51 protein-coding genes, 1 pseudogene and 1 riboswitch (2 of these 53 cut by a window edge) are annotated in these 57,368 nt (G+C 64.8%); of the genes and pseudogenes, 35 read left to right on the top strand and 17 right to left on the bottom strand.

Features of this window, described 5'->3' with window-relative positions; genetic code table 11:
- Both ACFPN5_RS17995 and ACFPN5_RS17990 read left to right on the top strand, forming a co-directional pair.
- Positions 1–699 carry the 3' portion of a RelA/SpoT family protein gene (locus tag ACFPN5_RS17995; RefSeq protein ID WP_379785155.1) on the top strand. It extends 1,554 nt beyond the left edge of the window, so only the last 699 of its 2,253 coding nucleotides appear in the window; the start codon falls outside the window, past its left edge; its stop codon occupies positions 697–699.
- A 535-nt stretch (positions 700–1,234) separates the two neighbouring features.
- The gene (locus tag ACFPN5_RS17990) at positions 1,235–1,981 is read left to right on the top strand and encodes a PEP-CTERM sorting domain-containing protein (protein ID WP_379785154.1); all 747 of its coding nucleotides are present in this window, start codon (positions 1,235–1,237) and stop codon (positions 1,979–1,981) included.
- Between the two features lie 177 nt (positions 1,982–2,158).
- Here the strand turns inward: ACFPN5_RS17990 and ACFPN5_RS17985 are convergent, their stop codons facing one another.
- The 3 genes from ACFPN5_RS17985 to greB form a co-directional block, all read right to left on the bottom strand.
- A complete protein-coding gene (locus tag ACFPN5_RS17985; protein WP_379785153.1) occupies positions 2,159–3,952 on the bottom strand; it encodes a S8 family serine peptidase in 1,794 nt (597 codons plus the stop codon).
- 90 nt (positions 3,953–4,042) lie between these two features.
- Positions 4,043–4,131: riboswitch (cyclic di-GMP riboswitch) on the bottom strand.
- A 209-nt stretch (positions 4,132–4,340) separates the two neighbouring features.
- Positions 4,341–4,952, bottom strand: coding sequence for a biliverdin-producing heme oxygenase (locus tag ACFPN5_RS17980; RefSeq protein ID WP_379785152.1), 612 nt, complete (start codon positions 4,950–4,952; stop codon positions 4,341–4,343).
- 77 nt (positions 4,953–5,029) lie between these two features.
- Positions 5,030–5,596, bottom strand: coding sequence for a transcription elongation factor GreB (gene greB, locus ACFPN5_RS17975; protein WP_379785151.1), 567 nt, complete (start codon positions 5,594–5,596; stop codon positions 5,030–5,032).
- A gap of 61 nt (positions 5,597–5,657) precedes the next feature.
- Here greB and ACFPN5_RS17970 point away from each other — a divergent pair, with 61 nt between their 5' ends.
- From ACFPN5_RS17970 to fliB, 5 genes and pseudogenes are all read left to right on the top strand, one after another.
- A complete protein-coding gene (locus ACFPN5_RS17970) occupies positions 5,658–6,275 on the top strand; it encodes a hypothetical protein (RefSeq protein ID WP_379785150.1) in 618 nt (205 codons plus the stop codon).
- Entirely contained in the window at positions 6,272–7,783 is a 1,512-nt protein-coding gene (locus tag ACFPN5_RS17965; RefSeq protein WP_379785149.1) for a sensor histidine kinase, read from the top strand. Before ACFPN5_RS17970 ends, ACFPN5_RS17965 begins: the two co-directional genes overlap by 4 nt.
- A 2-nt stretch (positions 7,784–7,785) precedes the next feature.
- Positions 7,786–8,433: a response regulator gene (locus ACFPN5_RS17960; protein WP_379785148.1), complete on the top strand. Its 648-nt coding sequence runs from the start codon at positions 7,786–7,788 to the stop codon at positions 8,431–8,433.
- A 140-nt stretch (positions 8,434–8,573) separates the two neighbouring features.
- Positions 8,574–10,166 carry a GGDEF domain-containing protein gene (locus ACFPN5_RS17955; protein ID WP_379785147.1) on the top strand — a complete coding sequence of 531 codons (1,593 nt, stop codon included), beginning with the start codon at positions 8,574–8,576 and terminating at the stop codon, positions 10,164–10,166.
- A 229-nt stretch (positions 10,167–10,395) separates the two neighbouring features.
- A pseudogene (fliB, locus tag ACFPN5_RS17950) lies at positions 10,396–11,574 on the top strand (flagellin lysine-N-methylase); the annotation flags it as partial.
- 121 nt (positions 11,575–11,695) lie between these two features.
- On the opposite strand, the gene fliD reads toward fliB, so the two are convergent.
- The 3 genes from fliD to ACFPN5_RS17935 all read right to left on the bottom strand — a co-directional run bounded on the left by fliD (position 11,696) and on the right by ACFPN5_RS17935 (position 14,496).
- Positions 11,696–13,171, bottom strand: a complete 1,476-nt coding sequence (gene fliD, locus ACFPN5_RS17945) for a flagellar filament capping protein FliD (protein ID WP_379785146.1) — start codon at positions 13,169–13,171, stop codon at positions 11,696–11,698.
- 78 nt (positions 13,172–13,249) lie between these two features.
- Positions 13,250–13,609: a flagellar protein FlaG gene (locus tag ACFPN5_RS17940; RefSeq protein ID WP_379785145.1), complete on the bottom strand. Its 360-nt coding sequence runs from the start codon at positions 13,607–13,609 to the stop codon at positions 13,250–13,252.
- Between the two features lie 71 nt (positions 13,610–13,680).
- On the bottom strand, positions 13,681–14,496 hold the full coding sequence (locus ACFPN5_RS17935; protein ID WP_379785144.1) for a flagellin N-terminal helical domain-containing protein: 816 nt from the start codon (positions 14,494–14,496) through the stop codon (positions 13,681–13,683).
- Between the two features lie 405 nt (positions 14,497–14,901).
- Between ACFPN5_RS17935 and ACFPN5_RS17930 the strand changes: the two genes are divergently transcribed.
- The 7 genes from ACFPN5_RS17930 to ACFPN5_RS17900 all read left to right on the top strand — a co-directional run bounded on the left by ACFPN5_RS17930 (position 14,902) and on the right by ACFPN5_RS17900 (position 20,491).
- The gene (locus ACFPN5_RS17930) at positions 14,902–16,821 is read left to right on the top strand and encodes a putative bifunctional diguanylate cyclase/phosphodiesterase (RefSeq protein WP_379785143.1); all 1,920 of its coding nucleotides are present in this window, start codon (positions 14,902–14,904) and stop codon (positions 16,819–16,821) included.
- Between the two features lie 173 nt (positions 16,822–16,994).
- Entirely contained in the window at positions 16,995–17,195 is a 201-nt protein-coding gene (locus ACFPN5_RS17925; RefSeq protein WP_379785142.1) for a hypothetical protein, read from the top strand.
- Positions 17,196–17,475: 280 nt separating this feature from the next.
- On the top strand, positions 17,476–17,916 hold the full coding sequence (fliS, locus tag ACFPN5_RS17920) for a flagellar export chaperone FliS (RefSeq protein WP_379785141.1): 441 nt from the start codon (positions 17,476–17,478) through the stop codon (positions 17,914–17,916).
- Positions 17,916–18,245 (top strand): flagellar protein FliT, encoded by a 330-nt coding sequence (locus ACFPN5_RS17915; RefSeq protein WP_379785140.1) that lies wholly within the window; start codon positions 17,916–17,918, stop codon positions 18,243–18,245. The genes fliS and ACFPN5_RS17915 overlap by 1 nt, the downstream gene beginning before the upstream one ends.
- A 32-nt stretch (positions 18,246–18,277) precedes the next feature.
- Complete coding sequence (gene fliK, locus ACFPN5_RS17910; protein ID WP_379785139.1) at positions 18,278–19,363, top strand: flagellar hook-length control protein FliK; 1,086 nt, start codon at positions 18,278–18,280, stop codon at positions 19,361–19,363.
- Positions 19,360–19,749, top strand: coding sequence for an EscU/YscU/HrcU family type III secretion system export apparatus switch protein (locus tag ACFPN5_RS17905; protein WP_379785138.1), 390 nt, complete (start codon positions 19,360–19,362; stop codon positions 19,747–19,749). The genes fliK and ACFPN5_RS17905 overlap by 4 nt, the downstream gene beginning before the upstream one ends.
- Positions 19,733–20,491, top strand: a complete 759-nt coding sequence (locus ACFPN5_RS17900; RefSeq protein WP_379785137.1) for a flagellar brake protein — start codon at positions 19,733–19,735, stop codon at positions 20,489–20,491. The genes ACFPN5_RS17905 and ACFPN5_RS17900 overlap by 17 nt, the downstream gene beginning before the upstream one ends.
- Positions 20,492–20,510: 19 nt before the next feature.
- On the opposite strand, the gene ACFPN5_RS17895 is transcribed toward ACFPN5_RS17900, so the two are convergent.
- A complete protein-coding gene (locus tag ACFPN5_RS17895) occupies positions 20,511–21,773 on the bottom strand; it encodes a tyrosinase family protein (RefSeq protein ID WP_379785136.1) in 1,263 nt (420 codons plus the stop codon).
- A gap of 694 nt (positions 21,774–22,467) precedes the next feature.
- On the opposite strand from ACFPN5_RS17895, the gene ACFPN5_RS17890 reads away from it, so the two are divergent.
- The gene (locus tag ACFPN5_RS17890) at positions 22,468–23,502 is read left to right on the top strand and encodes an acyltransferase family protein (RefSeq protein WP_379785134.1); all 1,035 of its coding nucleotides are present in this window, start codon (positions 22,468–22,470) and stop codon (positions 23,500–23,502) included.
- Positions 23,503–23,573: 71 nt separating this feature from the next.
- On the opposite strand, the gene fliE is transcribed toward ACFPN5_RS17890, so the two are convergent.
- Entirely contained in the window at positions 23,574–23,939 is a 366-nt protein-coding gene (gene fliE, locus ACFPN5_RS17885) for a flagellar hook-basal body complex protein FliE (protein WP_379785132.1), read from the bottom strand.
- Positions 23,940–24,131: 192 nt separating this feature from the next.
- Between fliE and fliF the strand changes: the two genes are divergently transcribed.
- The 19 genes from fliF (at position 24,132) to ACFPN5_RS17790 (ending at position 47,215) form a co-directional block, all read left to right on the top strand.
- Positions 24,132–25,814 carry a flagellar basal-body MS-ring/collar protein FliF gene (gene fliF / locus ACFPN5_RS17880; RefSeq protein WP_379785131.1) on the top strand — a complete coding sequence of 561 codons (1,683 nt, stop codon included), beginning with the start codon at positions 24,132–24,134 and terminating at the stop codon, positions 25,812–25,814.
- On the top strand, positions 25,811–26,815 hold the full coding sequence (gene fliG / locus ACFPN5_RS17875) for a flagellar motor switch protein FliG (RefSeq protein ID WP_379785130.1): 1,005 nt from the start codon (positions 25,811–25,813) through the stop codon (positions 26,813–26,815). Before fliF ends, fliG begins: the two co-directional genes overlap by 4 nt.
- Positions 26,816–26,825: 10 nt before the next feature.
- Positions 26,826–27,578, top strand: coding sequence for a flagellar assembly protein FliH (locus ACFPN5_RS17870; RefSeq protein WP_379785129.1), 753 nt, complete (start codon positions 26,826–26,828; stop codon positions 27,576–27,578).
- A gap of 119 nt (positions 27,579–27,697) precedes the next feature.
- Positions 27,698–29,014: a flagellar protein export ATPase FliI gene (fliI, locus tag ACFPN5_RS17865; RefSeq protein ID WP_379785737.1), complete on the top strand. Its 1,317-nt coding sequence runs from the start codon at positions 27,698–27,700 to the stop codon at positions 29,012–29,014.
- Between the two features lie 51 nt (positions 29,015–29,065).
- Positions 29,066–29,503, top strand: a complete 438-nt coding sequence (gene fliJ, locus ACFPN5_RS17860; protein WP_379785128.1) for a flagellar export protein FliJ — start codon at positions 29,066–29,068, stop codon at positions 29,501–29,503.
- A 42-nt stretch (positions 29,504–29,545) separates the two neighbouring features.
- On the top strand, positions 29,546–30,826 hold the full coding sequence (locus ACFPN5_RS17855; protein WP_379785127.1) for a flagellar hook-length control protein FliK: 1,281 nt from the start codon (positions 29,546–29,548) through the stop codon (positions 30,824–30,826).
- A gap of 190 nt (positions 30,827–31,016) precedes the next feature.
- Positions 31,017–31,529 carry a flagellar basal body-associated protein FliL gene (gene fliL / locus ACFPN5_RS17850; RefSeq protein WP_379785126.1) on the top strand — a complete coding sequence of 171 codons (513 nt, stop codon included), beginning with the start codon at positions 31,017–31,019 and terminating at the stop codon, positions 31,527–31,529.
- A 20-nt stretch (positions 31,530–31,549) separates the two neighbouring features.
- Entirely contained in the window at positions 31,550–32,530 is a 981-nt protein-coding gene (fliM, locus tag ACFPN5_RS17845) for a flagellar motor switch protein FliM (protein WP_379741601.1), read from the top strand.
- Between the two features lie 15 nt (positions 32,531–32,545).
- Complete coding sequence (fliN, locus tag ACFPN5_RS17840) at positions 32,546–32,965, top strand: flagellar motor switch protein FliN (protein ID WP_379785125.1); 420 nt, start codon at positions 32,546–32,548, stop codon at positions 32,963–32,965.
- The gene (gene fliO / locus ACFPN5_RS17835) at positions 32,962–33,750 is read left to right on the top strand and encodes a flagellar biosynthetic protein FliO (RefSeq protein WP_379785124.1); all 789 of its coding nucleotides are present in this window, start codon (positions 32,962–32,964) and stop codon (positions 33,748–33,750) included. The genes fliN and fliO overlap by 4 nt, the downstream gene beginning before the upstream one ends.
- 18 nt (positions 33,751–33,768) lie before the next feature.
- Positions 33,769–34,521 (top strand): flagellar type III secretion system pore protein FliP, encoded by a 753-nt coding sequence (gene fliP / locus ACFPN5_RS17830; RefSeq protein WP_379785123.1) that lies wholly within the window; start codon positions 33,769–33,771, stop codon positions 34,519–34,521.
- A gap of 10 nt (positions 34,522–34,531) precedes the next feature.
- Positions 34,532–34,801, top strand: a complete 270-nt coding sequence (gene fliQ / locus ACFPN5_RS17825; RefSeq protein ID WP_379785122.1) for a flagellar biosynthesis protein FliQ — start codon at positions 34,532–34,534, stop codon at positions 34,799–34,801.
- 16 nt (positions 34,802–34,817) lie between these two features.
- On the top strand, positions 34,818–35,651 hold the full coding sequence (gene fliR, locus ACFPN5_RS17820; RefSeq protein WP_379785121.1) for a flagellar biosynthetic protein FliR: 834 nt from the start codon (positions 34,818–34,820) through the stop codon (positions 35,649–35,651).
- A 106-nt stretch (positions 35,652–35,757) separates the two neighbouring features.
- A complete protein-coding gene (locus ACFPN5_RS17815; protein WP_379785120.1) occupies positions 35,758–38,142 on the top strand; it encodes a sensor domain-containing protein in 2,385 nt (794 codons plus the stop codon).
- 234 nt (positions 38,143–38,376) lie between these two features.
- On the top strand, positions 38,377–40,908 hold the full coding sequence (locus ACFPN5_RS17810; protein ID WP_379785119.1) for a diguanylate cyclase domain-containing protein: 2,532 nt from the start codon (positions 38,377–38,379) through the stop codon (positions 40,906–40,908).
- Between the two features lie 17 nt (positions 40,909–40,925).
- Positions 40,926–42,332, top strand: coding sequence for an aminotransferase class I/II-fold pyridoxal phosphate-dependent enzyme (locus ACFPN5_RS17805; RefSeq protein ID WP_379785118.1), 1,407 nt, complete (start codon positions 40,926–40,928; stop codon positions 42,330–42,332).
- A 65-nt stretch (positions 42,333–42,397) separates the two neighbouring features.
- Positions 42,398–46,288, top strand: coding sequence for an AMP-binding protein (locus ACFPN5_RS17800; RefSeq protein WP_379785117.1), 3,891 nt, complete (start codon positions 42,398–42,400; stop codon positions 46,286–46,288).
- Positions 46,289–46,361: 73 nt separating this feature from the next.
- Positions 46,362–46,931: a hypothetical protein gene (locus tag ACFPN5_RS17795; RefSeq protein WP_379785116.1), complete on the top strand. Its 570-nt coding sequence runs from the start codon at positions 46,362–46,364 to the stop codon at positions 46,929–46,931.
- Positions 46,932–46,954: 23 nt separating this feature from the next.
- Positions 46,955–47,215, top strand: coding sequence for a DUF504 domain-containing protein (locus tag ACFPN5_RS17790; protein WP_379785115.1), 261 nt, complete (start codon positions 46,955–46,957; stop codon positions 47,213–47,215).
- Here the strand turns inward: ACFPN5_RS17790 and ACFPN5_RS17785 are convergent.
- Positions 47,152–47,601: a hypothetical protein gene (locus ACFPN5_RS17785; protein ID WP_379785114.1), complete on the bottom strand. Its 450-nt coding sequence runs from the start codon at positions 47,599–47,601 to the stop codon at positions 47,152–47,154. The two genes, ACFPN5_RS17790 and ACFPN5_RS17785, sit on opposite strands and share 64 nt — an antisense overlap.
- Positions 47,602–47,678: 77 nt before the next feature.
- On the opposite strand from ACFPN5_RS17785, the gene ACFPN5_RS17780 reads away from it, so the two are divergent.
- The gene (locus tag ACFPN5_RS17780) at positions 47,679–48,056 is read left to right on the top strand and encodes a MerR family transcriptional regulator (RefSeq protein WP_379785113.1); all 378 of its coding nucleotides are present in this window, start codon (positions 47,679–47,681) and stop codon (positions 48,054–48,056) included.
- Here the strand turns inward: ACFPN5_RS17780 and ACFPN5_RS17775 are convergent.
- The 8 genes from ACFPN5_RS17775 to ACFPN5_RS17740 form a co-directional block, all read right to left on the bottom strand.
- A complete protein-coding gene (locus ACFPN5_RS17775) occupies positions 48,028–48,744 on the bottom strand; it encodes a hypothetical protein (RefSeq protein WP_379785112.1) in 717 nt (238 codons plus the stop codon). The genes ACFPN5_RS17780 and ACFPN5_RS17775 overlap by 29 nt on opposite strands.
- Before the next feature lie 122 nt (positions 48,745–48,866).
- Positions 48,867–50,186 (bottom strand): sensor histidine kinase, encoded by a 1,320-nt coding sequence (locus ACFPN5_RS17770; protein ID WP_379785111.1) that lies wholly within the window; start codon positions 50,184–50,186, stop codon positions 48,867–48,869.
- The gene (locus tag ACFPN5_RS17765) at positions 50,183–50,863 is read right to left on the bottom strand and encodes a response regulator transcription factor (RefSeq protein ID WP_465263178.1); all 681 of its coding nucleotides are present in this window, start codon (positions 50,861–50,863) and stop codon (positions 50,183–50,185) included. Before ACFPN5_RS17765 ends, ACFPN5_RS17770 begins: the two co-directional genes overlap by 4 nt.
- Positions 50,864–50,870: 7 nt before the next feature.
- Positions 50,871–51,923 (bottom strand): type 1 glutamine amidotransferase domain-containing protein, encoded by a 1,053-nt coding sequence (locus ACFPN5_RS17760; RefSeq protein ID WP_379785110.1) that lies wholly within the window; start codon positions 51,921–51,923, stop codon positions 50,871–50,873.
- A gap of 123 nt (positions 51,924–52,046) precedes the next feature.
- Positions 52,047–53,270, bottom strand: coding sequence for a flagellar hook-associated protein FlgL (gene flgL, locus ACFPN5_RS17755; protein WP_379785109.1), 1,224 nt, complete (start codon positions 53,268–53,270; stop codon positions 52,047–52,049).
- Between the two features lie 19 nt (positions 53,271–53,289).
- Positions 53,290–55,242: a flagellar hook-associated protein FlgK gene (flgK, locus tag ACFPN5_RS17750; RefSeq protein ID WP_379785108.1), complete on the bottom strand. Its 1,953-nt coding sequence runs from the start codon at positions 55,240–55,242 to the stop codon at positions 53,290–53,292.
- Between the two features lie 113 nt (positions 55,243–55,355).
- The gene (gene flgJ / locus ACFPN5_RS17745) at positions 55,356–56,288 is read right to left on the bottom strand and encodes a flagellar assembly peptidoglycan hydrolase FlgJ (RefSeq protein WP_379785107.1); all 933 of its coding nucleotides are present in this window, start codon (positions 56,286–56,288) and stop codon (positions 55,356–55,358) included.
- 10 nt (positions 56,289–56,298) lie between these two features.
- Positions 56,299–57,368, bottom strand: partial view of a flagellar basal body P-ring protein FlgI gene (locus tag ACFPN5_RS17740; protein WP_379785106.1) — the 3' portion only. The gene runs 52 nt beyond the window's last position; only the last 1,070 of its 1,122 coding nucleotides appear in the window; the start codon falls outside the window, past its right edge — the gene reads right to left on this strand; its stop codon occupies positions 56,299–56,301.

The raw sequence follows: 57,368 nt of genomic DNA, 5'->3' as shown, positions 1-57,368 counted from the left end.
CTCGGCCAGGAACTGCTGTCCCAGGCACTGGCCGCGCGCAACATCGAAGGCGAGCTGTCGCCCACGACCATCGACCGGCTGCTGGCCGAGTCCTCGGCCAAGTCGATGGACGAGCTGTATGCCGACATCGGCATCGGCAAGCGCATGCCGGCCCTGGTCGCGCGCCACATCTTCGGCCTGATGGATGGCGAATCGGACAGCCGCTCGTCTTCATTGACGCCGAATGTGTGCGGCGTCAGCGGCGACATCGACCCGGTCACGATCTACGGCAGCGAAGGCGTGTCGGTGCAACTGGCGCCGTGTTGCCTGCCGATCCCGGGCGACCAGATAAGCGGCCAGCTGCGCCGCGACCAGGGCCTGGTGGTGCACACCTGCGACTGCCTGCCCGCCAAGCGCCTGCGTGTGAAGGAACCGGACCGCTGGATCGCCGTGCAATGGGGCGAGGAACTGAACCGCCGCTTCGACTGCCGCATCCGCCTCCTGATCAACAACGAAAAAGGCATCCTCGCGCGCGTGGCGGCCGAGATCGGCGAATCCGACGGCAACATCACCTATGTCGGCATGGACGAGGACGACGAGCATATGATGACCCAGCTGCGTTTCACCATCCAGGTGAAGGACCGCGTGCACCTGGCGCACCTGATCCGCAACCTGCGGCGGGTGGCGGGAGTGAACCGGGTGGAGCGCGAACGCGCCTGACCCTTCCTGATGGACGATATCTGTTGCCCACCTTGGTGGGCTATTTTTTTGCGACCTTGCCAAGTGGACCCGGCGGCATTTGACAGGGTGACGCGCTCCGGAACAATGCTTGACCAAGTGCAGCGTGGACACCTGCGAGCGTGTACAGGCGGTCAATCCGCTTTAGAGCGCCTAACAAACCCTCCATAGCTGCGTTGCAGCTCCTCGCCGTACAGTCGTACTGTCTTCGTCGCCGCGCCTTGCTCTGAAGGTTTTATTAGGCGCTCTTAGCCACTAAAGAACAAAATCAAGATTTTTCTTTCAATTTTGAATTAAATTCTGAAATGACGAGCTTTCAATAAAGTTTATTCTAAAAAATCATTACTTTCAGAAACTGCCGGTATTTTTTACACATAGCCACTCTGTTACAATTCTACCCACGATAAGTAACTGATTACGCTCAATGTCTTTACATGGGCTCGCAAATTGCTTCTCTATTTTCGTACGTTCTGTTGTATTTCTGTACGTCAACGAAGTGTTTTTGCGGAGTCTCGTAATGAAATCTATTTTCCTTAAAGTCGCACTTGGAGCAACACTGGTCGCCGGTGCCGCGCCAGCGTTTGCGAACCTGATTCCTGTGAACGGTACCCCAACTACGGGAACTGGACTTGGCGCCGTGCGTACCGTGGTAACGGTGAATGACACCGGCAACGGAGACGGCATCGAGTCTGGTTGCGTCAGGCCTACCGCCAGCGGCGGTTCGAACAACCCGAGCCGGGCCTGCGAGGAGGGCTTGGACGGTGGGGACAATCTTGCCATCAATCGTACCTATCGGCTCAGCGATATTGCCGGCCTGACGAGTGCTGGACAGCTCGGCTTTGTTGTGAACATCGACGAGCTCGGCATCAACGACAGCACTGCCACCCTGACCGACCTTTACCTCAGTCTCTTCAGTACATTCAATAACACGCTCACGACATATTCGTATGTAGGGCCCGACCTGTTCTTGACCGAAACTGGTGGCATTGGCCAGTCCGGCGAATACCGGTTTATTCTTGACGACGCCCAGGCTGCACAAGCCGTCGGAAACTGTCCCACGCTGTCGCAATGCATCCTCGGCGGCGGCATCCAGTTCGCCGCGGGCAGCACTGCGGGAGGACCCGAAAGCGTGTACGTGGGCGCCTTCGAGCGGGAAATCGTCGCCCCCCCTGCCGAAGTTCCGGAGCCAGGGTCGGTTGCACTGCTGGGCGCAGGCGCGCTGGCCTTCGGCGTGATGCGCCGCCGCTACGCCGGGAAACGCTAACCGGAACAGGTAGGGCCGGCCGCCCGCCAGGCGTTCGGGCGTCCCCACCAGAATGAACAAAGCCTCCCGGGTTTGACCTTGGGAGGCTCTGTTGGTTTACCGGCGCTGCAGACTAATTACACAGCCTGCTCGGGCGCCATTTCTTTCTCTAGACCGGCGTCAACGCGTGTGACTTGATCAACGCACAGTGACGCTGACCGACCTAGAACCGGCATTGCCCGCCGCATCGCGTGCAGTGACGGCGACGGTATGGGTCCCAGCCGCTGCTTTGCGCGTGTTCCAGCTGTACGAGAGCGAACCGCCCTGGCCGTTCGCCACGACCTTGCCGTCGATGGCCAGGCTGGTGCGGATACCCGCCGCACCAGCGTTGTCGGTGGCGCTGACACTGATCGCCACCGTGCCGCTCACCGCGCCAGCGACCGGGTTGTTGATCGTCACAACCGGCGCGACCGTGTCGCTCACCGTTGCGATGGTCGAGGTGCTATTGGCGACGTTGACCGGCACTGTGGCCGATGTACCCATATTGCCGGCAGCATCGTAGGCAACGGCGACCAGCGACGCCATGCCATTTGCCACGCCGGTCGAGTTCCAGCTGAAGCTGTACGGTGCGGCGCTGTCGGTGGCGACGACGGTGCCATTGACCTTCAGCTCGACGCGTGCCACGCCAACGTTGTCGGAAGAATTGACACTCACCGGCACCGAACCGGACACCGTGCTGCTGCCCAGGGGCGCGGCGATCGCCGCCAGCGGGGCGATGGTATCGGCTGCCTGGACGTAGGCGCGAGCTGCGCCGACAGCGGCGGCGGCGTCGACGCGGCCATACCCGAAGACCGGGTCGCGCCCGGCCACACCCAGGTCGACCGAGGTCTTGAACAGGAGCGACTCGACCTGGTCGGCGTTCAGGTCTGGCCGCGCGGCCATCACCAGGCCTGCCACACCTGCGGTGACCGGGCTGGCGAACGAAGTGCCGCTCTTGGACGAATAGCCGAGCGAACTGTTGGTGGTCCAGATGCCCGAACCAGGCGCCGCCAGGGAGACAAAGCTGCCCCAGCTCGAGAAGCTCGACTTGCGGTCGTAGCTGTCGGTCGAGGACACGATGATGAAGGCTGTGTCCGGCACCACGTTCTCGTCAACATTGTTATTGCCGGCCGAGATGAACACCAGCCCCCCTTTGTTTTTCATGTAGCGCGCCGCGCTTTTCACGGCCGAGCTGCCCGCAATGCCTGCGAAACTGACGTTGGCAATCCTGGCGCCGTGGTCGGCGGCCCAGGTGATGCCATTGGCAATGGTGCTGAGATAGGCCGGGCAGCTGCCGCTTGCGTCCTTGAAGGCGACGCGGATCGGCATGATCCGGGCCGCGCCGGCGACGCCGGCGACGCCCAGCGCATTGTTCATGGTGGCCGCCGAGGTGCCTGCCACCGCCGTGCCGTGGCCGCACAGGTCGCTGGTATCGGTCGTGTTGTTATAGACGTTGAAGCCAGGAACCATGCGGTCTTTCAGATCGGGATGGGCGCCATTCACGCCTGAATCGAGCACGGCGATCGTGACGCCGCTGCCCTGGGTGCTGTCCCAGGCGGCCGGGGCGCCGATCTTGCCCAGGTGCCAGGCGCTGCCGATATACGGGTCGTTGACGGCCATCGCCACCGTCACCTTGCGGTCCAGTTCCGCGAACTTCAGTTCAGGACGACGCGACAGCTTCTCGACCGCCTCCTCTTCGGACAGGCCGGGCGGCAGGTCGACGACATGCATGCGGCTCTGGCCGAGCTTGCGGCGCTTGCCGCCATGAGCCTTGACGAGCGTGTCGAGTTCGGCGTCCGACAAGCCGGCGCGCGCCTCGATCAGGATGCGGCCGCGGGCGAACTCGCCAGCAGGGGCGGCGTTCGCTTCAGTACCGAGGGCCAATGACAGGCCGGCAACGGCGAGCGCGGCGGCGGTTTTGCGGGATGAGGCGATGTTGAAAGCGGTATGCATGGCTGCAAATCCTGTAAATAGTGGTGATCGCAGGATTGCTGGCCAAAACGATGGTGCTGGAGCGGAAGTCGCTACGCGTTGTGTCGATTGCCTGGCAGTCCTGCCGTCATCGAGCCGTGTGGCTCATTAGACCGTTGACTTTGCGTCCTCCGCTTTCACGGAGTTTGCCCTGTTCAGTTACGGAACAAAGTGTAGTCTTGAGATTTCCATAGGGCAACATCATTTAACAGATTCGCTGATGTTGTCGTTTTTGTGCTCAATAAAGTGGCAGCTTCGGAAACAATATGTGCCTTCTCGTCAATATTGAACGCTACAGGCGTGCGAGCCGAACGCGAGCGCGCCAGCTTGGCAGTGCAAGATAGTCATTAGAGGGTGCCGAAGGCGCCCGTCAGTTCCCGCTTCGCCCACCAAACGCCAGGGCCAGGATGCGGTCGAACGCATCGCAGGCACCGGCACAGGCTTCCGCCACGTCCGCCTCGCTGCGCACTTCGGCGCGCAGCGTTTCCATGAAGGCGCGCCAGCGCGGGCCCGGTCCGCCCTCGCCCGCGCCGCGCAGGTAGCGCAGCGGATGGGGCGCCAGTTGCTGCGCCAGGCGCTTGTAGAGCACGGCGCCGCCCAGTTGCGAGCCTTCGACGACATACGCCACGCCCCAGCGGTAGGCGGCGCTGGCGCCGGCCGGCCAGGGTGCGGCGCCTGTCCGTTCATTGCTTTGATGGTTTGCCAGCGACGGCTCGGCAAGGTCGGCCGCGATCAGTGGGAGGTGCGGCGCGACGGCAATGCGGCCCGGGCCTTGCGGGCCGTCGTTGTAGGCGCCGAGCCACACGTCCATCGGCGTGAGCCAGTCGCGCAACAAATGGAGGTGGTGGGCGTAATCGGCGAGGGTGGCGTCGGGGCTGGAGAGCGGCAGGCCGCTATCGAGCCGCTCGTGGCGCGAGCCGGTTGCCTGGCGCAGCGCGGCCAGGACGTCGGACTCGCGTGCGGTGTCGGTGGGACGATTCATGTCAGGCCTGAGCAAGGCAAATGAGCGGCAAATAAGGCAAGCCGCCATCTTACCAGCTCAGTCAGGATCAGTCGGGATCAGTCAGTGATGGGCTCCGGATACTCGACCGAGACGATTTCGAGTTCCTCGCTGCCGTTGGGTGTTTGCAAGGTGATGACGTCGCCTTCCCGCGCCTTGGTCAGCGCGCGCGCTACCGGGGACACCCAGCTGATGCGCCCGCGCAACGGGTCGAGCTCGTCGATGCCGACGATGGTGACCGTGTGCTCGTCCCCCGCCTTGTTCACATAAGTGACGGTGGCCCCGAAAAAGACCTGGTCGTTGCCGTGATGCACGCTCGGATCGACGATGAAGGCCGAATCCATGCGCTTGGTGAGGAAGCGGATGCGGCGGTCGATTTCGCGCAGGCGGCGCTTGCCGTAGATGTAGTCGCCGTTTTCCGAGCGGTCGCCGTTCGAAGCGGCCCAATGCACGATGCGCACCACTTCCGGCCGGTCGACGTCGATCAGCTGCAGCAGTTCGTCCTTGATGGCTTTGTAGCCGGCAGGGGTAATGTAATTCTTGGCGCCGGCGGGAATCGCCTGCGCCAGCGCGACGGCTTCGTCATCGTCGTCGTTGTCGGATTCTTTTACGAATGCTTTATTCATAAGTCTCATTGTAGCCGCAGGCAGCAGGGAAAAGCCGCGCAATTCCCGTATCATTGGTGCGATGACGACCTCTTCTTTTCCACGCAGCCTCGTGCTGGCGCCGCTGCTGTACCTGACGGCGCTGGTGCTGCTGGCCGAGGAATGGCTGTGGAAGGTCGGCAACTGGTTTGCGTCGACCCTGGCGAACTGGCCGCCGCTGCGCGCGCTGGAGGACGGGGTGCGGCGCCTGCCCCCGTACTGGGCGCTGCTGGTCTTCGCCCTGCCCGGCCTGCTGCTCATGCCCGTCAAACTGCTGGCGCTGCTGGCGATGGCGAAGGGCCATGTGCTGTGGGGCGGGAGCGTCTTCGTCCTCGCCAAGGCCGGCGGCGCAGTCGTCGTTGCCCGCATTTATGTGCTGACCCTGCCTTCCTTGCTGGCGCTCGTCTGGTTCGCTCGGTGGCACAATCGCTTCATGACGCTCAAGGATCAATTTATTACGCGCCTACTTGCCAGCCCGACACTCATCCTCGTACGCCGTTCGGTGTCCAGCCTGCGGCGCGTGCTGCGCCGCCTGCGCTACCAGTTGCGGCCCTCGGTACCGTTCGGCAGCCGCCATGCCACGCGCAGCGCGCGCGCCCTGCGCCGCTTCGTGTCGCTGTGGCGGCGGCGCCGCAAACCCGACGGGAGCGAAGGGCCATGACGGGCCTCGATCCGGCGCTTGCAGCGCCCATGCAGGCTGCGCCGGCCGAAATCTACCTGATCGACGCCGACACGCTGACACTGGTTGACGTCAACGGCACTGCGCGCACCAACCTCGGCTACGACGGCACCCCGCTCAAGGGCATGCCCGCGGCCACCATCCTCCCTAGCCTGGCCGAGGGCCAGCTGCAGGATCTGGCCGCCACGCTCGGCGAGGACATCGGCGAAGGTATCAGCGAACAACACTGCCTGCGCACGTCCCTGCGCCGCGCCGACGGCAGCACCTATCCGGCCCGGCTGACTTTCCTGCGCGCCCAGCGCGACGGCCGCGCGCTGCTGGTGGCGATCGGCGACGACTTGTCGACAGAACAGGCCGCCGCCACCGCGCTCGCGCACGCACTGGCCCAATACGAGGCGCGCTTCAACGCGATCGTCAACCACACGCCGGGCCTGGTGTACCAGTTCCTGCTGCACGCCGACGGCACCCACGCCTTCCCCTACCTGAGCGAAGGCTGCGCGCCCCTGCTCGGGGTGCAGCCGCTCGCGCTGCAGGCGGACCCCGACCTGTTCCTGCGCCTGATCCTGCCGGAGGACCGCAAGGGCTACCTGGAAGCGATGGCGGTGTCGAAAATCGGCTTATCAAGCTGGAACTGGGAGGGCCGCATCTGGATCGACGCCTGGAAAGACGTCAAGTGGATCAACCTGCGCGCCACGCCCCATACTGCGCCCAATGGCGCGGTGCAATGGGACGGCATCATGACCAACATCACCGACAGCAAGAACGAGCAGCAGGACGCGCTGCGTTCGCGCGCCCGGCTGGCCGAACTGACCGACCACATCGAGCAGGTGAAGGAACAGGAACGCGCCCGCATCGCGCGCGAAATCCATGACGACCTGGGCGGCAACCTGACGGCCATCAAGATGGCGCTGTCGATGCTGAGCAGCCGCCTGCCGCCGGAACAGCCGCAACTGCTGGAAAAGGCCACCTACCTCGACGACCTGGTCGACCGCACGATCGAGGCGGTGCACCGCATCTCGCTCGACCTGCGGCCCTCGACGCTCGACCTCGGCATCGTCGCCGCGCTTGAGTGGCAGGCGCGCGAGTTCGAAAAGCAGGCCGGCATCGCCTGCATCTTCCGCAGCGCGGATCGGGCGCTTGATCTCGAGCACGAGCTCGACCCGGACCACGCGGCCGCACTGTTCCGTATCTTCCAGGAAGCGCTGACGAATGTCGCCAAGCACGCCGGCGCCACCCGCGTCACGGTGACCTTGCGCCGCGTGCGCCAGCACCTTGTGCTTGCCATCTGCGACAACGGCCGCGGCATTGCCGCGGCCGACCGCCTGAAGCCCCATTCCTTCGGCCTGCGCGGCATGAGCGAGCGCGCGCGCGCGCTGGGCGGCACGTTGACCTTGTCGGCGGCGCCCGGAGGTGGCACGATGGTGACCATCAAGATCAGGCTGGCCCCGGCATCGACGCCGGCGCCGGCACCCAGTAGCGAACCCAGGTAACAATGACCGACAAAGCCACCATCCGCGTATTCATTGCCGACGACCATGCCATCGTGCGCGAGGGCCTGAAACAGATCCTGGCCGAGCAGGGTGACATCGTCGTCGCCGGCGAAGCCGAGAACGGGCTGGATGCCATCAAGCTGTTCCGCAAGTCGCGCTGCCATGTCGTCCTGCTCGACATTTCCATGCCCGACCGCAACGGTATCGAAGTGCTGAAGCAGATCAAGCAGGAGCGGCCCGACCTGGCCGTGCTGATGCTGTCGATGCACCGCGAAGACCAGTACGCGATCCGCGCTTTGAAGGCCGGCGCCGCCGGCTACCTCACCAAGCAGAGCGCACCACGCGAGCTCGTCACCGCGATCCGCCAGGTGGCGGGCGGCCAGAAATACGTCAGTGTCACGCTGGCCCAGGCGCTGGCCAGCCAGGTCGGGCTCGATCATGACGCGCCGGCGCACGACAGCCTGTCCGACCGCGAGTTCCAGACGCTGACGATGATCGCGTCCGGCAAGACGGTCAGCGACATTGCGCGCGAACTGTCGCTGTCAGTGAAGACGGTGAGCGAATACCGCGCGCGGCTGCTGGCGAAGATGAACCTCAAGAACAGCGCCGAGTTGACGCACTACGCGATTCGCAACCAGCTAGTTGAATAGGCCCGCATCAAGGGTGACTTATGCACGGTGACTAACAAGCATTGCCGTTAAGTAAGACGCTTTCCGGCCTCTTTTCGCGCAATGACGAAAAGAAAAACTGCTTATCATCGCGATAATCAGTCAATGCCTTGCGCTTCACCATGCCGAACCAGACTCCGCCGCCCGCCCAGAATCCCGTCGATATTGCCCGGGAAGCCTTCCGGCGCCTGGCGACGCGCCGGGTTGCCCCCACGCCCGACGCCTACCGCGACATCTATAACGAGATCGCCGGGATTCCCGCAGTTGCGCCTACCCCTGCGCCGCCCCCTGCCCTGCCCGGCCCCGCTCCGGCGCATGCAGCTGAAGCGGTGCTGGGCGGCTTCGCCACGCAACTGACCGACACGCCCGGAGAGCTGGCCGACTATGGCCGCCGCCTGAACCGCGCCGTCCAGCAGCGCGACTGGGATGGGTATGCGCGCGCCCTGTCGCAACTGGTCGAAAAACATTTGAAGCGCGGCATTCCGCCCGGCGTCACCTACGGCATGGAAAGCCGCGACACGCGCCTGCTGCGCGAACTGCTCAGCCGCACGCTGGCCTTTGCCCTGGCCTCGCTGCTGCCGGCCAGCCCGACGCTGGCCAAAGAGGCCGAGTCGCTGGGCGCGGCCGTGAAGATCGCGCACAGCGACGCGGCGCTGCAGGAAATCGCCACTCGCCTGAAGGAACTCTGCTTCCAGATCGAACTGCACAGCGGCGACAGCGCCGAGCAGCAGGAACTGCTGCTGCGCCTGTTCAAGCTGCTGTTGGAAAACGTCAGCGAACTGCTGGACGAGGACAGCTGGATGCGCGGCCAGATCGCCGCCGTGCAGGAGCTCATTGCCGGCCCGATCGACCACCGCGCGCTGGAAGACGCGACGCGCAGCCTGAAGGACGTGATCTACAAGCAGGGCCAGCTCAAGCACAACCTGTCGGACATGAAGGCCACCGTCAAGAACATGATGATGACCTTCATCGACCGCCTGGGAACGGTGGCGGCGGCGACCGGGGACTTCCACGACAAGATGGGCGGCTTTTCCGAGCGCATCCGCCATGCGGGCGACATCGGCGAACTGAACGAGGTGATGGACGAAGTGCTGCGCGAAACGCGCCACGCCCAGGCCGAGGCGCTCGCTTCGCGCGACCGCATGCTCGAGGCCCACCGCGAGGTGCAGGAAGCGGAAAGCAGGATCCGCGCACTGGAAGCCGAACTGCGCCACATGAGCGAACTGGTGCGCGAAGACCAGCTCACCGGCACCCTCAACCGGCGCGGGCTGGATGATGTTTTCGAGCGCGAAAGCGCTCGCGCCGACCGGCGTGGCACGCCCCTGTGCGTGGCCCTGCTCGACCTCGACAACTTCAAGCGCCTGAACGATACCTATGGCCACCTGGTCGGCGACAACGCCCTGCGCCACCTGGCCAAAGTGGTGAAGGCGGCGCTGCGCTCGATGGACGTGATCGCCCGCTTCGGCGGCGAGGAATTCATGATCATGCTGCCCGAAACGCCGATCGAGGCGGCCGTGCAGACGATGGTGCGCCTGCAGCGCGAGCTGACCAAGCACTTCTTCCTGCACGATAACGAGAAGCTCTTGATCACCTTCTCGGCCGGCGTCGCGCTGCGGCTGCCGAACGAGGAACAGGCGGCGCTCCTGGCGCGCGTGGACCGGGCAATGTACCAGGCCAAGCAGAGCGGCAAGAACCGCGTCGTCGTCGCGGCCTGACATCCTGCACTCCCGGGATGCGATGACGCTTCGACACCCTGTCGGTGGAATCAGACAAAAGCGCGCCAAGGCCATGGAGATTGGGGCATACCCCCCCAAATGTGCTTGAGGCAATTGTTTCCAAAAAGTACTATTAATACCTGCCTCCCCAGCCCACTACCGGACGACCATGGCCATCCTTCATCCTTCCCGATCCCTTACCGCCCTTGTTCCCTAATATGTCAGCCGATTCAGCTGCGTTGGCCCCCGCTGCGAGGACAGCTGCTGCGCGGGCTGGCGCGTGTCGATCGACAAGAAGACCTTCAACGCCTACCGCCAATCGAACCATCCGGAACTCAAGCCCGTCTTCGAGAGCAGCGTCAAGCGCACGCGCAGCCAGGAGAGCGACACCAACTACGCGCGCATCGAACTGCACCAGGAAAGCGGCGCCTGGCCGATGATCCAGGACAGCCTGTGCGCGGTGCAAAAGAACCTGAACGAGACCTACCTCTCGGACACCTGTTTCAGCTACCCGCGCTCGACGCGCCAGTTTGCCGGTGGCGTCGAACAGAGCCTGACCCTGTCCTGCCCGGAAGCGGCGCGCCAGGCGCTGCTCAGCGCGGACGCCTTTGATTTTGTCGAGAACAAGATCCAGGTGCGCGACAGCACGGCCGGCAAGATCAAGCCCATGCATGGCTTGAGCGTAGAGACGATGAACGAGATCCGCATCCTGTGTTTCCAGCTGATGCGTACCGAAGGCCTGGCGCTGTGGGAAAAACTGGCGGCGCTCGGCGTGTTCTGCGAAAGCCTCACGGGGGCGATCGAAGCGCACAACCAGAAAGGCATCCCCGCCCTGATCCAGGAATTCATCGTCATCCTGGAATCGGGTTCGGTGGTCCAGGCCTTGCAGGGCCTGCAGCCGAATTACGTCAACCAGGCCATCGTATTCGCCACCCTGTGGGGCGTGCGCGATTCGGCACCACGTTCCGCCTCCCAGCGCGAGGTCATCGACAGGATCGCCAAGGGCATGCGGACAATCGATGGCGGCGAGCAGTCGACGCAGGAGCAGATCGTCGAGCACTACCAGCGCGGCGTCGAGCGCCTGCCGCAGGCACTACAGGACGCGCCGTATCTGCTGGAACATTACGTCCTGAACGAAATGTTCAGCAATTTGTTCCCGTTTAGCGAGGCCACTCCCTATGAAAACTACCTGCGGCTGATTTCGCGTTTCGGCATGGTCAGGTTCATGCTGGCGGCCCAATGCACCGACAGTGAGGCCTTGCCTTCGCCGGCCGTGCTGGTGCAGACGGTGCAGGTATTTTGCCGCCGCTTCCAGCACGACCGCCTGTTCGCCCTGCAAACGAGCGAAGCCTTGCGTAACAGCGGCTGGGATCGCCTGGAAAAAATCTACAGCTTCCTGCGCTACTGATCTGTTGTGTGACCGGGAGGCGGCCCGTCGCTAGGTCCGCCGCAAAAAAAATGCTGCCCCGGAGGCAGCATGATCGGCACATTTACGGCGCCATCCCCAAGGGATGGCGCTTTCTTCCATATCAATAACCGCTATTGGCCGCCAAAGCGGCGAGCTGCTGCGACATATAGCTGCTCATGCTCTGCATGTTGACCATCATCGTATCGAGCGAGGTGAACTGCGCGCGGTAGCGTTTCTCGGTCTGCATCAGCTGCAGCTCCATGCGCTCCTGGCTCGTCTCCAGGCTTTCCAGCGTCGCGTTCAGGCCGTCGGTACGGGTCTTGAACACGCCTCTCGTGCTGAGCATCTCGTCGGTTACCTTGGTCAGGCGCGTGGCAAAGCCCGAGTTCGACGAAAACAGGCTGGACACGCTGTCGAAGTTCGATGTCAGGGCCGCTTCGAGCTTGGCGGGCTTCTCCAGCTTCAGCGTGCCGTCGCGCTGGAAGGCGATGCCGATGTCGGACAAGGTCTTGAGTCCCCCGACCTCGGTTGCCGCCTTGCCCAGTTCGGCGCGAATGCCCATCAGGATCGAGCGTGCCGACGCATCGCCATTGAGCACCGCGCCGGTTTTGGTGTTCGGGTTGTAGGCGGTCTGCTTGTTCACCGCCGTGGCCAGCGTATTGTAGGCGTCCACGAAACCCGTGATGGCCTTGCTGATCGACCCGTTGTCCTTCGCCAGGCTGACTGTGACGGGACTGCCCACGTTGGTCTGCGCCAGGTTCAGCGTCACGCCCTTGATAGCGTCGGTGACTGTATTCGAGGCTTTCGAGACCGGAATCCCATCGATCTTCATCTCGGCGTTTTGCGCTGCCTGCAAGCGTGTCATGCCGGGTGCCGGGGTTGGAGCGGGTGCCGGGACGGGGTCCACCGGTTCGGTCGGCTCGGGGGCCGGCTCCGTCGGGTTCAGTGGATCCGGCTCAGGTGTCGGCTCGGGTACCGGCGCAGGCACGGGAGCCGCTGCCGGGGCCGTGCCGAAGTTCGCCAGGCTGCCGCTGGCGGCAATGCTCACCTGGTTGGCACTGCCGGTCTGGTTGCCGGTGATGACGAGTCGGTCGCTCGTGCCGTCGTTCAGGATGGTCGCGGTGACGCCGGCATTGGCCCGGTTGATGGCGGCGCTCAGGCCGGACAAGGTGCCGTCGGTGAGCGCTACCGTGGTGGTCTTGCCCCCGATGCTGATGTCCATCGAGCCGGCGCCGCTGAATTTGGCGCCCGGGGTGACGCCGCCCGACACCAGCTTGTCGCTTTGCGCCAGCCTGCTCACTTCAACCGAATAGGAGCCGGCGGCGGCGCCGCCGTCCTTGGTGGCGCTGATGCCGACGATATCCGGCTTGGTCGAACTCGGCGTCAACGCCCGCAGTGCATCGCCGTTAATGGCCTTGACCGCCGTCTGGAAAGTCGACACCGCGCTCTTGAGCGTGCCGAACGCGGACAGTTTCGAATTGAAGCTCGCCTGCTTGGACCTCAGGTTCGCCAGCGGCTGCTGTTCGATGGACATCAATGACGAGACGAGCCCGTCGACGTCGAGTCCGGATAACATGCCGGCAGCACTGATAGCCATTCGATTTCTCCTTCAGGTTGTCTGCGGGACGCGGCCGCGTCCAGTCAAGCCAGGTGTCGGGCTCAGGTTCAAGCCCGGTTATGCTTTATCGCGCAACATCACGCCCTGCATCTGCTCGATCGAGCGCCACAGCTTGAGCGCTTCGACGCTCGGGATCTGGCGCAGCACGGTATCGGTCTGGGTGTCGACCACCTTGACCACGGTGCGGCCGGTGTCTTCGTCGACCGAGAAGCGTACGCCCTGCGCATTCGCCTGCGCGACCTTGTTCAGGTCGGCGACGACATTGCCCAGCTCCACCGGGCCGGGCGCGCGCTCCACCTGTGCAAACGCCGCGACGTGCGCGGCATTCGGGACAGGCTTGATCGAGGCCTCGGCAGCCGGCCGCGCCGTGCTGCCGGCGACGACCGATGGGCTTCCAGCTTGTATTGGTTGCAACATCGGAACACCTCTCTACAAATAACTGTGCGGGGTCGCCCCCGCACAGTCAATTCATGGATTATACCGTTCGATTAACCGCGCAGCAGCGACATCACGCTGTTCGGTGCCGAGTTGGCCTGGGCCAGCATCGCGGTACCGGCCTGCTGCAGGATCTGCGAGCGGCTCAGCTTGCTGGTTTCAGCAGCGTAGTCGGTGTCCATGATGCGGCTCTTTGCTGCCGACTGGTTCTCGATCGAGGTTGCCAGGTTGCTGATGGCGTAGCCCATGCGGTTCTGCGCGGTACCCAGCGAAGCGCGCTCGGTGTTGAGTGCCTTCAGCGCTTCGTCCATCTGGGTGATCACGGCCGTCGAGGTTGTTTCATCGGCGATATCGGCGATGGTCAGGTTCGAGAAATCGGATGCTGCGCCAAAGGTAACGGTGATGGTCTGGGCCGCGTCGGCGCCGACCTGGATGTCCTTGGTGGTGCCGGCCTGGCTCAGAACCGCGTTGCCGTTGAACTTGGTCTGCTCGGAGATACGGGTGATTTCGTCGTTCAGTTCCTGGACTTCGGTATTGATGTTCGCCCACTCGTCGTCGCCGTTGGTGCCGTTGGCACCCTGGACCGCCAGTTCGCGGATACGCTGCAGGGCGTCGCCGATGTTCGACAAGGCGCCGTCGGCGGTCTGGATCAGCGAAATGCCGTCGTTGGCGTTACGCGACGCTTGCGACATGCCGCGGATCTGGGAGTCCATCTTGGTCGCGATCGACAGGCCGGCTGCGTCGTCCTTGGCGCTGTTGACGCGCAGGCCCGACGACAGGCGGGTCATCGAGTTCGACAGCTCGCCTGCCGACTTGGTGATGTTACGTTGCGCATTCAGCGACGACATGTTGGTGTTGATGGTCGACATGGTAGTTCTCCAGTGGGCAGTTCAAGTTAGGTGCTGCTATCAGGGTTCGGTGCTTGCTTCGCTGTTTCAGCTCGCTTGTATTCTTTAACGGAGCCCTCTGCAAAACCTTGAGGAAATTTTTTAAAAAAATGTTGGTGGGCAACTTTATATCGGGAGCGGCGTCGCAACCCGACGTATGAGGCCGTCTTGCAAACCGGATTAACGGCGCGCTTCGGTAAATCCTGAAGGCCCGCGTCATTGTTTGTTTCCGATCCTCTTGGTCATCCACACCGGACGACCTTGTTTCACGTTTCATTACATAAAAGCATGACACAATTCCTGTCGAGCCCGCAGTGGCAACACTGGGGATTCTGGTGACACGTCCCTATGTACAGGTACCGGACTGCGGCCGGTAAATTGTGAACTATGCAGAAACCCGAGATCCCGGTCGACGAGGCAAAGCGTCTGGCGGCGCTGTACGCGACGAACCTGTTCGGCACCGGTCCCGAAGAAGCGTTCGACCGGATCACGCGCATGGCTACCAAGCTGCTGGGCGTGCCCACCGCCCTGATCTCCCTGGTGGGCAGCGACGTGCAGTGGTTCAAGTCGCGCTGCGGCTTTGCCGCGCACTACACCTCGCGCGAGGTGTCCTTCTGCGGCCACGCGATCCTCACCGACGCGCCGCTCGTCATTCCCGATACCGCCCGCGACCCGCGCTTCGCCGACAACCCGATCGTCGTCGGCGCACCTTATATACGTTTCTATGCCGGGGTGCAGCTGTATTCGGTCGAGCGCGCCAAGCTCGGCACCCTGTGCATCATCGACACCGAACCGCGCGAGATCGCCGAAGCCGAACTGGCCGAGCTGCACGAACTGGCGCGCATGGCCGAGGAGCTGATCTATCACCGCCAGCTGGCCTTCGCCGCCCAGCAGCTGCATGAACAGCTGCGAGAACAGCTGCACGAGAAACTGCAGCACCACGCGCCCAGCGCGCAGTTGGCCAGCGCCGCCGATCAGGTCGAGTTCCTGCTGACCCACGATACGCTCACCGGCCTGGCGAACCGCCAGGCGCTGCTGCGCATGATCGGCGACGGCATCGTCGACTGGCGCAGCCGCGGCGTGCCGGCCGTGGTGGCCTGCCTCAACCTCGACCGCTTCAAGCGCATCAACGAGGCGATGGGACACGCCGCCGGCGACGAGGTGCTGGTGGCCGTCACGCGCAGCCTGAAGGCGAATTTGGCGCCCGGTGAAATGCTGGCGCGCACCGGCAACGACGAGTTCGTCCTGGTGCTGGACGAGCCGGGTGCGGCAAACGGCCTGCGCGAGCGCCTGCGCCGGCTGATGAGCACCGTCAACCACAGCGTCTTCTGGTCGGGCACCGAGATTGCCCTCACCTGCAGCATCGGCTTTACCTGCTTTCCCGAAGATGGCGAGGATGCCGACCTGCTGCTCAACAACGCGGCCGCGGCCATGCGCCACGCCAAGGCCCTGGGCGGCTCCCGCATCGAGCATTTCGCCCTCCACCAGCGGCACGAACTCGGGCGCCGCATGGCGCTGGAAAGCCACCTGCGGCGCGCCCTCGAGCGCGGCGAGTTGTACCTGCAATACCAGCCAAAGATCGACCTGCGGCGCGGCACGCTGGCCGGCTTCGAGGCCCTGTTGCGCTGGCAGCACCCCGAATACGGCATCGTGTCGCCGGACGAATTCATCCCGATTGCCGAGGAAACCGGCCTGATCGTCCCGATCGGGGAATGGATTGTCGGCACCGCGATCCGGCAGATGGCGGCCTGGCGCGAAGAGGGTTTGCCCGAGGTGCCGGTCGCGGTAAATTTGTCGGCGCGCCAGTTCCTCCAGGGCGATGTGGTGGCGACCATCGAACACCTGTTGCAAGGGGCCGGGCTCGGCGCGGACGCGCTCGAGCTCGAACTGACCGAGAGCGTGTCGATGGCCGATCCGGAACGCAGCCTGGCGATCATGCACCAGCTCAAAAAACTGGGCGTCACACTCAGCATCGACGACTTCGGCACCGGCTACTCGAGCTTCAGTTACCTCAAGCGCCTGCCGATCGACAAGCTCAAGATCGACAAGTCCTTTATCCACGACATGGTGCACAGCGCCGACTCGCGCGCAATCGTCGGGGCCATCGTCGCCATGGCGCACCGGCTGAACTTGCGGGTCGTCGCCGAAGGAGTGGAACTGGCGGCGCAGGCCGGCGCCCTGCGCGACAGCGGCTGCGACCAGGCACAAGGTTTTCTCTACGCCCGCCCGCTCGACGCGTTCGATGCCGGCCTGTACCTGGCGGTGCGGCCGGAACGAAATCACTTGCTGCGCCCTAGTGCGATGTGATGCGTTTTTGCGACGGAAACAATTTCTAACAATTCGCTCCGGTGCGCACCTTGCATATGGATATCATTGTATCAACGTGAAGCGCGCGCCCCCTGCGTGCGGAATGCGCGCACAATGCGCGCAGGCGGTGCACGGCTCGCGCCACGGCCCGCCCCTTGTATAACGGTGAATCCATGATGACCCAACGAAGAACCGACGAGCAGACGGCACTGGCCGCCGAATATGCTCTTTACCTGGTGGATATCCGTGGGGTCGATTTCGCCCTGAAATATCTCGACACCTGCAACGTGTCGCGCGCAATCCTCACCCGCGCACTGCAATCGCCCGAACTGCGGCGCCATCACGAACGCCGCAAGCAGCCGCGCAACGACTGATCCCGCGCATACCCCGCGCACGCCTTTTTTATTGCCGCGCAAGCCCTGCCTCCTCAATCTTCCCTTCGCCCTCAAACCGTTATCGGGATAACAAAGCCGCAAAAAGCCGGGTATTCCCAGCTCTCAAGTCCGGTTAGAAGCTGCCGTTAAGCCAGTAAACTACCCTCGCTGAAGAATGGCAGGACGGCCCCGCGGCCGCGCCCGACCAGCTGCAGCACGAAAATTTATTGAGGAGAAGCGCTTCGGCGCGCTCCCGGCCATGAAGTATTGGAGGTTCACGATGTTTGGATCGATGCAGCGCGGCGTCAACGCGTACGCCAAAGTAGGACTGGAAACGTCGGTCATTTCCGCCTCGCCCCACAAACTGATCGTCATGCTGTATGACGGCGCGCTCGTCGCCATCAAGAGCGCGGCGACCCACATGGCGGCCGGCCATATTGCCGAGAAAGGCGCCGCGATCACCAAGGCGCTCGACATCATCAACAACGGCCTGCGCGCCAGCCTCGACAAGAAAGCCGGCGGCGACATCGCCGCCAACCTCGACGCCCTCTACGTCTACATGACCGAGCGCCTCCTGACGGCCAGCCTGCAAAACAGCACCGCCCTGCTCGAGGAAGTCCAGGGCCTGTTGCTCGACCTGCGCGACGCCTGGACGCAGATCGGCGAAAAGCCCGTACAACCGGCCGCGATGGCGCACTACCCTGTCCTGGCGAGCGCCTGATGATGACCGGCCAGGAAGTACTCTCCGAATACGCCACCGTGGCCGAACTGACCGGGCAGATGCTTGCCGCGGCCGAAGCGGGCGACTGGGACCATCTGGTGGTGCTCGAGCAGCGCTGCACCGCGCATGTCGACATCCTCAAGCGTTCCGAGGCGGCGGTCGAACTCAATTCGAGCGGGCGCCAGGCAAAGATCGATTGCATCCGCCGCATCCTGGCCGACGACCGCAGGATCCGCGACCTGACCATGCCCTGGATGGCGCAGCTCTCGGCGATGATCAACAACTCCGGCACCCAGCGCCGCCTTGCCAACGCCTACGGCAGCGTCTGACTTTCATCCTCCTGTTTTAACTCTCCCGCCTCATGGTCGAGCGCATTCCCAGTCCCGGCGTCAGCGCCCCGCTGCCGGTCCGGCCGGCGGCGCCGGCCGAACGCAGCGTCGACCCGCGGCTGGAAGCCTTCCAGCGCACGCTTGCGACCATGTTGGGCAGCAAGGTTCCGGTATCGGTGCTGGCGCGCCTGGGGGACGGCAGCTTCATGGTGCGGGTAGCCGACATGCGGGTAGCCGACATGCCGGTACGCATGATGCTGCCGCCGGGCACGCAGCCGGGCGCCCAACTCAGCATGACCGTCCTGGCGGCCTCGCCCCAGCCGACCTTTGGTCTGGGCGACGCCACCCTGCACGGCAGCCCGCTGCCGCCCGGCGCGCATGCCGCGTCCCTGGCGGCGAAGCTCGCCGCCGCTCTACCAATCCATACGGCCGCCGGGAATGAAGGGGGCGACCCGGGCGCGGACCCGGGTGCCCAGCTGAGCCCGGCCGCGCGCCTGTTGTCGCAGGTGCTGCAAGGGGCCGCGCAAGGCCCGGCCAGCCCGATTGCCGGTACGACCCCGTTGGCGCCGCAGGGCGCGCCCGATCCGGCGCAGCTTGCCGCACAGCTGCAGAATGCCATCGCGAAAAGCGGCCTGTTCTATGAGTCGCACCTCGCCCAGTGGGCAGAAGGAAAACGGCCGCTGGCCGAACTGATGGCCGAGCCGCAAGCGCTCAAGGCGCCCGGCACGCCGCCCACGGAGCCGGCAACCGCCCAGCTCATCAACCAGCAACTGGCTACGCACGAGAGCGGCCACCTTGCCTGGCAGGGCCAGCTCGGCCCGGGCCAGCCCTTGCACTGGGAAATCACGCGCGAAAAGGTGGACGAGCCCGGCGACGAGGGGCATCTGGCACAGCCCAATGCCCCTGGCTGGGAAAGCCGCTTGCACCTGCGCTTTACCGTCCTGGGCGAGGTGGAAGCGCGCATCAGCCTGCGCGGCAACCGGCTGCAGATCGACCTGCAGGCTGGCGGGCTTGCTGCCGGGTTGCTGCGTCATGCCGCGCCGCGCCTGGAAGACGCCCTGGCCGCCGGCGGCAGCGCGCTCGCGGCGCTGCGCATCCACGGCCGGGACGACGCGTGAACTCGCCAACTCCGCCAGCACCGCCAGCACCGCCGGTCCCGCCGCGCCGGCAGCATGCCGTCGCCCTCGCCTACGCCGCCGGCTCGAGCGCGCCGACCGTCGTCGCCAAGGGCCACGGACTGGTGGCTGAGCAGATCATCGAGCGCGCCAGGGAGGCCGGCGTATTCGTCCACGAATCGAAGGAACTGGTGTCGCTACTGATGGACATCGACCTCGACGGCCAGATTCCCCCCGCCTTGTACCGCGCAATTGCGGAACTGTTGGCATGGCTATATCATATTGAGTCCGCGCAACAATTCGGCCAACCTCTTCCGGCGCCTCCCGACAGCGCGCTCCTGATCGACTCACCTGCACTATCGGCGGAACAAGATGCAAGCAATTCATGACGCAGAACTGGAAAACTGGCACGACTACGAAGTGGGGTCGCGCCGGGAAATCGTCGCGCTGCTGCGCCAGATCGAGGAAAAGAAACAACTGATCCGCATGAAGATCAAGGGCGAGGCGGACGTCTGCGTGACCTCGATCCTCGAGGTCGATCCGGACTCCGGCCAGTTCATCCTCGACCGCTCGATCAACCGCGAGCAGAACGAGCGCATCGTCAATGCCCGTGGCGTGACCTGCGAGACCTACCTCGACAAGATCCGCATCCTGTTCAGCCTCGGCAGCGTGCACGACACCGTCCATGAAGGCACTGCCGCACTCGTGGCGGACATCCCGGAAACGCTGATCCGCCTGCAGCGCCGCGAGTTCTACCGCATGCCGACGCCGGTAACCAACCCGGTGCCGGCCGTGGTGCCGATGCCGTTCGAGCTGGGTGGCGGCAATACCACCTTCCCGCTGGCCGACATCAGCTGCGGCGGTGTTGCGCTGCTCGACAACAAAATGCTGCTGAACTCGACGGTCGGGCAGATCTTTACCGGCTGCCGCATCGACTTGCCGGAAATCGGCACGGTCACGACCTCGCTGCAGGTACGCAACTCGCTCGACGTAACCATGCTCAACAACAAAACCAGCCGCCGCATCGGCTGCATGTTCGTGGATATTTCACGGGGCAACATGGCGGCCGTGCAGCGCTACATCACCCGGCTCGAGCGCGAGCGCAACGCCAAGCTGGCCGGGCTCGGCTGATCACCCGGCCACCCTGTCGTCAGGAGTCCTTGTCCTCGGTGGACAGCTCGAACCGGGCCTCGCCAATCCCGATCGTCGGGCCACGAGGACTGATATCGCCATCGACCCGGATGAACGATATCGACGCGATCCCGAGCCGCAGCGCCGGATTGTGCAACAGGCGCCGCGGTACCGGGAAACGTAGTTGCGCCGTGCCGTCCCGATGCATGGCGCCGCTGATCTGGAAGGCGCCCACTGTCCCGATCTGCATGGACTTCAGCCTGTTCGACGCCCCATCGGCTGCAGGCAGGTTGAGGTAGACCTGGTAGTAGTAACCGCCTTGTTTACCGTCGTCGGCCAGTTCGACCTTGTCCAGCACGATCTCCACGGATTTGAACTTCTTTGCACTCCCCCGGACGGACCCCGTGTTACCGCGCGCGATTTCCTGCACGGCAGACCAGTCGTCCGCTGCGATCGGGAACTGCGCGCTGACCGAGCGCTGATCCAGTCCGATGGCAAGCGCGCCGCCAATCGAAAACGTCGCGTCGCCGGTGGACTTGCGTCCGCTCACCCTGAACGGACCTGGTGGCGGGACAGGCACCAGCGGGTCGCTGCCATCGGCCTGCACTCGGAATACCTTGCCGCGCGAGAGATCGGCGAGCGGCAACCGGGTGGGCATCACCTCGCTCTGATAGTAGTAGTACAGGCTGCTGCGCGTGTCGTAGGTCACTCGTTTCTGTATCGACAGCGTGCTGTTGTAAGTGTGGCTGCCCGACCAGTACAGGTGGGTCCTGGCCGGCATTTGCCTGCCTGCGCCGGCGTTGACCCAGGCGGCCCACAGCCTGTCGACATTCGCGTGATGGAGCCAGAAAATCGGGTCTGTCGGCGACTGCATGGTCGCCATGACATTGCCGATGATGTCATGGACCGGATTATGCGGAGCGCTTTCCAGCACAGGCTCGAAGGCATTGCTCAGCCCGCGCTGGAAGTTGGTCAGCGTATTCGAAAACGGGGCCAGGGTCAGGGCTTGCCGCACGTTGGTATTGAGCCGAGGCACATATAAAGGATTGGTACTGCTTGCATTGGTGAATTCGGCAGGCAGGGTCGCGTAGGAATAATAGTCCCAATATGGAAGGACCAGCCTGGCATCATTGGCAACGAGACGCAGCTGGCGCTCGAAATGATACAAATAACCGCGGTGCCATGACAGAAAGTAGGCGATGCCATGGGGGCAGCGGTTGATATGGATATTTGTCCAATAGGACCAGCTCCTGGGGTCGGCCGAATTGGTATTGGCCTTCATCCGGCGGATTGCCGTCAGTAGCGATCCATATTGGGGAGTCGTCTTGAAGGTCTGCCACTCCAGGCGCCGCTGGAGGACTGTTTGTGCCCAGGCACCTATCGGAATAGCAGGTACAGCTATCGCAAGCGCTGAGTCGCGTAGAAAACGCCTCCGTACCATGTCTCGATCAGTCACCATATACTCCATGAAAGTTTCCGAAAGATTCGCTGGCTGGACAGCCTCGTCAGCGAATTGCCTGTTGGCTCGATTAACTTCTTCACGCGCGATGGGAATCGGCCAAATATGACGGTACGCACATCGACAACTCAGCCTTTGACGGACGTCATACAGGCTCAGATGCCAATTCGGGACCTACTCGACGGGAAATTGTTCAAATGGAAGAGAGGCGCCTTATTTTCGGAAACTGAATATAAGGCAATTCATTGACGGCGCTTTTCATAAAACATTTCTTAGGGAACCTTTCAGCAATATAACATCTGACCGTGTCCGATTTTTCGTACACAGCCTCTACTACTCATCTATATCAAGTTCCATTCCTGATCCCCCGGTAAAATTCACGGCTGAACTGTTTCGATTTTTCAACCCGCAGCAAAGGAACCCGGATGGTCTGTATGCGACATGCGCCCGGCTTGGCGAGGCCCGTTCCGGGGCCGGCCGGTTGTGCTCCGCGTTCCACTTCGATGGAGCGAGCGCCGTGAATAACCCTTCCACGAATCTCGACGTACTTCGCTCGCTGGCGGTCAGTTTTGTCGTGCTCAGCCACCTTCTGCTGGATAAATCGCTGGTGCGCCCCGGCGGCTATGACACGCAAACCCTGGGCACGCTCGGTGTGCTGATTTTCTTTGTGCACACCTGCCTGGTGCTAATGCTGTCGCTGCAGCGCCAGCGGGATACCGACAGGCAGGGCGCCACGACGCTGTCCTTCCTCGTCGCCCGCGCCTTCCGCATCTACCCCCTGGCCATTGTCGTCATTGTCCTGCTGTCGTCGATCGAACGGATGCATTCGGGGGCGGGTCCCACTCTGTTCACCTTCCTCAGCAATATCCTGCTGATACAGAACCTGACCGGAAGCCCGTCCATTACGCCGGTGCTGTGGAGCCTGCCATTCGAATTCCAGATGTATTTCTTTTTGCCCCTGCTGTATATCTGGGCACGGCCCGGCGGCATCTATTCGTCCAGCCGCATCGCTGTGCTGTGGTGTATCGCCGTTGCCGTCGTGATCATATTCTGGCGGCTCGGACTCGATTACACCCTGATCAAGTTTTTCCCCTGCTTCCTGCCAGGTGTACTCGCGTACTGCCAGCGCGATTTGCCGCGCACATGGTCGCCCGCCGTGCTGCTCGCTTATGTCGGCGCGATGGCCATCCTGTATCCTTCGCTTGTCGGGCGGGGAGTCAACGCCACCTTCCTGTCCTGGCTGATTTGCCTCGGGCTCGGCCTTCTTATTCCGCGATGCAGGGAAATACAATCGGGCCTGGTGGCCACCGTCAGCAGCGTGATTGCCCGCTACTCGTATGGCATCTACCTTGTACACGACCCGATTCGTCATTTCTCATTCCATTACCTCAAGGGCATATCGGCGCCCGCTTCCTGGCTGGTTTTCATTTTCGCCGTATGCAGCCTGTCGTATATTGCCTACCATTTCATCGAAAAGCCCGGCATCGACCTGGGACGGGCGGTGGTGAAGCGCTTCAGGATCTACCGCTTGCAGGCCGGGCAAAATTCCTGAACCGCTCCAAAAGAAAACGGGCCGCATTCCATACCGGAAGCGGCCCGTTTCGCATTTGCTGAATTGTGATGTTACACCTGCATATTCATGATCTCGTGATACGCCGACACCAGCTTGTTACGCACCTGTACCGTCGCCTGGAATGAAATACTCGACTTCTGCATCGCGATCATCGTATCCGACAGGCTGACGCTGTCGTCGCCCATGGCGAAACGCTGCCCGAGTTCGGACGCATGCTTCTGGGTATTGCTGACCTGTTCGAGCGAGTTCTTCAGCGCATCGGAAAAGCTGACCTTCGATGGGCCTTCGTTGACGCCGGGTGCAGCGCCGGGCGCCAACCCGGGTACCAATGAAGGCGCGGCCGGCTTCGTGGCCGCGGCCTTGAGCTGGGCCATCATCGCTTCGATCCGGCTGCTGTCGATTCCGCCTACGTTCATGGGTTCTCCTTCTTGTCTCTTGCGTGCCCGAATACAAACCTGTATCGGAGCGATGTCAGGCTTACAGGTTACCAGCATGATGACCAGCGCCTGCCCCGAGCAGGAGGGGAAACCCGGCCCTGTTCGCCGGTTTGAATGTTGCCGTATGGCTTCATAATGCGGCCTGATCTCCTTTTTCCCTTGGACAACAACATGGCCGCGACCGCCGACGTATTGCTCGATCCACCAGCCCAGCCGCAACCGTTCCTGAAGACCCCGATGGGTCGAAACGTGCTCATCGGTGGTGGCGTGGCGGCCGTGCTGGCAGTCGTGCTTGCGATCTGGCTGTGGAATAGCGGCCCGGAATACCGCGTCCTGTATGCCAATTACAGCGACAAGGACGGCGGCGCGATCACTGCCTCGCTCGACCAGATGGGTGTGCCCTATAAATTTTCCGAAGGCGGCAGCGCGATCCTGGTGCCGGCCGAACAGGTGCCCGACCTGCGCCTGAAACTGGCCGCGCAAGGCTTGCCGAAAGGCGGCAACGTCGGCTTCGAGCTGATGGAAAACCAGAAGCTGGGCGTGTCGCAGTTCCTCGAACAGGTCAATTACCAGCGCTCGCTCGAAGGCGAACTGGCGCGTTCAATCCAGTCGCTCGGCTCGGTGGCCGGCGCGCGCGTGCACCTGGCGCTGCCGAAACCGTCGGTGTTCGTGCGCGACCAGCAAAAGCCGACGGCGTCGGTGCTGCTCAACCTGCAGTCGGGCCGCGCCCTCGATCCGGGCCAGGTCAGCGCCATCGTCCACCTGGTGGCCTCGAGCATCCCGGAACTGACGACCAGCAACGTCACCGTGGTCGACCAGAACGGCAACCTGCTCTCCGAGCAGCCCAAGCAGAATGGACTCGGCAAGCAGCTGGACGCGACCCAGCTGAAGTATGTCGAGATGGTCCAGCAGAACATTATCAAGCAGGTCGAGTCCCTGATCAGCCCGATCGTCGGCAAGGGCAATGTGCGCGCCGAGGCGACCGCCGAGATCGATTTCGCGCAGGTCGATACCGCCGCCGAAATGTACAAACCGAACTCGCCGCCGGAGCCGCAGGCGATCCGCAGCCAGCAGACCTCGGAACAACTGGGACCCACGACGGGTCCTGCCAACGGCATTCCCGGCGCGCTGTCGAACCAGCCGCCCGGCGTGGCGACCGCCCCGTTAGAAGGTACCGCGCCCGGCGCGCCCGGCGCTGCCACGACGGGCCCGAGCCGCAAGGACGCCACCACCAACTACGAGGTGGACAAGACCGTCCGCTACGAGCAGCGCCCGATGGGCGGCATCAAGCGCCTGACCGTCGGCGTGGTGGTGAACTACCGGCGCTCGGTCGACCCGGCCACCGGGAAGGTCACGGTCAAGCCGCTGGCCGCCGCCGAAGTGGCGCAGATCAACGAACTGGTGAAGCAGGCGATGGGCTACTCGCAGGCGCGCGGCGACACCATGAACGTCGCCAACGCCCCGTTCGACGGCGTCGACCGCCCGGACGAAAACGGCCCCGACTGGTACAAGGACCCGGCCAACCTGCCGCTGGCCTGGGAAATCGGCAAATACCTGCTGATCGCGGCGGTCATCGCCTTCCTCTGGTTCCGCATCCTGCGCCCGCTGCTGCGCCCGGTGGTGCGCAAGTTCGACGAAGCGACTGCGGAGCCGGAAGAAGAAAAACCGGAAGAAGACGAGGACGAGGCGGCCGTCGTCACGCTCGGCGCGGACGGCATGCCGATCGAGCCGGAAGGCGAGGAAGCGCCGCGCGAGCGCAGCTACCGCGCCAACCTGGCGATGGCAAAGGAAATGGCGCGTGACGATCCGCGCATCGTGGCTAACGTAATCAAGGCATGGGTGGGTGCGGAATGAGCGACAAGGACAAAGAAGGTATCACCAAGGCAGCGATCCTGATGCTGGCCCTGGGCGAATCGGAAGCGGCGGAAGTAATGAAATTCCTGGGCCCGCGCGAAGTGCTGAAACTCGGCGCCGCGATGGCCGCCATGAAGTCGGTCCAGCACGAGCAGGTGGTCAGTGTGCTGGAAGCCTTCCGCGACGAAGCCGACGCCCACTCGGACGTTGGCCTCGACTCGGACGAGTACATCCGCGAAGTGCTGACGAAAGCCCTGGGCGACGACAAGGCCGCCGTGCTGCTGAACCGCATCCTGGGCGGCAAAGACGCCTCGGGCATCGAAAGCCTGAAGTGGATGGACGCGCAGTCGGTGTCGGAACTGATCCGCAACGAGCACCCGCAGATCATCGCCACCATCCTGGTCCACCTCGAGCGCGACCAGGCCTGCGAGATCCTCTCCCACTTCACCGACCGCCTGCGCAACGACGTCGTGCTGCGCATCGCCACGCTCGACGGCGTGCAGCCGGCGGCATTGCGCGAACTGAACGACGTGCTGACGAAACTCCTGTCGGGTAATGAGCACATCAAGAAATCGTCGCTGGGCGGCGTGCGCACCGCGGCCGAGATCCTGAACTTCATGGCGGGCGAGCAGGAAAGCGCGGTCATGGAAAACATCAAGAACTACGACAACGACATGGCGCAGAAGATCATGGACGAGATGTTCGTGTTCGACAACATCATCGACATCGACGACCGCGGCATCCAGTTGCTGCTGCGCGAAGTGCAGTCGGACATGCTGATCATCGCCCTGAAAGGCGCCTCGCAGGACCTGCGCGAGAAGATCTTCAAGAACATGAGCCAGCGCGCCAGCGAAATGATGCGCGAAGACCTCGAATCGAAAGGCCCGGTGCGCCTGTCCGAAGTCGAAGCGCAGCAAAAGCAGATCCTGCAGATCGTGCGCCGCCTGTCCGACGAGGGCCAGATTGTCCTCGGCGGCAAAGGCGACGATTCCTTCGTGTGATTGGTAAATAATGAGCAAAGACACGCAAGGCGCCTTCAAGCGCTGGGAAATGACCTCCTTCGGCGACGAGCGTCCAAGCTCGCTCGCCGCACGGGTCCAGGCCGAGGAACGCGCCGCTGCTGCGGCTGCCGCTACTGCGGCCGCGTCAGCGGGGGCAGTAGCGGCAGGACCTTTCCTTCACTCGGCGGCGCCGGCCATCGAGCTGCCGACCGCCGCCGAACTCGAGGAAATCCGCGAGGCGGCGCGCGCCGAAGGCCGCGCGGAAGGCTATGCCGAGGGACTGCTCGAGGGCCGCACCACCGGCCACAACGAAGCCTTCGAAGCCGGCCAGCAGGAAACCGCCGATGAAATGGCGACGCTGCGCGCGATTGCCGCCACCTTCGGCAACGCCGTCGCCGCAGCCGACGAAACCATCGCCTCCGACGTGCTCGACCTGGCCCTGCACCTGGCGCGCTCCATGGTCCGTACCGCGTTCGCGGTACGCCCTGAACTGATCATCCCGATCGTGCGCGAGGCGATCGACTACCTGCCCGTGCTGCAGGCCCCGGCCGTGCTGGCCCTGAACCCGGACGACGTCGAGATCGTGCGCGCGGCGCTGGCGGACGAACTGGACAAGGGCGGCTGGCGCGTTGTCGCCGATCCGCAGATCGGGCGCGGCGGCTGCAAGGTCGATACCGCCAGCAACCAGATCGACGCCCAGGCAAGCGCGCGCTGGTCCCGCCTCTCCCAGTCGCTCGGCAAGAACGTGGACTGGCTGGCTTAGTGGACACCCCTTTGAACACCCCTGTGGACACCGCCCTCGACCGCCCGCTGGATCGTCATACGGCGCGCTGGAAGTCCTACCTTGCCGACTGCGATTCGCTGCTCGGTTTCGTCGAGCCGATGCAGGTGTCGGGCCGCGTCACGCGCGTGGCCGGCCTGGTGATGGAATGCGTCGGCCTGCGCCTGGCGGTCGGCAGCGCCTGCACCATCCCGCTGCCGAACGGCGCGAGGATCGAAGCGGAAGTCGTCGGTTTCGAGGGCGAGCGCTTGTTCCTGATGCCGCAAAGCGATGTCGAAGGCGTGGTGCCAGGCGCCCGGGTGCATCCGGTGGAGCCCTCGATCCCGCGTCCCGGCACGGTGACCCATCCGCGGCGCCGCCCGAGCGACCGCGCACGCCACCTCCCGGTCGGCATGAAGCTGCTGGGCCGCGTGGTCGACGGCGCCGGCCGCCCGCTCGACGGCAAGGGACCGCTCGGCACCGATGAAGTCGCGCCAATCAACGCGCGCCCGGTCAACCCGCTCGACCGCACACCGATCAAGGACACCCTGGACGTCGGCGTGCGCGCGATTAATTCGATGCTCACCGTCGGCCGCGGCCAGCGCCTCGGCCTGTTCGCCGGCACCGGCGTCGGCAAATCCGTTTTGCTGGGCATGATCGCGCGCTATACGACGGCCGACGTGATCGTCGTCGGCCTGATCGGCGAGCGCGGCCGCGAAGTAAAAGAATTCATCGAGCAGATCCTCGGCGAAGACGGCATGGCCCGCTCGGCGGTCGTCGCCGCGCCGGCCGACAGCCCGCCGCTGATGCGCCTGCAGGGCGCGGCCTATGCCACCGCGATTGCCGAACACTTCCGCGACCAGGGCAAGAACGTCCTCCTGATCATGGATTCGCTGACCCGCTACGCGATGGCCCAGCGCGAAATTGCGCTGGCGATTGGCGAGCCGCCGGCCACCAAGGGCTATCCGCCGTCGGTGTTCGCGAAACTGCCGGTGCTGGTCGAACGCGCCGGTAACGGCCTGGAAGGCGGCGGCTCGATCACCGCCTTCTATACCGTGCTGTCCGAGGGCGATGATCAACAAGACCCCATTGCGGATGCCGCGCGCGGTATCCTGGACGGCCACATCGTGCTCAACCGCCACCTGGCCGAAGCGGGCCACTACCCGGCGATTGATATCGAGCAGTCGATCAGCCGCGCCATGCACGGCATCACCTCGCACCAGCACCAGCTGGCCGCGCGCAAGTTGAAGCAGCTGTATTCGCGCTACCAGCGCTCGCGCGACCTGATCAGCGTCGGGGCGTATGCGGCCGGCAGCGACCCGGTGCTGGACCAGGCCATTGCCCTGAATGGCCAGATCGAGGAATTCCTGTGCCAGGAGATTCACGAAAACACGAATATGGGCCAGAGCTTGGGGCAATTGACCTCTCTGTTCAGCTGATCGACGAGGCGGCACGGCCGCTATACTCGATCCACTGAATTTTGATTCCCCATGGCAAATACTTCCGCTTTAGAAACTTTGATCGAGCTGGCCCAGCGCGATTCCGACGCCGCCGCCAAGCGGCTGGGCGCGGCCTTGAAGGCGGTCGAGGAAGCTGAGCAGAAGTTGAACATGCTGCTGGGCTACCGCCAGGACTATGCCGACCGCCTCGACCAGGCGCAGATGGCGGGCATCACGCCCTTCGCCTACGCCAATTTCGTGGCCTTCGTCGGCAAGCTCGACAACGCGATCAATGGCCAGCAGGAAGTGCTGAAACATACGAAGTACAAGAGCGAACTGGAAAAGACGAGCTGGCAGGAAAGCGAACGCAAGCGCCTGTCCTACCGCACCCTGACCGAACGCGCGGCGGCCGAGGCGCTGAGAGTCGAAAACAAGCGCGACCAGAAAATGATGGACGACCACGCGGCGCGTACTGTCCGTCGCAGTTAAGGCACGCAGTTAAGCCTGATACCCGTTAATCTCGAGATGACCATGCAAACGACTTCCCTCCCGATCCAGGTCTCCCCGAGCGCGCCGGCGCAGGCGCCGCGCGCAAGTGCGCCCGTGCCGAACGATGGCGTGAATTTCGGCGCAGCGCTGACGCAACAGATCGAACTGCGCCAGATCGAACAGCGCCAACTGGAGCAGCGCCAGGCGCTGACCCAGCCGCAGCCGAACACGGCGCCGCAGCAAGCCCTCGCTGGCCCGAAGCCGCAGGCCGCCGCCAGGCCGGCCGCCAATGAAGCAAAGGCACCGGCACGCGAAGCCCACAAGGAGCCTGCGAAGGAAAGCGCGCAGGCCGCCGACAAGGCCGATGCCGCGAAGACGCCTGCCGCCGCGGAAAAGAGCGCTGCCGCCACGGCTGAAACGACGGACGAGGCGCCCGCCGCCCCGGACGCCACGGTGGCCGATGCAGTCGCCGACATGCTGGCCATGGTCGCCAGCTTCAACCAGGTGCAGCAGGTCGCACCGGTTGTGGCCGAGACCATGGCGGCCCAGCCGGGCGCGCTCTTCGACGCGCTCAAGGGCAAGCCGGGCGACGGAACCGAGCCGGTCGTGAGGCTTGATGGCAACACGGCCCTGGCTGCCGTGACCGATCAACCGAAGGACAAGGCCGAGCCGGGTATCGACTTGCGCGCGCTTGACCTGGCCAAGGCGGGCGACTCGGCGACGCTGCCGCTTGAAACGGGCGACTTCGCGGCGAAGCTGCGCGACACCGTGGCGCAGGCTGTCGTGAAAGAGCCGGCTGCGAGCTCCGAAGGGTTGACCAGCCTCACGGCGCAGGCCAGCGCCTTGCAAACCGCACAGGCAAGTGGCGCCGTTCCATCCGACCGCCTGAGCGCGCGCGTCGGCACTCCGGCCTGGGACAACCAAGTCGGCCAGAAAGTGATCTGGATGGTGGGCGGCGAAGACCAGAGCGCCACGCTGGAACTGAACCCGCCCGACCTCGGCCCGGTGCAGGTGGTGCTGAACGTGTCGAACGACATGGCCAGCGTGACCTTCTCGTCGCAGCAGCTCGAGGTGCGCCAGGCGCTGGAAAACGCCCTGCCACGCCTGCGTGAAATGATGAGCGAGAGCGGCATCGCCCTCGGCAACGCGACGGTGAATGCCGGCGCCGAGGGGCGCCAGGGGCAGGATGGGAACGGCTCCGGCCGGCCGGGTGGCGGCAAGGGCGGCAATGGCACGGGCGGCGACAGCGCCGTGGCCGAAGTAGCACCGCGCCAGCGCACCAGCATCCTGGGCGGCGCCGGGGCGGTGGATACCTTTGCCTGACGAGCAAACAGTTCCCTTGACGGCCGCGATAGCGCGGCCGTTTTTCTTTGGGTGTCCGCATATTTCCACAAACCCCAAGCTAACCCACCTTCGCCCCTCTTTTCAAAGCTTGCCGCCGTGCACTTTTTCTTCATAATGGCATCATTACGCAACCCCTAGCAGCTGAGGCATCTTGAAAGCGAATCCGAAAATGAAGGCTGATCCGAAGGCAGACGCGGCAGCACCCGCAGCAGGCTCGAAGAAGAAGCTGATGATCATGCTGGTCGCCGCCGTGCTCGTGCTCGGCGGTGGGGCTGGCGCGGGCTGGTTCTTCCTGCAGGGCGGCGACGCTGAAGCCAGCGAAGAAGCGAAGCCGAAGAAAAAGAAGAAAAAAGAGAAGTCCGACGTCAAGGCGGAATACGTGCCGGTGGACGCCTTCACCGTCAACCTGCAGCCCGAAGACGGCGACCAGTACCTGCAAGTCCAGTTTACACTGCAGGTAGCAGGCCCGGAGCAGGTCCTGCTGGTCAAGGACAACATGGCCAAGGTGCGCAGCCGCGTGTTGTTGCTGCTGTCGGGCAAGAAGGCATCGGAAATCAACACTGTCGCTGGCAAACAGCAGCTCGCGGCCGAGATCAAGGCCGTCGTCCAGCAGCCCTTCGAGGAGGACGGCGACGAGCAGGACATCGCCGACGTGCTGTTCACCTCGTTCATTATCCAGTAAGCATCCAGCAAAGAAACAACATGGCCGATAATTTCCTCTCACAGGAAGAAGTCGATGCCCTCCTCCGCGGGGTCAACGGCGACCAGGACGAGTCGATCGCGCCTGAAGACACCTCGGGAGTGCGCACCTACAACCTGGCCACCCAGGAGCGGATCGTGCGCGGCCGCATGCCGACGCTCGAGATCATCAACGAGCGCTTCGCGCGCTTGCTGCGCATCGGCCTGTTCAATTTCCTGCGCCGCAGCGCCGAAGTGTCGGTCGGTTCGGTGCGGGTCTCGAAGTACAGCGAATTCATCCGCAATCTGGTGGTCCCGACCAACCTGAACCTGATCCACATGAAACCGCTGCGCGGCACCGCGCTGATGGTGTTCGATCCGGGCCTGGTGTTCCTGCTGGTCGATAACCTGTTCGGCGGTGACGGCCGCTTCCACACCCGGGTCGAAGGCCGCGACTTCACGCAAACCGAGCAGCGCATCATCATGCGCATCCTCGACGTCGTGTTCGAGGCCTATACCAAGTCGTGGGAGCCGGTCTACCCGATCGAGTTCGAGTACGTGCGCTCGGAGATGAACACGCAGTTCGCGAACATCGCGACGCCCAACGAAGTCGTGGTATCGTCCACCTTCACCATCGAGCTCGGCCCGGTGTCGGGCCAGATCCACTTCTGCATGCCGTATTCGATGATCGAGCCGATCCGCGACGCGCTGACCTCGAGCATCCAGGGCGAGGCGCTGGAAGTCGACAAGCGCTGGATCCGCCTGATGACGCAGCAGATCCAGGTGGCCGAAGTCGAACTGGTCGCGGAACTCGGCCACGGCCGCGCAAACTTCGACGACATCCTCAACATGAAAGTGGGCGACGTGATTCCCATCACCGTCCCCGAAGCCATCCAGGCCACCGTCGATGGTGTGCCCGTCATGGAATGTTCTTACGGCGTCTTCAACGGCCAGTACGCGCTGAAGGTCGAGAAACTGCTGGCCAATAGCGACAGCTTCAAGTAATTCAGGAGAAACACCATGTCTGACAACCAGGACGATCAAATCCTCGACGACGATTGGGGCGCCGCGATCGCGGAACAAGCCGCAGCCGAAGCCGCGGCGCTGCAAAAGCAGCAGACCGCCAGCGCCGCCGTGTTCCAGGACTTCGGCACCAAGAACGTGCGTCCGGACACCCCGAACGACATCGACTTCATCCTCGACATCCCGGTCCAGCTGACGGTGGAACTCGGCCGCACCAAGATCGCGATCAAGAACCTGCTGCAGCTGGCTCAGGGCTCGGTCGTCGAACTCGACGGCCTGGCCGGCGAGCCGATGGACGTGCTGGTGAACGGCTGCCTGATCGCCCAGGGCGAGGTCGTGGTCGTGAACGACAAGTTCGGTATCCGCCTGACTGATATCATCACGCCCTCGGAACGGATCAGAAAACTGAATAAATGATGTTGCCCTTCGCCCTCGCCCTCCTGTTGCCGCTGGCCGCCTGCGCGGCCCAGCCGACGGCGCCCAGCGCACCTGCCCCGGGCGAGGGCGCTGCCGTCGTTCAGGCACCCGCCGCGCCAGGCCAGCCGGCGGTGCAGGCGCCGCCGCCCGTACTGGTCCCACGCCAGCCGGATGCGAGCATGCAGGACAGCAGCACGGCGCCGGTGACACCGCGCCAGGGCGCCGCTACCGCGGCCGCACGCACCGCGCCAGGCAGCGCCACCGGCACACCCGCAAGCATTCCCGTGAACGAACGGGCCACCACCGTCGGCGAAGTCCCCACCACCACGGGCAGCACCACGCCCGCGCCCGACGTGGCCAGCATGCCGGCGGCGCCAGCCGCCATTCCCGGCACGCCCGCCAACCCGGCGCGCATGCCGCAGGCCGCCGCCGGGCCATCGGCAGGCACCTTGCTGCAAACCATCCTCGCGCTGGCACTGGTGCTGGCGCTCCTGGCCGCGCTGGCCTGGGCCATGAAGCGCTATGGCCCGAAGATGAGCGGCAATTCGGCCAACCTGCGCATGGTCGGCGCCATGAATATCGGCGGGCGCGAACGCATCATGGTGGTGGAAGTGGGCGACCAGTGGATCGTGGTCGGCGCCTCGCCGGGCCGCGTCAACGCGCTGGCGACGATGCCCAAGGGCGAAGCGACGCAATCGACGGCGACCCTGGCGGGCCACACGCCGTCCGCCGCGACCTTCGCCGACTGGCTGAAACAGACGATCGACAAGCGTAATGCGAAATAAGCTAAAAGGTTCAAGGTAATGCGGGTACTACAGAACAAGAAGAAACTGCTGCTGGTCGCGGGCTTGATGCTGCTGCCGCTGGCCGTACTGGCCCAGCCGGGCATTCCCGCCCTGACCACCAGCGCCGCGCCCGGCGGCGGCACACAGTACTCGCTGCCGGTGCAGACGCTGCTCCTGATGACGGCGTTTTCCTTCCTGCCGGCCGCGCTCCTGATGATGACCAGCTTCACCCGCATCATCATCGTGCTCTCCCTGCTGCGCCAGGCGATCGGCACCCAGACCGCGCCGCCGAACCAGGTGATGGTCGGCCTGGCCCTGTTCCTGACCCTGTTCGTGATGGGCCCGACCTTCGACAAGATCTACACCGACGCCTACGTGCCGCTGCAGGAAAACCGTATCCAGATGACCGAGGCAATGCAGCGCGGCGCCCAGCCCCTGAAGGATTTCATGGTCAAGCAGACGCGCCAGGCGGATCTCGCCATGTTCGTCAAGATTTCGCGCACCCCCGCCCTGCAGGGACCGGAAGACATCCCGCTGCGCGTCCTGATCCCGGCCTTTGTCACCAGCGAACTGAAAACGGCGTTCCAGATCGGCTTTGCGATCTTCATCCCCTTCCTGATCATCGACATGGTGGTGGCCTCGGTGCTGATGGCGATGGGTATGATGATGATGTCGCCGGCCGTGATTTCGCTGCCGTTCAAGATGATGCTGTTCGTGCTGGTCGACGGCTGGCAACTGCTGCTGGGCTCGCTGTCCCAGAGCTTCAATTAGGGGCAAGGCGATGACTCCCGAAACCGTCATGACGATGGGCCGCACGGCGATGGAAATCACGCTGATGGTGTCGGCGCCGCTGCTGCTGATCGCGCTGATCATCGGCCTGGTGGTCAGCATCTTCCAGGCCGCGACCCAGATCAACGAAGCCACCCTCTCCTTCATCCCGAAACTGATCGGCGTGTTCCTGGCTCTCGCCATTGCCGGGCCATGGATGCTGTCGGTCATGCTCGACTACATGCGCCAGGTGTTTACGGGCATCCCGGGCATGGTCAGTTAAGGCTGCTGCACCGCCGATGCTGACGCTGACTTCAGGCGAAATCAACCTCTGGATCGCCAGCCTCCTGTGGCCGCTGACGCGCATCCTCGGCATGATCGCGTCCGCCCCGCTGTTCGGCCACGCCAGCGTGCCGACCCAGGTGAAAGTCATCCTCGGCGTGCTGCTGGCGATGATCGTCGCGCCGAACCTGCCGCCGATGCCGGCCGTCGAGCCGACCTCGTACGCGGGCCTGTTGATCCTGGTGCAGGAACTGCTGGTCGGCCTGGCGATGGGTTTTTCGATGCGCCTGGTGTTCGCCGCCATCGAATACGCCGGCGAACTGGCCAGCGCGACGATGGGTTTCGGCTTCGCCTCCTTTTTCGACCCGAACACGCAGGGCCGCAGCAACGCGATCAGCCAGTTCATGTCGATGGTGGCGACCATGGCTTTTCTGGCCGTGAACGCGCACCTGGTGCTGGTCGCGGCAGTGACGGAAAGCTTCACCAGCCTGCCGGTGTCGAGCACTCCGCTGTCGCTTGCCGCGCCGCTGGAACTGGCGCGCCTGGGCAGCCGCATTTTCTCGGCCGGGCTGCAGATTTCGCTGCCGATCCTCGCCGCCCTCCTGATCACCAACGTCGCGCTCGGCATCCTGACGCGCGCCGCGCCCCAGCTCAACATCTTCGGTATCGGTTTCCCAATCACCCTCGGCGTCGGCATGCTGACCATCAGCGTCGTCCTGCCCTACCTGAACACGCCGATCCAGAACCTGTTCAATGAAGGCATCGAAGCCGGACGCAGGATTCCGCGCGTGGCGGCAGAGCGCGTGCCAGCCGTGCTGGCGCCGGCGCCACCTGCCCCTGCAACGCAATAACTTCGCCAGACCCCGTTCCATATCCGCAAGCGAAATAGTTCGCTCCTGACCGTTCACAGGACTATCATGCATTCATGCATACCACATGCCAATGCAGGAGGACGCATTGAACTTGTTACCGTTACCACTGGCAGTCTTCGTGGTCGATGCCAGCGGCGCTATTGCTAGCTGGAACAAGGCGTGCGAAAAGCTTGCCGGCCACACGGCGGCCGACATCCGCAGGCGCCGCCTCGAGGAACTCATCGAGTTCGACGATGCGCGCGAGCCGCCGCTGACCATCGCGGCGCGCTCCGAGCTCGATTCCAGTGGCTACCTGCGCTGCGCCGACGGGCGCCGCCTGCCGGTGCGCGTCACGATCGCACCACAATCGCTCGACCCGGAGCAGGCGGGCACCTACAGCGTCATCGTCATTCCGCGCGCCGGGCTGGTCCCGCCGCGCTACGCGCTGATCCAGGACCTGCCGACCGCCGACCTCATCGAAGGGCTGCCCTGCGTGTTCTACGTCATCGACCAGAGCGGGCACCTGCTGCTGTGGAACCACCAGCTCGAGGAAGCGCTGGAAATGACGAGCGAAGAGCTGCCGACGACCAACGTCCAGTACTTTTTCGAGGAAAAAGACCGCGCAGAAATCGTGCAGAAGATCCTCGATGCCTTCGACAAAGGCAGCTCCTCGCATGAAGCGGAAATGATCGGCAAGCTTGGGAAGCGCACGACCCTGCTGTTCCACTGCGCCCGCACCAACCTGGGCGACCTGCCCTGCATCTTCGGTACCGGCCTCGACATCACGGCGCGCAAGCAGACCGAACAGGGCCTGCTGATACGCGAGCGCGCCATCTATTCGAGCGTCAACGCCATCGTGATCACCTGTTGCCAGGACGGGGAACATCCGATCGAATACGTGAACCCGGCCTTCGAGCAGATGACCGGCTACACGCTGGCGGAAATCAAGGGACGCGACCCGCATTTCATGCGCATCGAAGGCTGCGACACGATCGAGCACCAGCGCATCCACGACGCCCTGCAGAACAAGCAAAGCGTGCGATCGATCCTGCGCAACGCCCGCAAGAACGGCGAGGTGTTCTGGAACGACCTGCGGATCGATCCGGTCATCAATGCCGATGGCCATGTCACCCATTTCGTGGGCGTGATCAACGACATCACCGAAGCGCGGCACTATGAACGTCGCCTGCACCACCTGGCCCACCACGACCCGCTGACCGGCCTGGCGAATCGCACCCTGCTCCAGGACCAGTTGAAGTTCGCCATCGATTTCGCGGTGCGCAACGACGCGCTGGGGGCGCTCGCCTTCCTCGATCTCGACAACTTCAAGCACATCAACGACAACTTCGGCCACGATGCCGGCGACGTGGTGCTGCGCGAAATCGCCCACCGCCTGCGTGCGAGCGTGCGCGAGAACGACACGGTCGCCCGCGTCGGCGGCGACGAGTTCGTCCTGGTGATCAATAACCAGGCGGGCGACGAGCAGCTGGCGGACCTGATCGAGCGCATCCGCCTGCGCGTTTCCGCGCCGATCAACGTGGCCGGGCGCGAGATCGTGGCCGGCACCAGCATCGGCGTGAGCCGCTTCCCGCACGACGGCGACACGGTCGACCGCGTGATGCGCGCCGCCGACGCAGCCATGTACCACGCCAAATCGCTGGGCAAGAACAACTGCCAGTTCTACTCGATGGAGCTGAACCAGGTCGTGCACCAGCACCTGTTGCTGGAGGCGAGCCTCTCGCGCGCCATCGGGAACCACGAAATGGTGCTCGGCTACCAGCCCAAGGTCGACCTGCGCACGGGCAAGGTCGTCGGCGCCGAAGCGCTGGTGCGCTGGCACCACCCCATCAACGGCGTGGTGGCCCCGGACCAGTTCATCCCGGTCGCCGAGGAATCGGGCCTGATCGTGCCGCTCGGGGAATGGGTGATCCTCGAAGCCTGCGGCGCCCTGAAGGCGCTCGAGGCGCTCGGCATCGAGGACTTCGTCATTTCGGTCAACCTGTCGGCGCGCCAACTGCGCCAGCGCCAGTTCGCCAGCCAGCTGGCCCGCACGCTGGCGCACGCGGGCGTGAACCCGCGCAACCTCGAGCTCGAAGTCACCGAAAGCCAGCTCATGGATCACCCGGAGGAAGCGATGGAGGCGCTGGCCGAACTGAAGGCGCTCGGGGTGCGCCTGTCGATCGACGACTTCGGCACCGGCTATTCGAGCCTGTCCTACCTGCAGAAATTCCCGGTCGACTTCATCAAGATCGACCGCTCCTTCCTCGGCGACGTTGCCGAACACGGTCATACCGTGATCGCGCGCGCGATCATCGCGCTCGGCCACAACCTGCAGATGAAGGTGATTGCCGAAGGCGTCGAAACACGGGAACAGCTCGCTTTCCTGCGCGAGCACGACTGCGACCAGATGCAGGGCTATTACTTCAGCCCCGCCCTGTCGCAAGCCTCGCTCGAGGAGCTGCTGTGCCGCGATGCGCGGCTGCCGGGCTAGCGATCCGCCGCCCGGCGCCTGCCAAATAAATGCGCATATTGAAACGATAGATTTCATTGCGTTTATAGCAGTGAAATGTCACTTGTTTGCAACTTTTCATGGCGTAAACGGCGGTTTTTTTTATTAGTATGCAACATCCATAAAGCGTCATGCTACGATCCCTGGTTAGTTCCGGGTGGAAATATTTTTCCACTGCAACAGTAACTGTGCGGAACACCCACACCAAGAGACACCATGACGAATATTGGCTCCCGACTGATCAGCCGTTATATTGCTGCGATCCAGTGGTTCATCCCGGCAGAGGCACAGCAGGACGCCGCCACCCTGACGCGGGCACAGAACGTGATCAATGCGGTCGTGATGGCAGCCCTCTCGGGTCCCCTGTATGCCTTCACCTACCATGCGCTGGGATTCACCGCCGCGGCCAAGGTCATCCTGACCTGCTGCACGTTCATGTTCGTCTCGCCCTTCCTGCTGCGTTTCACGAAAAGCATCGTGGTGGCGCGCGAGGTGTTCCTGTGCGCGGTCTTTTTCAATTTCACCTGGCTGACCTACTCGCTCGGCGGCGTGTCGGCCCCGACCGCCGGCTGGCTGATCACGGCGCCGGTGGTCGCGATGTTCCTGGGCGGGGTCGCCACCGCCGTGTTCTGGCTGTGCATGAGCTGCGCGGCCGTGTCCGTCATCTATGTCATGCCGATGTTCGGCATGCCGCTGCCGCCGCACCCGGTCGAGGACATGACGCTGCTGTACCTGCTGTGCGACTTCGGCCTGTACATCGTCATTGTCGTGTTCGTGCTGCTGTTCGAGCTGACCAAGACGCAAGGCTTCATCAAGCTGCAGCAGGCGCTCGACTTCATCAACGAACTGGCGATCCGCGACGAACTGACCGGCAGCCACAACCGCCGGCACCTGATCAAGCTGATCGAGGATGAGCGCGAGCATGCCACCCACAGCAACACGACCTTCAGCCTGTGCCTGCTCGACATCGACTATTTCAAGCGCATCAACGACACCTACGGCCACTCGGCCGGCGACCTGGTGCTGCGCGAGTTTGCGCTGTGCGTCCAGAAGCGCATCCGCGACACCGACTCCTTCGGACGCTACGGTGGCGAAGAATTCCTGCTGATGCTGCCACGTACCAAGCAGGATGAAGCGCATGTGTTCGCCGAACGCGTGCGCCAGCGCGTGCAGCAGCTCGGCTTTGCCAGCGTCTCGCAGGAACTGAACGTCACCGTCTCGATCGGAGTGGCGGAGTTCCGCGGCGGCGAATCGATCGGCCAGACCGTGGCGCGCGCCGACGAAGCCCTGTACCAGGCCAAATCCAGCGGCCGCAACCGCGTGGTCAGTTACGGCCAGACGCTCGAACCGGCGCTGCAGGGCGCCGACGGCCAGCTCGCCGACGCAGGGGCCGCGCCCGACCTGTTCGACATCACCCGGGTCGACGAGCTGACGGGCCTGCTCAGCCGGCGCGTGCTGCGCGACCGCCTCGGCCACGCCATGGCGCGCGCCCTGCGCAACGAGCGCCTGGTCGGGGTGATGCTGCTGAACGTGAACAAGTTCAAGGAAGTCAATGAAGCGTTCGGCTACGAGGCCGGGGACGCGATCCTGGTCCAGACCGCCGAGCACGTGCGCTCCTGCCTGCGCGAATCCGACACCGTCGTGCGCTGGGGCGGGGATGAATTCATCATCCTCCTGGAAGACCTGTGGAACGCGGCCGACACCCAGCAGGTCGCGGAAAAGATCCTCGACCGCTTCGCCTTGCCGCTCTGCGTGGGCGAGCGCGAATGTTTCGTCAGCCTGTCGATCGGCATCGCGATCTTCCCTGCCCCGTCCTGCGACATGGACGCGCTGCTCAAGCGCGCCGACGTGGCCATGACGCGCGCCAAGAACTGGGGCGAAAACAACGTCCAGATTTATGCCACCGATGCCGCCCTGCCGCCGAGCGAACGGCTGACCCTGAAGAATCACCTGCGCGACGCGCTGGCGTCGAACCAGCTGCTGCTCGAGTACCAGCCCCAGATCGACCTGGCGACCGGCCTGACCTCGGGCGTCGAAGCGCTGATCCGGTGGGCCCATCCTCAGTATGGCCGGATCGAACCGGGACGCTTCATCTCGCTGGCCGAGGAGACCGGCCTGATCGTGCCGATCGGCGAATGGGTCCTGCGCACCGCCTGCCTGCAGAACGTGGCGTGGCGCAAGGCCGGGCTGCCGCCGCTCAAGACCGCGGTCAACCTGTCGGTCCGCCAGCTCAAGCATCCGGGCCTGGTCGAGCGCATCCTGGCGATCATCGAGGAGACCGGCATCGACCCGCATTGCCTGGATCTGGAGATTACTGAAGGGATATTGATCGATAACATGTCACTGAACCAGGCAGGGTTGAGTATACTTCGCCGGGCCGGGGTACAGGTGTCGATCGACGATTTCGGAACCGGTTATTCGAGCCTGAGCTACCTGACTGAATTACCTGCCGACATCCTCAAAATGGATCGCAGCTTCGTTGTGCGCCTCGGACAACCCGAGCGCAACGAACGTGCCTATGCCCTGGCCGAGTCGATCATCGACATGGCGCACCGCCTGCAACTGACCGTCATCGCAGAGGCGGTCGAAACCGAAGCACAACTTGCCGACCTGCGGGCAATGGGTTGCGACGCCGCGCAAGGCTATTACTTCAGCCGTCCGGTCGGCCCCGACCAGATTGCCGAACTGCTCAGGCAGCAAATGACAACGCCATCGATCGGCATGCCCCTGGCGGCGTGCCCGGCATGAACCGGAGAGAAGACAACATGACCCAACCCTACCTGGATCCATCCGTTTCTGCCGAGGCACATGATGCCGGCGAATCTGCAGCCCTGAGCCAGGACGAGGCGCTCGAGCGCGAGGTCGACGCCATGCTGGCGGCCGGCGCGCTGTCGGGCACCGCGGCCCAGTTCGCGCAACCGCGCGGCGCCGACATGCTGGCCCGCACCGCCGCCGTCGAAGGCTGGCACAACCAGCGCGCGGCGCACCAGCTGTGGCAGTACAGCCGCTCGCTCGAGGGCGCGCCCTACCCGATCGCCAGCATCCGCGACGAGGCCGGCCAGGGCGCGCGCGGGATCAATTTCGCTTCGCAGGACTACCTGTCGCTGGCCTCGCACCCGGCAGTGGCCGAGGCCGCCGCACGCGCGCTGCGCGACGCCGGCCCGCACAGCGCCGGCTCGGCCGTCCTGCTCGGCAATACCAAACTGTCGCTGGCGCTGGAAGAAGCCATCGCCGGGCTGGTCCAGGCCGAGCACGTGGCCCTGTTCCCGACCGGCTGGGGCGCGGCCTTCGGCGCCATCACGGCGCTGGTACAGGCCACCGACCATATCGTGATCGACCAGTTCGCCCACGCCTCGCTGCGCCAGGGCGCCAGCAGCGCCACCCCGAACGTCGTCATCAACCGCCACCTCGACGTCGCCCACGTCCGACAGCTGCTGGCCGGCATCCGCGCGCGCGATACCGAACACGGCATCCTGGTGGTCACCGAAGGCCTGTTCAGCATGGATTCCGACTCGCCCGACATCGCGGCGCTGCAGGCGAGCTGCCACGAATTCGGCGCCACCCTGCTGGTGGACGTGGCCCACGACCTCGGCGCGCTGGGCGCGAACGGCGGCGGCGCCATCGAAGCGCAAGGCATGCTCGGCAAGATCGACCTGGTGATGGGCGCGTTTTCGAAGACCTTTTCCTCGAACGGCGGTTTCGTCGCAACAAGCTCGCGCTCGGTCAAGCGCCACATCCAGCTCTACGCCGGCCCGCACATGTTCTCCAACGCGCTCTCCCCGGTGCAGTCGGCCGTCATCCTCGAATGCGTGAATATCGTCCGCTCGGATGAAGGCAAGTCATTGCGCTCCGACCTGCTGCGCAATGCGGAAAGCCTGCGCGGCCTGCTGGCGGGCGAAGGCCTGACCTGCATGGGAACGCCGTCGGCGATCGTGCCGGTGCTGATTGGCAGCGAGAAAGTCTCGCGCCTGGTCGGCAAGCTGCTCTTCAACCAGTCGGTATTCGTCAACCAGGTCGAGTTCCCGGGCGTGCCGATCGGCGCCTCGCGCCTGCGCCTGCAGCTGATGGCGAACCACAACATGCAGCAGCTCAAGCGCGCCGCGCCGGTCATCGGCACCGCCGTCACGCGCGCGCGCCAGGCGCTCGCGGCCGGCGAAGCACGCAACAAATAAGCAGAACAAACTAGCAAAACCAACAAGCCAAGCCAACAGGGAATGATTTGAGATTGAATGAGGATATGACCAAGCTGCCAGGCGACACCATCGAACTGCTGACCGACCGGCTGCGCCTGCACGCGCGCACGACGCCCGATCGCCTTGTGTATACCTTCCTGCGCGACGACGGCAAGGTGGACGAGATCACCTTCGGCCAGCTCGAGCGGCGCGCCTCCAGCCTGGCGCGTGCGCTGGCCGAACGCGCCCCGAAGGGGAGCCGCGCGCTGCTGCTGTATCCCGCCGGCCTCGAGTTCATCGTGGTCTACCTGGCCTGCCTGCTGGCCGGAATCATCGCCGTGCCGGCCACGATCCCCCATAAAACCCGCGCCTCGCGCCGCCTGAAGGCCCTGCTCGACGACGCCGACCCGGTCCTGATCCTCACGCGCCTCGACAACGAGACCGCGATCCGGGCCAGCCTGTCGCTGGTCGACGCCGACCACCGCAGCTGCCTGAGCACCGATACGCTCGAACCCGCCGATCCGGACGCGCCGCTGCCCCAGGTCGCGCCCGAGGACCTCGCCTTCCTGCAGTACACCTCGGGTTCGACCGCGCTGCCGAAAGGCGTCGAGATCACCCATCGCAACATCGCCAGCAACGTCGCTTCGATCCGCGCCGGCTTCGGCTTCACGCCGGAGACCGTGATGGTCAGCTGGCTGCCGCTGTTCCACGACATGGGCCTGATCGGCAGCGTGGTGTCGCCGCTGCACGTCGGTTTCCACTGCGTGCTGATGGCGCCCGCCAACTTCCTCAAAACGCCGCGGATGTGGCTGGAAGCGATCTCGCGCTACCGCGGCACCTGCGCCGGCGCCCCGAACTTCGGCTGGGATTACTGCGCCAAGCGGATCGGCGAGGACGCCAAGACCGGGCTCGACCTGTCCAGCCTGGCGGTTGCCTACAACGGCTCGGAACCGGTGCGCGCCGCCACCTTGCGCAGCTTCGTTGCCGCGTTTGGCGCCTGCGGCATGCGTGACACGGCGATGTTCCCCTGCTACGGCATGGCCGAGACGACCCTGTTCGTCAGCGGCGGGCCGATCGAGAGCGCGCCCGTGGTGCGTACCGTCAGCAAGTCCCTGTTGGAAGGCAACCAGATCCGCGACGCCGCCCCCGGCGACGAGGATGCGCGCGACATCGTCAGCTCGGGCCACATCGGCCTGGACACGCGCGTCGCCATCGTCGACCCGGAAACCCATTTGCAGGTATCGAACTGGCGCGTCGGCGAAGTCTGGGTCAGCAGCCCGAGCGTGGCGCGCGGCTACTGGATGAAGCCTGCCGAGACCGAAGCGGCCTTCGGCGCGATGCTGGCCTGCGGCGAAGGCCCCTTCCTGCGCACGGGCGACCTCGGCTTCATGCGCGACGGCGAGCTGTTCATCACCGGCCGCCTGAAAGACCTGATCATCATCAGCGGGCGCAACGTCTACCCGCAAGACATCGAAGAAGTCATCGAGCGCGCCATCGACTTCATCGAACCGAACATGTGCGCCGCGTTTTCGGTCGAGGTCGAGGGCCAGGAGCGCCTGGCGATCGTCGCCGAAGCCAACCGCAGCCTGGTGCGCGCCGCGCAGCAGGCCAAGGAGGCCAACCGGCCGGAAGAGCACGACGCCTACCTGGCGAAAATCGACGCCAGCGCGCGCGAGATCACCCGCGTGATCGCCCAGCAGTTCGACGTGGCGGTGTCCTCGATCGTGTTCGTTCGCCCCGGCAGCTTCCCGCGCACGACCAGCGGCAAGGTCCAGCGCTCGCGCTGCAAGGAGCTGGCGCTGCAGGGCCAGCTCGAACTCGTGTACGTGATGCCTGGCAGTATCTTCGACCGGCGCAGCATGTCGGCCAAGGAAAAGCCGGTTGTGGCTACCCCTGCGTCTGCGCAGCCGGCAGCGCCTGCGGCCGCCCCCGAGGCGATCCAGGCCAGCGCTGCCGACGCTGCTGCCAATGCCGCCGCCAGCCGCGTCCGCGCCGACGCCATGATCGCCTGGTTCCGCCAGTATGCCGAGCGACGCATCAATTCGCGCCTGATCGACGAGCGCCGCACCATCCCGCCCTACATCGTGCTCGACCTCGGCAACCAGGGCTTCTTCGGCCTGCAGGTGCCGCGCGAGTTCGGTGGCATGGCCCTCGCGACAGGCGACCTGCTGCGCGTGATGGAGCAGCTGGCGGCAGTCGACCTGACGATCGCCACGCTGGTCGGCGTGCACAACGGCTTGGGCGTGCGTCCCCTGCTGGGCTTCGCCCCTGCCGCCATGCAGCAGCGCCTGCTCCCCGGCCTGGCAGCCGGCCGCCAGCTGGCCTCCTTCGCCCTGACCGAACCGGCCGCCGGCTCGAATCCCGTCGCGCTGCGCGCCACCGCGACGCGGGTTGCGGGCGGATGGCGCCTGAATGGCGAAAAGCAGTGGATTGGCCTGGCCTCCTGGGCCGGCCTGACGACGGTGTTCGCCAAGGCGGTCGACGAGGCGGGCACCCCGCTCGGCATCGGCGCATTCACGGTCGAAGCCGACAATGCCGGCCTGGTCCAGGGTCCGGAGTCGCTGACGATGGGCATGCGCGGCATGGTCCAGAACACGATCTTTTTCGAGAACGCGTTTGTCCCGGACGATGCGATGCTGCTGGCCCCGGGTGCGGGTATGGAAGTTGCGCGCGACGCCATGCTGTTTTCCCGGCTGGGCATCGGCGGCATCTGCGTCGGCGCCATGAAACGCTGCGCCCAGCTGATGGCGCGCTATGCATCGCGGCGCGAGATCGCCAGCGGCCTGCTCGCGGCAAATGCGGTGAGCATCGTGCGCCTGCAGGACCTGGCTTCGAACATCTTCGCCGTCGAGGCGCTGGTGTATGCGATCGCAGCCCGCGTCGACGGCGGCGCGACCGTGCCGGCCGAGGCCTACCTTGCCTGCAAGACGAGCGCCACCGAGTCGCTGGGCGATGCGGCCGATGCCCTGGTGCAGATGCTCGGCGGGCGCGGCTATATCGAATCGAACGGCGCGCCGCAGATGTTGCGCGACGCCCGCGTCCTGCGCATCCTGGAAGGGCCGACCGAGACCCTGTACGCCCACCTGGGCGCATCGATGGCCCAAACGGAAGGCGCCGTGCACCTGTTCCTGGCCGAGACCCTGGGACGTCCCGCCCTGGCGGCCGAGCTGGGCACACTGGTTGCGCGCCTGCGCGCGGCCAGGGATGGCTCGCGTCTCTTCGGCTCGCAGGCGGCGCTGAACGGGTGGCTGGACTACCGCATCGGCGAACTGGTCGCACGCGCATGCCTGCTGGGTGCGGCGGAGCAGCGCCAGCAGAATGGGCAGGGCGAGCCGCAACTGGCGAGCGACGCCGTCGTCTGGGCACGCCGGCGCTTCAGCGCACTGGGACATGAACTGATCGCCGAGATGGCCGCCAACCGCCCGCACAGCAGCAGCGATGCACTGGCCGCGTTGGTCAAGAGCTTTGCGGCGCAGATCGGCGACATCGACCAGCAACTGCCGGGCGAAAGCCAGGGAGCGGACGCCCTGCTGCGGCGCGATGCGGATACCCCGGGCTGGGTGCCGGCTGCGCGGCAGCAAGGGGTGCCGGCTGCGCGGCAGCAAGGGGTGCCGGCTGCGCCCCTCGCGCTTGTCGCTGCGGTCCCCAGTTCGACTGCAGGTTCGACCGCAGGTTCGGCTACAGGTTCGGCCACTACGCAGGCCATCGTCCACGAGTGCATCATGAACTGGCTGCGCTCGGAGCCGCTGCGCCAGGGCGTCGAATTCGATGCCGACACGCCTTTTACCGATCTCGGCATGGACTCGCTGGCCACGGCATCGATCTCGGCCGACCTCGAGGAACGAGTCGGCATGACGATTTTGCCCGAGCTGCTGTTCGACTACGGCAGCGTGTCGAAGCTGGCGGCGCACATCGACAGCCGGGCAACGCCCAAGAGCGTCGGAGCGGTCGGATGAACCGCATGTTGTTCACCATTCATCCTGAGAAACCGCTACCATGATTGCTACCGATCGTCCTGCCCCGGGACCCATGAATCAAATCGACCGCATCATTCCCGCCGCCCTGCGCGCTGTTCCCCGTGACTGGCAGGCCGCCCGCCACCTGGCCTTGCTGGCCGGCCTGACCGCGGCCAGCGCTCCCCTGCTGGCCATGCTGTACCACGTGCTCGGCTTCGACGCCGCCGGCATGGTCGTGTTCACGGGGGCCACCGTGATGATGGTCGCGCCGTTCACGCTCAACGCCGGCTTCAGCCTGGCGTCGGCGCGCAACCTGTTCATCGCGGCCCTGTACGCCCTGAAGGTATGGCTCGCGCTGAACCTCGGCGGCATCGGCGCGCCGACCGTGTCCTGGTTCGTCCTGTGTCCGATGATCGCCCTGCTGCTGGGCGGCACGCGTGCCGGACTGCTCTGGGCCGGGATCGTCGTCGCCACCCTGTCCGCGCTCTTCATTGCCGAACACAGCGGCGTCGCGATGCAGGCCTTCCCCGTATCCGACCCCGCCCTGCTCGACCTGGTCAGCAACATCGGCCTGGTGGTGCTGGCCTCGGTCATCGTGGTACTGGCCTCCAACAGCGCCGGCGTCGAGCGCCGCGCGAAGTAGGCAAGCGCACACGCTGACCGGCCATGACACCGATTCACGAGCTGCTGAACCGGATCGTCTGGGACCTGGAATTCGGTAACGCCCATTTCGTCATCGGCTATTACGACCGGGTATTCGACCGCGTCGTGCGCGTCACGTTCGAGCGGGTCAACCTGGAACGCGGCCAGCATTTCTCGTTCGAGGTCGTCGGCAACGATGGCGTGGCGCGCATGGTGCCGTTTCACCGGGTGCGCGAAGTGGCGCGCAACGGGGAAATCATCTGGCGCCGCGAAGCGCCCGCCTGACTGCGAACCGGCCACCACTGCACCACGCCCCAGGCCGCCTCCGGCACCAGGAGCAGCCACAGCACGGGAGCCCCACCCTGCGCCAGCGTCCACGCCATCCAGGCGGAAAACAGGAAACGCGCCATGCCGTCGTAACGCCCCAGCTCCAGGCTCGGGCGCCGCAGGCGCAAGCTGGACCACACCACCACGACGCTGCCGAGCAGGCCCGCGATGAACATGTGGAAGGACGCAAACGGCGGCAATGGCGCCCCGCCCAGCGCCACGTTCAGGCCGGACATCAGCTGGTGCGCCAGCGCCTGGGTCCAGGGCATGGCGAGCGCGGCGGTGAAGACGAGGTCGTACAGCGCACTGGCACGCACGATGTTGCGGTAGGTCGACAGCTGCATGTTTGCCTCCGGAGGTGGGAAGCACCCATCATCAACCCTGGAGTACACTCGAGGGTCAAGCGATTTCTGGAGGAATCATGCGCATCGGAGAGCTGGCCGCTGCCACTGGCTTGAGCCGGGACGCATTGCGTTTCTACGAGGAGCGCGGCCTGCTGGCCGCGCAGCGGCGCGCGAACGGCTACCGCGATTACCCGCCGGAGGCGGTCGAATGGCTGTGCTACCTGCGGACGGCCCAGTCGCTGGGCTTCACGCTGGCCGAGATTGAAGCGGGCATGCCGCAACTGGCCGAGCCCGGCCAGGCGGGCACTGAACTACGCGCTGCCCTGGCGCGCAAACTGAGCGACATCGACGCCCGGATTGCCGGGCTGGCCGAGCTGCGCGCCGCGCTTGCCGCCAGGCTCGACGACCTGGGGGACGGCTGCCCGCTTACAGGCGGAAGCCCAGCTTCACGCTAACGGTCTGGTTGCCGGCGGTGCGGTCGACTTCGGCAGCCATGTTGGCGATGCCCAGGTTCAGGTTGAAGCCCGCGAACACCTTGTTGCCGTTCGGGGTTTCCTTCTTGAGGTTGCCGACGTTCGGAGTCAGCGAGCCCCACACCTTGCCGATGCCGGCGTACGGCGTGATCATCAAGAAGCCTTTCGACACCGTCAGCTCGACGCTGCGGGTGTCGAGATCAAACTGGTCGACGCCGGACAGTCTGGTCGCCGCGGCGCGGATCGCCACCGCCGGCGTTGCGATGCCGCCCGGCACCAGCGCATACTTGATTTCGCCGCCGATCAGTTTGATATCCGAATCAGGCACGGCGGTCAGGCTGGCGCCGATATCGATACCGAACGGCAGGCCCTTCTGGGCGCGCAGGGTCGGCATGTAGACGGTCGCGTGCTCGAAGCCGGCCTTTTCCCATACGGCGGCATTGTCCAGGCGGGTGGCGCTGACGGCCGCGCCGATGTCGAAGCCAATAATGCCCAGCGGCTCGGCCGGGGCAATGCCCTTGTAGCTGGCCACGGCCGTGAAGTCCTTGGCGAAGCTCGCCAGTTCGGTTTGGGTCAGCGACTGCAGGCGGTCGAAATCATCTGCAAAAGCGGCTGCCGGGAAGCTGAAGGCGCAGGCGGCGGTGAGCGCCAGGGTATGGATGTGTTTCATGAGAGTCCTGTAGAGAAGCGGAAGCGCGCGCTAAGGTAGGTCGGAAAGCAAGTCCGGGAGCGGACTATCCGCGCAAATATTGCAGGCCAGCATTTTAACCGCTTTGCCGCCCGAGGACCGGATTATTCGAGGCCGGCGACCGCCCACGAAAGGCGGGCACGGGTGCCGCCGCCGGGGGCGCTGTCGATCGCGATGCCGATTCCGACGCGCTCGCCCAGCCGGCGCGCAATCGACAGGCCCAGGCCAAAACCGGCGCTGGCTTCGCCCTTCGCGCCCGGCTCGAACAGGCGCGCGCGCAGGGCGGGCGCGATCCCGGGCCCGCTATCGGCCACGACCAGGCTGGCGCCGTCCACATAAATCCGTATCTCGCCCCGCTGCGTGTGGCCAAATGCGTTGCTGACCAGGTTCGAGAGCAGGATCGTCAGCGCCGCGCGGTGGCTCTCGATGACCGTGCCAAGCGACACCTCGACGCTGACCTCGACCGGTTTCCCGTCCAGCAGGTGCGCGAACTGCACCACCGTGTCTTCGACCAGCGGTAGCAGAGCCACCGGCTCTGCGGCCACCGGCCCGGCGGCCGCCCTGGCCAAGGGCCTGGCCGATGAGGCATCGAGGTCCTCGCGCGCCAGCGCCAGCAGGGTCGCGACGGTCTGCGCCATCTGCGCCGCAGCGCTGCGCACGCGCTGCAACTGGCCGGCGGCCTGCGCCGGCATGGGCTGCTGCGCCAGCAACTGCGCCGCGCCCTCGATCACCGCCAGCGGCGTGCGCAGTTCATGGCTCGCATCGCGCGTGAACTGCTGCTCGCGTTCGATGAAATCGACGATGCGCGCCATCGCCTCGTCGAGTGTACGCGCCAGCGCACCGATCTCGTTATCCGGGAAGTCCTGCGCGAAGCGCTGCGGCAGCTGTCCCGGCGCCGTGTTCGAGACCAGCAGCGCGAGCCGCGTCAACGGCTCTGTCGCGCGTCGCGCCAGCCAGTAGCCGATCGCCAGCGTGATGGCCAGGATCGCCAGGGTCGCCACCGCGAGAAAGCCGAGGATGAAGGGCATGCGCGGCCGCACCACCAGGTCGCGGCTCACTTCCGCCACCAGGTAAGCCGGCGCCAGGCCGAGGCTTAACTTGCGCACGTGGTAGTGCCGCCCCTGCTCGCCGAAGAATTCGCCACCTCGTGCCCGGCCCCCGAGCTGGCGCGCCAGGTCCGCCGGAAACGTGGCCGGACCACGATGCAGGCTGACGTTTTCGCGCAGCGGCGTGGCCAGGCGACCAGCGGCCCGCCAGCTGCGCTCCTGGTGCGCAGCCTCCTGCCGCAGCATCTGGCCGAAAAAATCGTCCTCGACCGAGTACACGAACAGCACGCTGAACCCGCTGAAACAGGCGGCCGTGGCCAGCGCAAACAGCGCGAACGCCGCCACCATCCTGCTGCGCAGGGAATGCCCTGTTTTCATGCGCTTGCGTCGAGCTTGAACCCGACCCCGTGCACGGTCAGCAGCATCGCGGCACCAAAAGGCTTGTCGAGGCTTTGGCGCAGCTGGTAGAGATGCGTGCGCAGGGCGTCCGAATCGGGCGGCGCGTCATGCCACAGCTTCTGCGTCAGCTCCGAGCGCGTCAGCACGCGCGGATGCGCCTCGGCCAGGGCCAGCAGGATCTGGTAGCCGACCGGATGGACCCGCACCGCCCGCCCCTCGCGCGTGACCGCCTGCGTCTGGCGGTCGATGCGCAGGCTGCCGATGGCCAGCAGGTGCTCCTGGTGCAGTGTATGCCTGCGCGCCAGCACCTTGCAGCGCGCGAGCAGTTCTTCCAGCGCGAACGGCTTGAGGAGATAATCGTCGGCGCCGCTGTCGAAGCCGCTGAGCTTGTCCTGCAGGGCATCGCGCGCGGTCAGCATCAAGACCGGCATGCGCCGCGCCAGCCGGGCGCGCAGGCGCCTGCAGACTTCCAGGCCGTCGATGCCGGGCAGGCCCAGGTCGAGGATCATCAGGTCGTAATGGTTTTCCAGGGCGAGCTCCAGCCCCAGCTCGCCATTGCCGGCGAAATCGGCCGTGTGGCCGTGCAGCTCCAGGCCATCCGCGAGGTTTTTCGCGAGCAGCGCGTGGTCCTCGACCACCAGAATATGCAGGGGCATCCGTTTATTATCCTTTGGCGAGGCGCTGGAGCTGGACTGCATCGGCCGCGCGCCACTGCATGGCGGCCACTACCGAATGCATCAGCACCAGCATCTTATCAAACCGCGGCAGCACGGCCTGGCGGGCGCGGGCAGCCTCAAGGCCATCACGATAATAGGTGGCCAGCAGTTCGACACTGGCTTCTTCGGCGGTGCGTTCGCGCGCCACCGGCCGGTGTCCCAGCGCGCTGACCATCGCTTCGGCTACCGACCACGTGGACCAGGCATTTTGCCCCGTCACCAGGCGGCCGTCGACGACCGTATTGTCGATGTACTTGGGCCCGGTGACGAAGCGCGCACCCTCCAGCACGGCCCGTTCCTCGAGCAGGAAACCGAAGCGGGTGCGCGCGTCCTTCATCAGGAACAGCTCCTCTTCATTTGTAAAAGCGGTCATGCGGCGGCCGGCGACGAAGGGTTTGCCGTCGCCCAGCTTCAGGCCCAGCAGGGCCGCCGGTCCGTGGCAGACCGCGCCGACCACGCCGCGCGCGGCGATCTCGCCCACGATGCGGGCCACCTCCGGATTGCCGGGCAGGTCGTGCATCGCGCCCTTCCCACCGACGAAATACACGGCCGCGTACCGGCTTGCATCGACATCGGCCAGCGGCATCGAAGCGGCGACTTTTTTCTGCGCCGCGGCGTCGTTCAGGAAGGCATAGTCGGCCGTGCCCATGTCGTCCAGGTCGATCCGCTCGGGCGGCTTGCCGCCCCTGGGCGAGGCGATATCGACCTCGTAGCCGTTGGCCTGGAACACGTAATAAGCACGGGCCAGTTCGGTGAGTTCATAGCCGGCCTTGTTCATGGCAGGCCCGCCGCGTTCGGTACTGCTGACAACAGCCAGGATGCGGCCGCGCTGTTGCGTCACCGTGTTTTTCAGCCAGGCCAGGTCGGCGACGGTGGCTTGCGGATTTGCTTTTGGCAGCTTGTCGAGGCCGAGGCTGCGATACCAGCCATAGCCGCCGGCGGCCAGCAGGAACAGGATCGCGGCCAGCCAGGCTGCTGCGCGTAACAGGGTTTTGTTCATTCACCACCTCCATTGTTGTCGAATGGAGTACAGGATGGCGTGGGTAATGTGAAACAGACGTGAAAGACCGCGACAGCGGCCTTTCAGGGATGGAAGCGGAACGGCGAGCCGGCCAGCGCCGGATTATCCGATGTAATTGAACAGCGACAGCCCCGACATCGTCTTGAACGATTTCTGCGCCGCTTCCAGCGTCGTTTGCTGGGTAGCGTATTGCGAGATCGCCTTCACGATATCGAGGTCCTGCAATTTGGACAGCGTGGCCGAGTACTGGATGCCGAGGTCCGAGCCGGAGTCCTCCAGGTAGTCGAGTTCTTTCATGCGCGAGCCGACCGAGGCGCGCACGGTCAGGATGTTGTCGAGCGAGGACTTCAGGCCTTCGCTGGCGGTATTGAGCTTGTTCGACAGCGTCGCCCGGCCGGCGGCGTCGTCGGTGTAATTGCGCAGTGCATCGACCAGGTTGGTCATCGTGGTGAAGACCGATTCCTTTTCGCTCGGCTTGACCTCGAACTTGTCGCCCTGCGCCGGCTGGCCGGTGATCACGAAGGAGGCGCCGTCGAAGGCGATCTGCTTGCCGCTCTCGTAGGGCTGGTCGGTCAGGACGGCGCTCGCCGGCGAGGTGCTGGCATCGACGACGCTGTAGGTGGTCACGGCTGGGGTGCCGGCGACCTTGAATTCGAGCGTGTAGTTGTGGCCGGTCAGCTTGGTGGCGTCGGCGACCGAACCGCTGGAGGCGACCGCCGCGCCCCCGTTGCCGTCCACCATGACCGTCTGGAAGCTGCCGTTGCCGGTTCGGTTGTTCTCGAAGATCGCGCTGCCCGAATCGCTGATCGCGATCGCGCGCGAGGAGCCGACCTGGAGTTTGCGCTGGCCCTGGTCGCCCTGGTAGGCCGCACCGCTGTCGGTCTGGACGAAGGGGATCGTGGCGCCGCGGTAGCCCGAGAACAGGTAGCCGCCGGTACCGTCGGACGTGTTGGCCACCCCGAGCAGGTCGTGCATGCGCGCTTCGATTTCGGTGGCGATCATGTTGCGGTCGGCTTTCGAGAGCGCGCCGTTGCCAGCCTGCACCACCAGCGTCTGCACGTCCATCAGCAGGTTGCCGCCGTCGCTGAGCGCGCCCTCGACCAGCGCCAGCGAACTGTTCGCGTTGGCACGGTTGGTGGCGTACTGGGTGTTGAGCGCTTGCGACTGGGTAACTTCCAGGGCGCGTGCCGAGGCGATCGGGTCGTCGGCGGCCGTCAGCATGCGCCTGTTCGTCGCCAGCTGGGTCTGGGTGCGCGCCATGTTCGACTGCAGCGTGTTGAGCTGGGTGGTGGCGTTCTCGTAGATGCTCTTGGTGCTGATGCGCATGTTTTACTCCCAGTTCTGCTTAGCGGCCGATCGACAACAGGGTGTCGAACAGGGTGTTGGCAATCTGCATGATCTTGCCCGAGGCCTGGTAGGCCTGCTGGTACTTCAGCAGGTTGGTCGCCTCCTCGTCCAGGTTCACACCCGACACGTCGTTCGCCGCGCCCTGCACCTGCTTGAGCAGCGCGTCGCCGGCGCTGGCGTTGACCTGCACTTCGCGCGTCTTGTTGCCGACCGCGCTGACCGTCTGGGCGAAGGCCGACTGGTAGGTGGCGCTGCCGCCGTTGAAGATGTTCTTCGTTTGCAGGGCGCCGAGCGCCTGGATATTGCGTGTGTCGGCGGTGCCGGCGACGTTGGCGTTGATGCCGAAGGTGTCGCCATTGGCCGGCGTGCCCGACATCGTCACGTTCACGCCGGCAAAGCTGTAGCTGGCGCCGGACTTGAACGGCGCCGAACCCGTGTGGGTGGTGGTGGCGCCGTTGAAGGTCATCGACACCGTGGCACCCGCGGGGAAGCCGGTCAGCTGGCCGCTGGCGGCATCAAAGCCGAGCGTGACCGGCAGGCTTGGGGACGCCGTGAAGTAATCCGCGCTGACGCTGCCGGCACTGATCTGGCCATTGCCCCTGTTCGCGATCGGTGCGCTGGTCGCAATCGGGGTGCCGGCGGCGATCTCGTTCACGTCCGAGATGGCCAGCTGGAAGTTGGCGGCGCCGTCGACGGTCGGGCGCACCAGGTAATTGTCGCCGGACGCGGCAGTGCCCGAAATGGTAAAGGCGACGCCGTCGATCGAGCGGGTGGTGCCGGCCGGGTCGTAGGGTTCGATCTTGGTGCGCGTCTTGTCAGACAGGCGCGTAACGAAGAAATTGCTGCCGTCCGACTCGACCTTGTAGTCGCTGTCGGTCAGCAGGGTCGGATCGGTAATCACGGCGCCGACTTTTCCTGTGCTGGTGACGGCATTGTCGGCGGCCGCCTTGACCGAGACCGGGGCCTGCACGAAGAAATCCTTGCCCTGGCGGGCGGCGCCGTCGATGCCGAGCTTGTGCTGGGCATTGAAGGTGAAGGCCATGCCGACGGCGAGGCGTCCGATCGCGTTCTGCACGCGGTCGAGCGAGCCGCTGCGGAACTCCAGGACGCCGCCCAGCTCGCCGCCCACCAGCGCGCTTTCCGGCAGCTGGGTGACCTTGTCGCCGGTCTGGTAGCCGACCGTCAAACGCGTCAGGTCGGTCGGCGACTTCATCGTCGCCAGCTGGAAGGCCTGCTGGCCCACGACCAGCGGCTGGCCGTTACCGATCGACACGTTCAGCGCATTGTTGCCGCCGGGCGTGACGTTCGCCTTGACGTGCTTGTTCAGCTCCATGACGAGCTGGTCGCGCTGGTCGAGCAGGTCGTTCGGCTTCCTGCCTTCGATCGAGCCATACGAGCCGATCTTGGCGTTGATCTCGGCGATCTGCCTGGCGTAGGTGTTGATCAGGTTGACGCTGGTCTCGATCTGGGTGTTGACGCCCGCGCCGATCTCTTCCAGGCGCGCGTCGATCTGCTGGAAACTGCCGGCCAGCGTTTCGCTTGCCGACAGCAGTGCCTGGCGCGACGGGATCGAGGCGCCGTTGCCGGTCACGTCCTGCACCGCCGAGAAGAAGCCCTGGATCGCCGGCGACAGGCCGGAGGTGGTGTCGGCCAGCAGGTTGTCGATCTGGCTGACCTGGGCGTAATAGGCATCGAGCGAAGCCGTGGACGCGGTGGCGCTGCGCACCTGGTTGTTCAGGAACTCGTCACTGTAGCGCTTGATCTCGGCGATCTTGGTGCCGGTGCCGACGAAACCATAGCCGCGCTCCATGGTCGTCGCCGTGGCCTGCACGACGCCCTGGCGGCTGTAGCCTTCCACGTTGGCGTTGGTGATGTTATGGCCGGTCGTGGTCAGCGCGGTTTGTGCCGCGAACAGGCCGCTCTTACCGATGCTGAGGAGGTTTCCGGACATGTTTTCCTTTTATTCGCTATGTTCTTCTACGGCAGCGCACGCCAAAACTTGAATTTGATGCGCTTGAATCCGGCAGCGCAGCTTGCCGTCATGCCGCAATCGCCGGGCTCTGCTTATGCCAGTGAATTCTTGATAATTCCCGCCAGCTTGGTGGCGTAGTTGGGATCAGTGGCATAGCCGGCGCGCTGCAGGCCCTGCGCGAATGCCGAAGCGTCGCCGGCGTGGTTGAGCACCTTTTCGTAGCGCGGATTGTTGGCCAGCATGCGCGCGTAATCCTTGAACGAATCGGCCGGGGTGTCGTAGGCACGGAACTTCTCGACCTTCTGGCGCGCGTGGCCGTTCACATATTCGGTCGTGACGGCGGTGGCGACCTTGCCCTTCCAGCCCGGGCCGGCCTTGATGCCGAACAGGTTGTTGGCATTGCTGCCGTCCGCATTGCGGATCATGCGCTTGCCCCAGCCGGTTTCCAGCGCCGCCTGGCCAAGCATGAACTTGGCCGGCACGCCGGTCACGGCTTCGGCCGCGGCCGCGTGCCCGCCGAGCTTTTCCTGGAAGGCGCGCACGTGCGGCGCCTGGGTGCGGCCGCTGGCGCTCACGCCGTTCGTCTGCACGGCGCCCTCGAGACCTTTCACGCCTTGCAATGCGCCGAACTTGCCTGGCAGCGCCGGGATGTCGAGCATGCTGGCAGGACCGTTCGTACCCGCTGCGCCGTCCGCGCCAATGGCCAGCGCCTTGGCATCGGTCTGGGCCGACAACTGGCGCACCAGCACGTCGGCCAGGCCCATGCCGCGCTTGGCCATGTTCTGGCTCAGTTGCTGGTCGAGCATCGACGTGAACATCTTGGTCTGCTGGTTATCCATCGGCCCCTCCTGCGGGGTCGCTTCGCGCATGCTCTTCATCATCTGGTTGATGAACAGTGCCTCGAATTGCGTGGCCGCGCCACGGGTGGCGTCGCTCGATCCGGCCTTGGCCGAACGCTTCAGGTCGCCCAGGCCCTGGGTATCGAGCGCGAAGCCGGTCGTCAGGTTCTCTCGGTAGGGAATCATTGCCGCTTCCTTAGATGATTTCGAGTTCGGCGCGCAGCGAACCGGCCGATTTCAAGGCCTGCAGGATCGCCAGCAGGTCTTGCGGGCTCGCACCGATCGAGTTCATGGCCTTGACGACTTCAGCCAGCGAGGCGCCGCCCTTCACCAGCAGCACCTTGCCCGGATCTTTTTTCACTTCCACGGTCGGGGTGGCGGTCACCACGGTCTGGCCGCGCGAACCCGGCGCCGGCTGGCTGACCTGGGTGTCGGCGCCGATCGTCACCGACAGGTTGCCGTGCGAGATGGCGCAGGTGTCGAGTGTGACCGACTGGTTCATCACGACCGAACCGGTGCGCGCGTTCAGGATGACTTTGGCGGCGGCCACGGCCGGCTTGACGTCGATGTTTTCCAGCAGGCCAATGAAGCTGACGCGCGCATCCGACGAGGACGGGGTACGCACCCGGATCACGCGGCCGTCCAGGGCCGTCGCCGTACCGGCACCGAACTGGTCGTTCACGGCCGTCACCACGCGGCTGGCAGTGGCGAAATCGGTCTGGTTCAGCTCCAGGCGGATCTGGTTGTTTTCGCCGAGGGTCGAGGGCACGGCGCGTTCGACCGTGGCGCCTGCCGAGATTTTGCCGACCGACAGGTGATTGACTTGCACCTGGGCGCCACCGCCCCCGGCGGAGGCGCCAACACCTCCAACTAGCACATTGCCCTGGGCCATGGCATACACCTGGCCGTCGGCGCCATGCAGCGGCGTCATCAGCAAGGTGCCGCCGCGCAGGCTTTTGGCGTTGCCGATCGACGAGACCGTGATGTCGATGTTCTGACCCGGCTGGGCGAAGGCCGGCAGCGAGGTCGTGACCATCACGGCGGCGACGTTTTTCAGCTGCAGCTGGCCGGTCGGCGGCAGGTTCACGCCCTTTTGCTGGAGCATGGCAATGATCGACTGCACCGTGAACGGGGTCTGGCTGGTCTGGTCGCCGGTGCCGTCCAGGCCCACGACGAGGCCATAGCCCGACAACTGGTTCTGGCGCACGCCGGCGATGCTGGTCATGTCTTTCAGGCGCTCGGCGTGGGTCACCGAAGTAGCGAGCA

Source organism: Massilia niabensis (genome assembly GCF_042655085.1).
In the GTDB taxonomy this organism is placed as follows: domain Bacteria; phylum Pseudomonadota; class Gammaproteobacteria; order Burkholderiales; family Burkholderiaceae_D; genus Telluria; species Telluria niabensis.
This window is presented reverse-complemented; position numbering and strand designations above follow the sequence as displayed.

Coding starts and splice junctions, on each gene's coding strand:
- ACFPN5_RS17990 (WP_379785154.1), top strand. CDS start 1,235: ATGAAATCTATTTTCCTTAAAGTCGCACTTGGAGCAACACTGGTCGCC.
- ACFPN5_RS17985 (WP_379785153.1), bottom strand. CDS start 3,952: ATGCATACCGCTTTCAACATCGCCTCATCCCGCAAAACCGCCGCCGCG.
- ACFPN5_RS17980 (WP_379785152.1), bottom strand. CDS start 4,952: ATGAATCGTCCCACCGACACCGCACGCGAGTCCGACGTCCTGGCCGCG.
- greB (WP_379785151.1), bottom strand. CDS start 5,596: ATGAATAAAGCATTCGTAAAAGAATCCGACAACGACGACGATGACGAA.
- ACFPN5_RS17970 (WP_379785150.1), top strand. CDS start 5,658: ATGACGACCTCTTCTTTTCCACGCAGCCTCGTGCTGGCGCCGCTGCTG.
- ACFPN5_RS17965 (WP_379785149.1), top strand. CDS start 6,272: ATGACGGGCCTCGATCCGGCGCTTGCAGCGCCCATGCAGGCTGCGCCG.
- ACFPN5_RS17960 (WP_379785148.1), top strand. CDS start 7,786: ATGACCGACAAAGCCACCATCCGCGTATTCATTGCCGACGACCATGCC.
- ACFPN5_RS17955 (WP_379785147.1), top strand. CDS start 8,574: ATGCCGAACCAGACTCCGCCGCCCGCCCAGAATCCCGTCGATATTGCC.
- fliD (WP_379785146.1), bottom strand. CDS start 13,171: ATGGCTATCAGTGCTGCCGGCATGTTATCCGGACTCGACGTCGACGGG.
- ACFPN5_RS17940 (WP_379785145.1), bottom strand. CDS start 13,609: ATGTTGCAACCAATACAAGCTGGAAGCCCATCGGTCGTCGCCGGCAGC.
- ACFPN5_RS17935 (WP_379785144.1), bottom strand. CDS start 14,496: ATGTCGACCATCAACACCAACATGTCGTCGCTGAATGCGCAACGTAAC.
- ACFPN5_RS17930 (WP_379785143.1), top strand. CDS start 14,902: ATGCAGAAACCCGAGATCCCGGTCGACGAGGCAAAGCGTCTGGCGGCG.
- ACFPN5_RS17925 (WP_379785142.1), top strand. CDS start 16,995: ATGATGACCCAACGAAGAACCGACGAGCAGACGGCACTGGCCGCCGAA.
- fliS (WP_379785141.1), top strand. CDS start 17,476: ATGTTTGGATCGATGCAGCGCGGCGTCAACGCGTACGCCAAAGTAGGA.
- ACFPN5_RS17915 (WP_379785140.1), top strand. CDS start 17,916: ATGATGACCGGCCAGGAAGTACTCTCCGAATACGCCACCGTGGCCGAA.
- fliK (WP_379785139.1), top strand. CDS start 18,278: ATGGTCGAGCGCATTCCCAGTCCCGGCGTCAGCGCCCCGCTGCCGGTC.
- ACFPN5_RS17900 (WP_379785137.1), top strand. CDS start 19,733: ATGCAAGCAATTCATGACGCAGAACTGGAAAACTGGCACGACTACGAA.
- ACFPN5_RS17895 (WP_379785136.1), bottom strand. CDS start 21,773: ATGAAGGCCAATACCAATTCGGCCGACCCCAGGAGCTGGTCCTATTGG.
- fliE (WP_379785132.1), bottom strand. CDS start 23,939: ATGAACGTAGGCGGAATCGACAGCAGCCGGATCGAAGCGATGATGGCC.
- fliF (WP_379785131.1), top strand. CDS start 24,132: ATGGCCGCGACCGCCGACGTATTGCTCGATCCACCAGCCCAGCCGCAA.
- fliG (WP_379785130.1), top strand. CDS start 25,811: ATGAGCGACAAGGACAAAGAAGGTATCACCAAGGCAGCGATCCTGATG.
- ACFPN5_RS17870 (WP_379785129.1), top strand. CDS start 26,826: ATGAGCAAAGACACGCAAGGCGCCTTCAAGCGCTGGGAAATGACCTCC.
- fliI (WP_379785737.1), top strand. CDS start 27,698: ATGCAGGTGTCGGGCCGCGTCACGCGCGTGGCCGGCCTGGTGATGGAA.
- fliJ (WP_379785128.1), top strand. CDS start 29,066: ATGGCAAATACTTCCGCTTTAGAAACTTTGATCGAGCTGGCCCAGCGC.
- ACFPN5_RS17855 (WP_379785127.1), top strand. CDS start 29,546: ATGCAAACGACTTCCCTCCCGATCCAGGTCTCCCCGAGCGCGCCGGCG.
- fliL (WP_379785126.1), top strand. CDS start 31,017: ATGAAGGCTGATCCGAAGGCAGACGCGGCAGCACCCGCAGCAGGCTCG.
- fliM (WP_379741601.1), top strand. CDS start 31,550: ATGGCCGATAATTTCCTCTCACAGGAAGAAGTCGATGCCCTCCTCCGC.
- fliN (WP_379785125.1), top strand. CDS start 32,546: ATGTCTGACAACCAGGACGATCAAATCCTCGACGACGATTGGGGCGCC.
- fliO (WP_379785124.1), top strand. CDS start 32,962: ATGATGTTGCCCTTCGCCCTCGCCCTCCTGTTGCCGCTGGCCGCCTGC.
- fliP (WP_379785123.1), top strand. CDS start 33,769: ATGCGGGTACTACAGAACAAGAAGAAACTGCTGCTGGTCGCGGGCTTG.
- fliQ (WP_379785122.1), top strand. CDS start 34,532: ATGACTCCCGAAACCGTCATGACGATGGGCCGCACGGCGATGGAAATC.
- fliR (WP_379785121.1), top strand. CDS start 34,818: ATGCTGACGCTGACTTCAGGCGAAATCAACCTCTGGATCGCCAGCCTC.
- ACFPN5_RS17810 (WP_379785119.1), top strand. CDS start 38,377: ATGACGAATATTGGCTCCCGACTGATCAGCCGTTATATTGCTGCGATC.
- ACFPN5_RS17805 (WP_379785118.1), top strand. CDS start 40,926: ATGACCCAACCCTACCTGGATCCATCCGTTTCTGCCGAGGCACATGAT.
- ACFPN5_RS17800 (WP_379785117.1), top strand. CDS start 42,398: ATGACCAAGCTGCCAGGCGACACCATCGAACTGCTGACCGACCGGCTG.
- ACFPN5_RS17795 (WP_379785116.1), top strand. CDS start 46,362: ATGAATCAAATCGACCGCATCATTCCCGCCGCCCTGCGCGCTGTTCCC.
- ACFPN5_RS17790 (WP_379785115.1), top strand. CDS start 46,955: ATGACACCGATTCACGAGCTGCTGAACCGGATCGTCTGGGACCTGGAA.
- ACFPN5_RS17785 (WP_379785114.1), bottom strand. CDS start 47,601: ATGCAGCTGTCGACCTACCGCAACATCGTGCGTGCCAGTGCGCTGTAC.
- ACFPN5_RS17780 (WP_379785113.1), top strand. CDS start 47,679: ATGCGCATCGGAGAGCTGGCCGCTGCCACTGGCTTGAGCCGGGACGCA.
- ACFPN5_RS17775 (WP_379785112.1), bottom strand. CDS start 48,744: ATGAAACACATCCATACCCTGGCGCTCACCGCCGCCTGCGCCTTCAGC.
- ACFPN5_RS17770 (WP_379785111.1), bottom strand. CDS start 50,186: ATGAAAACAGGGCATTCCCTGCGCAGCAGGATGGTGGCGGCGTTCGCG.
- ACFPN5_RS17765 (WP_465263178.1), bottom strand. CDS start 50,863: ATGCCCCTGCATATTCTGGTGGTCGAGGACCACGCGCTGCTCGCGAAA.
- ACFPN5_RS17760 (WP_379785110.1), bottom strand. CDS start 51,923: ATGAACAAAACCCTGTTACGCGCAGCAGCCTGGCTGGCCGCGATCCTG.
- flgL (WP_379785109.1), bottom strand. CDS start 53,270: ATGCGCATCAGCACCAAGAGCATCTACGAGAACGCCACCACCCAGCTC.
- flgK (WP_379785108.1), bottom strand. CDS start 55,242: ATGTCCGGAAACCTCCTCAGCATCGGTAAGAGCGGCCTGTTCGCGGCA.
- flgJ (WP_379785107.1), bottom strand. CDS start 56,288: ATGATTCCCTACCGAGAGAACCTGACGACCGGCTTCGCGCTCGATACC.